Source organism: Alteromonas sp. ABV4_150 (assembly GCF_056311745.1).
This window is the reverse complement of sequence record NZ_CM149971.1, coordinates 346,029-403,699: the sequence shown is the minus strand read 5'-3', so window position 1 is coordinate 403,699 and position 57,671 is coordinate 346,029. Positions and strand designations below refer to the sequence as shown.

The window sequence follows — 57,671 nt, the reverse complement described above, 5'->3', positions numbered from 1 at the left end:
GCAAGCGGCGGCAGGTAGCCTAGGTGCACAGCCTACGGGTACCAGCGAATTTCAGCTGCTTATCAATGTGCGCGGCCGTTTAAAAGATGAAGCCGAATTTGAAAATATTATTGTTAAGTCGGGTGAGAATGGTGAAATAACCCGTCTGAAAGACGTTGCGCGTATCGAGCTAGGTTCAGAGTTTTATGCACTTCGTTCACTTATTAACAATAACCCTGCGGCAGCGGTGCCGGTTTTTCAGGCACCAGGCTCTAATGCGATCCAAATTTCAGATGACGTTCGCGCTCGTATGGCGGAACTGTCAAAAGCGTTCCCTGAAGGCCTTGAATACGAAATTGCCTACGACCCTACCGTATTTGTTCGCGGTTCGATTGAAGCGGTAATTAGTACACTTCTTGAAGCTGTATTGTTAGTTGTACTTGTTGTTGTACTGTTCTTACAAACATGGCGTGCGTCTATTATTCCACTCGTTGCAGTACCTATTTCACTTGTGGGAACGTTCGCGTTTATGCAACTAATGGGCTTCTCGCTGAATGCACTGTCTCTGTTTGGCCTTGTATTAGCAATCGGTATTGTTGTGGACGACGCTATCGTTGTTGTCGAAAACGTAGAGCGTAATATCTCTGAAGGCAAAGCGCCGTTTGAAGCCACCGTACAGGCAATGAAAGAAGTAACCGGTCCTATCATTGCCACAACATTGGTACTTGCTGCGGTATTCGTACCTACTGCTTTCATGAGCGGTCTTACCGGGCAGTTCTATAAGCAGTTTGCGCTAACAATTACTATCTCTACGGTAATTTCTGCAATTAACTCGTTAACGCTTAGCCCTGCTTTATCTGCATTGCTGTTGAAACCTCACGGTAAAGCGAATGACTGGTTAACCCGTTTAATGGATAAAGTGTTTGGCCGCTTTGTATTTTCACCGTTTAACCGTTTCTTTGACCGTAACTCAAAGCGCTACACTGGTGCTGTGGGGGGGCTTATCCGTAAAAGCAGTATCATCATGGTGCTTTACGCGGGTCTGCTAGGACTCACTTACTTCCAGTTTGCCAATACACCTACAGGCTACGTTCCGCCGCAAGATAAACAGTATTTGGTCGCCTTTGCTCAACTGCCTAATGCAGCAAGCTTAGACAGAACTGAAGAAGTGATCCGTGAAATGTCTCGTATTGCTATGGAACACCCTGGTGTTGAAGATGCAATTGCATTCCCTGGCTTGAATATTAACGGGTTTACCAATAGTCCAAGCTCAGGCGTGTTGTTTGCAACCCTGACTGACTTTGATAAAAGAACGACGCCTGATCTATCTGGTGGCGCCATTGCTGCCCAGCTTAACCAGAACTTTGGGTCTATAAAAGGTGCCTTTGTGGCGATATTCCCGCCGCCACCAGTAATGGGGTTAGGCACGATTGGTGGTTTCCGTTTGCAGGTTGAAGACAGAGGAAACCTAGGCTTTGAAGAACTTGAGCGCGTAACGCAAGAAGTGATTGGCAAAGCGTGGGCACACCCAGCGCTTACCGATGCATTCACTAGCTTCACTGTTGCTGTACCTCAGCTCGATGTAGATGTAGACCGTGAAAAAGCGGTAAGCCAAGGTGTAAACATCGATACCTTGTTTACCACCATGCAGGGCTACTTAGGTTCGTTATACGTGAACGACTTCAACTTGTTCGGTAGAACGTATCAAGTAAATGTACAAGCTGATGCCCAATACCGTCAGGATATTGAGAACATTACGCAGTTTAAAGTGCGTAATGCACAAGGTGAGATGATCCCGCTTGGCTCATTCTTGAACATTGAGCACAGTGCAGGCCCTGACCGTGTTATGCACTATAACGGATACGTCACCGCTGAAATAAACGGTGCAGCAGCGCCAGGCTATTCGTCTGACCAAGCGAAGGCAGCTATTGAAGAAATACTGGCTGAAACCTTACCCCTTGGCATGACTTACGAGTGGACTGAGATCACTTATCAGCAGATATTAGCGGGTAATGCATCAGCGTTTGTATTCCCATTGGTTGTGCTTTTAGTGTTTTTAGTACTGGCTGCGCAATACGAAAGCCTGCGTTTGCCACTGGCAATCATATTGATTGTTCCCATGACCTTGCTGAGCGCGCTTATTGGTGTGCAAGTTTATGGCGGCGACAACAATATTTTTACCCAAATAGGTTTGATTGTACTGGTTGGCCTTGCAACGAAGAACGCCATTCTTATTGTCGAGTTTGCAAAAGAGCTACAAGACAAGGGGATGGACGCGCTTTCAGCCATTAAAGAAGCAAGTCGCTTACGTCTTCGTCCAATACTAATGACATCCATTGCTTTCATCATGGGTGTGCTGCCAATGGCGGTATCAACCGGTGCCGGCTCTGAAATGCGTCAGGCCATGGGTGTGGCAGTATTCTCAGGCATGATTGGTGTTACGGTATTTGGACTTATCTTAACTCCGGTATTTTATTACCTCATACAGCGTAAAGGTTAACTCTCCCGTCTACCCAAGCGTTGCCCCCTTAAGGGGCTCTTTAGGCCACTCATTTGAGTGGCCTTTTTTTTGCCACCATTGGTCAGCTTTTATCTCGTTTTGTAAAACTGAAAAGCTTATATTCACTTGTATCCTGTTGAAAACAGAAAGAATGGAGATTCGAATGAAAATAGGTGCGGCAATAGTAATGGCGATGGGCATGGTGGTTGCTGTGTCTTTACTTGGTGTTCAGGTGTCTTCTGCCATGAACGATATGCAAACGTGGGATAGAGTAGTAACCGTAAAAGGATTGTCAGAGCGAGAATACATTGCTGATCAGGTTATTTGGCCTATTCAATTTGTCGACGCGGGCAATGACTTACCTCAACTGTATGAACATATTGAAAAGAATAGCCTTCAGGTGGCTAACTTTTTAGAAGAGAAGGGCATTTCAGCAGAAAGCGTTACTATTGGAAAGCCTGAAATAAATGACAAATTGGCGCAACAATACGGAAGTAGTGAAAAAGCGCCATTTCGCTACAGTGCCATTCAAACCGTTACTGTCTTTTCAAATGATGTTGAAAAGGTGCGAGCGCTTATGCAGCAAATTGGGGAGTTAATTAAAACTGGTATTGTATTGTCAGACCAAAGCTACCGCGCTCAGCCCGACTATGTATTTACCCGCTTAAACGAAGTAAAGCCGGAAATGATTGAAGAAGCTACGCTCAATGCGAGAGAGGTTGCGGAAAAATTTGCCAAAGATTCAAAAAGTACGTTGGGCAAAATTAAGCGCGCTAACCAAGGGCAGTTCAGTATTTCTAGTCGCGACAGTCATCATCCACATTTAAAGAAAGTGCGGGTAGTGTCTACCATTGAATATACTCTTGTGGATTGATATTCATGCTATGCTAAAAACAATATGTCGATACGGGTAGCTAACACACGCACGCAATTAGTGTATTCCATGTACTTCATGCATTAGATTACTGCTAATGTCTACTGGCTAGACGCGTAAGTATACGTTTTAATTTAACTAGGCGCTGATGATGTCAGTGCTTACATCTCAATGACTAAGGGTGGCAAGCCTGAAATGACGGACCCAAAAGCGCAGTCCCAACAGCTTGAATTCTTTGAAATTCCAAGCCCATGTGTTGGCGTCTGTGAGTCAGGTCCAAGAGGTTTTTGTAAAGGTTGTTACAGAAGTCGAGATGAACGCCTTTATTGGCTGAAAGTAGATGATGCTACAAAACGAAAGATAATCAGTGCCTGTGTAAGACGTAAAAAAGCAGTAGCGGCTAAGTTACGCAAAGCGCAAGGGCTTAAAAGTGAGGAAACAGCGCAGCAGATTCCTCTTTTCGATAAGCCGCCTGAAAGTGGTTAAAAGAGAGTTTGAGAATATTTAATGTCGTTAGATAAGTATGTTTCGTACGCCGGTAAATCCTTTACGTTACCCGATATATGTATGCGCTTGCGTTCAACGCTAGACGACCCTCGTTCTAGTATGGAAGATATTGCTGTGCTAATCAGTGCCGACCCCTCTCTCACTGCTAAAGTGTTACGCCTGGCCAATAGTTCGCTTTTTCGTTTCCCCTCTCAAATCGAATCCGTTACAAAAGCTATAAACGTCATAGGCGGTGAAGCACTCTATAATTTGGTCATCGCTGAAACGGCCACCTCGGCTTTTAAGCACTTCGATACATTGTTAATTGATTTAGACAAACATTGGCATGCCTCAGTTTATTGCGGCATGGTCGCGAAGAGTCTGGCCATGCGACTAAATGTTCGTGGCGCTGAACGCTTCTTTGTCATGGGGATTCTTCAGAACCTCAGTGAGCTCGTTATCGCAAAAAAGGAACCAAAGCGTTACGACGATTATCGTCATACTCAAAAAAGCGAGTTGCCGCATATTGAACAGCTTGCCCATTTCGGTTTTACGTTTGCACAGTGTAGCGGTATCATACTCGAAAAATGGCACTTACCTATTGGTTTGTACTATCCGGTAACATTTATGAACGACGAATCAAAGTACACGTCCGACGTTGATATTTGTGTCCTTGCTCTTGCAAGTCGTATTACGCTTAGCCAACTTGATAAAGAAAGTTATGCTGATATTGAACTTTTCACGCCAGAGATAGCCAATACAGTAAGTCTCGACATGGAAGTGATAAGTAATTCAATTGAATATGCTGAGCAAGAAACAGCAAAAATTGTGTCGCTTATTCACTGAGCTTTCAGTGCATCAGTTCTGTCACCGCACTTTTATATTGTTAAAACAGAGTAAAGCTCCCCCAGAGGATTGGTATTACGTGCGTCTCAAATAGACGTAATCTAATAACTATAAAAGCTCGACGTAAAATCAGATTATGTTTAGAAAAATCTTCCGGCCACGTGTTGCTGTCGGTGCCATTTGTATTGGCGTGTGTTTATCTGCAAACGCGAGGGATCTCATTGAAACGCTTTATCATGCAGATTTCACTCCCGACGCCGATGATGAAATACCGCGTTTTACATTAGACGGAGAGCTCGGTGTTTTAGTTAATACCGGCAACACCTCTGCAGCCAGCATTAAAGCAGCGGTCAACGCTGACCACGAAACCGAAAACTGGAGCAGCATTTATTTTGCTGAACTGCTTTATAAAGAGAGTGGTACGCCTACCACAGAGCGTGATATCAGCGCACAACGCTTTTTCACGAGCGCACAATTCGACTATAAACTGCTTACGCCTGGCCGCCGTCTTTTCATGTATGGCGATTACGAAGACGATAAATTTACAGGGTATGAGCACAGAGCTTCATTAGCCGCGGGTTGGTCACAGCGCGTATGGCGAAATGAAGATAGCGAATTTCGTTATAGTGTGGGACCAGGGTATACCTTTATTGAAGCGGAAGAAGATAACGAGAGCCTTGTGAATGACGGCATTATAGTGCGCGCGTCTGCCGAGTATAAATATCATTGGAGCTCGGGTGCAAAATTAAGGCAATTCGTTAGCACAGAGGCCGGCGAAGAAAATACAAAATCTCGCTCAGAAACCTCGCTTTCTGCCAATGTGTTTGGGTCATTGGCAATGAAATTATCATTCATATTAAATCACGAAACAGACACCCCTGAAGATGTTGCGGCGTTAAGCACAGAAACATCGGTAGCGCTGGTCTATCAATTCTTTTAGTCAATTAGTGTAAATTAACAGTCGAATTTAGGCTTTTTGCCGCGTTCGCATTGACTGAGAGGCTTGAAAATGTACACTGCGCACCATTGTTTGTGATGCCAGTTTCTCTCGTGCATTACTTAATAGACTTCTTTTAAAACTCGTGTTGTGCCGCCTTGCAGTTCAAAAGGTATCGCGTACAACGAATGGACCGATAATCAATAGGATTGTTCAATGAAAAAGCAAGTGCTTGCATCTCTAGTTGCAATTTCTCTTTCTCCGGCTGTTTTCGCTCAAGACGATGAAGTGAAGCCTTTTACAATGGAAGGTGAGCTAGGTTTTATCTCTACATCAGGTAACACTGAAACAACATCTATCAGCGCAGGTATTCAAGCGCATCAAGAACTTGAGAAGTGGAGTAACGACTACATTCTTAAAGGTCTTTACAAGAAAGAGACGGTAGAAGGCGATGACGGGGAAGATGTTGAATTTACTTCTGCACAAAAGTTCTTCGGTTCAGCGCAGGGTAACTACAAACTCGCCAACCCAGATAACCGTTTATTCGGATTCGCATCTTATGAAGATGACCGATTCAGCAACTTTAACTACCAGGCTACTGTAGCTGCGGGTTGGAACCAAAAGGTTCTTCAAAACAAGCGCCATACCTTAGAATATTCAATCGGTCCGGGTTATTCTTTCATTGAAACTCAAGACGGTGAAAACCTTGATAGCATGATTGTTCGTGCATCATCAGCATATTCTTGGAAGATTTCTGATACTGCTAAATTTACTCAAACAGTGAGTACAGAAGTGGGTTCTGACAACACTAAGTCACGTGCTGAGTCAGCCCTAACTGCTACCATTAGCGGTAACCTTTCTATGCGTCTTTCATTTAAATTAGACCACAACACCAACGTTGATGATGACGTAGAAAAGCTTGATACTGAAACTGCTGTTAGCCTAGTTTACAACTTCTTCTAAGCCGAACTAATTTGTTTAAAGGTCAATAGGACCTTCAAAAAATAGAAGTAAAAAGTATTGAAGTAAAATGATAAGCATAAAAAACGCTGCACATAGTGCAGCGTTTTTGTTTGGCTACAAACAAGGCTTCTTAGTGGAGAATACGAGTCTTAATTGTGCCATCAATTTGTTGAAGCTCTGCCAATGCCTCATAGCCGCGATCTTCTTTAACATCCACTACCACGTACCCTATTTCAGCGTTTGTTTGTAAGTATTGCGCTTCAATGTTGATGCCTTTTTCAGCGAATGCTTTGTTAATTTGCGTAAGTATACCTGGCTGGTTTTTGTGTACGTGAAGCAGACGCGAACGACCAGTGTGCTCAGGAAGTGATACTTCAGGGAAGTTAACCGCAGACAAAGTAGAGCCGTTGTCGCTGTATTTTGCGAGCTTACCTGCTACTTCAATGCCAATGTTTTCTTGCGCTTCTTGTGTGCTTCCGCCTACGTGTGGCGTAAGAATAACGTTATCAAATGCGCGAAGCGGAGACTCAAACTCCTCAGTGTTAGACTTTGGCTCTACGGGGAACACATCGATGGCAGCGCCGTTAAGGTGGCCACTTTCCAGCGCCTTAGCAAGTGCGTCAATATCAACTACGGTTCCGCGCGATGCGTTAATAAGAATGCTGCCTTCTTTCATTTGAGACAGTTCTTTTTCGCCAATCATATCTTGGGTTTGAGGCGTTTCGGGAACGTGTAACGATACTACATCAGAGGTATTAAGTAGCTTTTCAAGCGACTTCACCTGAGCAGAATTACCTAACACTAACTTGTCTTCGATATCGAAAAATTGAACGCGCATGCCCAGATGTTCAGCAAGAATACTAAGCTGTGTGCCTATGTGGCCATAACCAATAATACCTAAGGTTTTTCCGCGAGCTTCATAAGAGCCTACTGCGGTTTTCTCCCACTCACCGCGGTGTGCCTTAGCATTTTTGCTTGGTACTTGGCGAAGCAAAAGAATAATTTGTCCAAGAACGAGTTCTGCAACCGAGCGTGTGTTAGAAAAAGGCGCGTTGAAAACTGGAATACCACGGCGCTGTGTGGCTTCAAGGTTAACCTGGTTGGTACCAATGCAGAAACAGCCGATGGCAACAAGTTTTTGTGCTGCATCAACTACTTTTTCAGTAATTTGAGTGCGTGAACGAATGCCAACAAAGTGGGCGTCTTTGATTTTCTCTATTAACTCATCTTCAGGAAGAGAGGTTTTGAGAAATTCAATATTGCTATACCCATTGCTTTGTAGTGTTTCCAAAGCACTTTGGTGAACACCTTCCAACAACAAAATTCGGATTTTATCCTTCTCTAATGAAACTTTGCTCATGAACTCGCTATCTCTCGCTGATTTAATTGGGGTTGCTGGCAATGCGAACCATAGACTATCGTGGTTTTCTCAGTAGTAAATAATCTAAATATGCACTACTTTCTTTGCGATAGAGCCTGGTCTAGCGCCTGCTATCTAGCGTTTTTAATTACGCTAATTGCTTTAATAAAAAAGGTTTACAACCTAAAGCGACATATACATCTAGTCGCAAAAAGATTTACTACTTAGGACATCTAGACGTCTAAACGGAAATTAACAGAAAACACGTTAAGTTGAAAGCAGTATTTTGCGTAGCTTTTCATCAAAATACCGTGTTATCCGCGGCTAAAGTGCCTAATCCGTTTATGCTCATCAACTAAGTCATTGAGCAGTAACACTTCTGGCGATGCAATACCAAGGCACAGGTAAACGAGTCGTTTTGTTGTGCCATTGGCTGTACTTAGTGTTTTTTAAGGGCTATCACTTAAAGGTTTCAACACCACTATCGGTCGCACTTAACACGATATCTGCGCCACGCAGGGCGAAAATGCCGTTAGTCACCACTCCTGGAATATTGTTGATTTTTTGCTCTAGCTCACGAGGATTAAGTATTTCAAGGTTGTGTACATCTAAAATAACGTTACCATTATCTGTTACTACACCTTGTCTATACTCGGGGTCGCCACCTAGTTTTACCAGTTCGCGAGCGACAAAAGAGCGAGCCATAGGAATCACTTCTACGGGAAGTGGAAAACTGCCTAATACTTGAACACGCTTACTTTCATCTACAATACAAACAAACGTGGTAGCGGCACCTGCAACAATCTTCTCGCGGGTCAGGGCTGCACCGCCGCCCTTGATCATATGCTTGTGTTCAGTAACTTCATCGGCACCGTCAATATAAACTGAAAGGTTGCTAACTTCATTTAACTCGAAGACTTCAATGCCTAAGGCTTTCAAACGCTCGGTAGATGCTTCTGAGCTTGAAACCGCACCTTCAATTTTGTGCTTAATTTTGCCCAGTTCTTCTATGAAAAAATTAACAGTAGAGCCCGTTCCCACACCGACAATACTGTCTGCTTCAACATAGTCGATGGCTGCTTTGGCTACGGCTTGCTTTTTTTCGTTCTGATCCATGGTTACTCTCCAACTTATTATGCTTGCAAGTGTAACTTATAAGTGCACATGAACCCATAAGTTCATATGTTCAATTTGATATAGTGAAATTACGGTTTAGTGAATATAAGTGAGCGAGAAGGGGTCACGATAGCATCAAGCGGTACATCCCACGGCGCAGTTGGAAGGGCATCAACTTCTTGCACATCGTGAGCGATACCCACTAATTTTGGAGTATGCTGGTTTAAGGCTGACTGAGAATTGAATTTGCGTTGTGTAAAGCTTAAGGTGCGGTCGTAATAGCCCCCACCCATACCCAGGCGGTTTCCGTTTGTATCAAAGCCCACTAGTGGCATAAGAATAACATCGCATTGTGTAACAGGAATGACGGCCTGACAGGACAATACAGGCTCTTCTATATTGTATTTGTTATTAATTAACGGAGAATTAGGGGAATAAGATAAAAAAAGCAAGTGCCCTTTGCATATAGGGTGTAGCACAGGCAGCGCGAACGCTTTGTGCGAGAGTTGCCATATTGATTCAATATAATTTTTTAAGTTTACCTCGCCATCGTTAACCAAGTATCCCGCCACGGTCTTGCTATTTTTGATGAAGGGCAGGGTGTTAAGTTGCGTCGAGATGCGCTGTGAAGCGTATTCCTGTTGTTCCATAGATAAACCACGGCGCGCTTCACGAAGCTTTCTACGCAGCAGTGATCTGGCTTGCATCCTTTCTTTTGAAACATCTACTCGCATATTTGGTAGCCCTGCTTTGTGTAACCGCAGACTAGCTGCCTTTTCGCCCCAAATGAAGATTGAGCACTCGAACCAATTCGCTACTATCGATGGGTTTAGTTAACACATCATCAAGACCCCGCTCTCGCAAGTACTTTGACTCAGTTATCACGTCAGCCGTCAGTGCAACAACCGGTAAACCTGGCTTTTGAGCCTTTATCTGTGCCGTCGCTTCGTCGCCTTGAATGCCGGGTAAGTTAAGATCCATTAGTACTAAGTCGACGGGGTTAGACCTGGCGTATTCAACCCCCTCTTCACCTGTGCTTACCACAGAAAATGACACACCTAATTTTTCAAACAGGGTCTGAATAACCACTTGGTTTATATAGTGGTCTTCAACCACCAACACGTTTGCAGATTTATCAACGTTAACTTGTGCTACAAAGCTTTGAGGTTGTGCCTCAACAAACTGGTTCGCACTTAGCGCATCGGCAGGCAAGGTAACGCTAATGCGGGTTCCGTGATTTAGTTTACTGCTAACTTTAATTGTCCCATCCATAAGCTCGATAAGACGCCTAGATATATTTAAGCCTAAGCCAGTTCCACTAATCTCTTGAGCGTTACCCATTCGCTCGAAAGGCTTAAAGAGTCGCTTCTGATCATCATCGCTAATGCCGATGCCTTCATCTATGACATTGAATACAACATTGCCATTTTTGTATTTCACTTGCGCTTTGACAGCCTTACCCTTATTGGTAAATTTAATCGCATTCGACAGTATGTTAAGTGCAATCTGCCCAAACTTAGTGTCATCAAAATACAAAGATTCGGGCATTGCTTCATCAACTTTTGTCGAAAATACTATACCGCTGTCTTCGGCTCGGATTTTAGTTAACGAAAATAGATGTGTGAAAAAGTCTTTAGTGTCTACCGCACGGGGCATAACACGCATCTTACCAGCTTCTATTTGCTTGATATCTAGAACTGAATTTACAATTTCTAACAGCCTTTCGCCGCTTGTACTTACATGAGAGAGCGGTGTGGTAAAAGATGAGGGCAAACCCAACTTTTGAGCTTCTCCCTCGAGCAACTGACTAAAAGTGTTAATTGCATTCAGCGGCGTTCTGATTTCGTGACTAACGTAGGATAGGAAGTCAGATTTAAATTGGCTAGTACGCTCAAGTTCTCGGTTTTTACGCTTTAGCTCTAAATGGGCTACCACCGATTTGCTTAATGTCTGCAATGATGTCTTTTGCGCTTCAGTTAGCGTTTTAGGCTTGCGGTCGATGGTACAAAGCGTACCAATAGCATGGCCTGATGGAGTAATGAGTGGCGCGCCCGCATAAAAACGTATATCTGGTGAACCGGTCACTAAAGGGTTGTCGTGAAATCGCGGATCTAACGTGGCGTTAGGAATTTCAAAAACTTCTTCTTGTAAAATGGCGTGAGAGCAGAAAGCTATTTCGCGGGAAGTCTCTTCTGCATCTAGTCCAACGCGAGACTTGAACCACTGCCTGTCAGGGTCAATAAGACTAATAAGTGCAATGGGGGTTTCGCATATCTGAGAAGCTTAACGTTGTGAGGTCGTCAAAAAGCTGCTCTGCTTCGGTATCGAGAACATCATAACTGAGTAGTTCGGCAAGACGCTCGTCTTCATTTTTAGGGAGTGCAGCTGCTTCCATTTATAACAACCTAACGCAGAAATAAAAAAGGGACTGTTTATTCACAATCCCTTAAACATATCACAGAGCGTAGGTGTCTACGAATAGTTGTTCCAGTTTTTGATGGTCAACTTTAGTTGCAACTTTAATAGTATTAGCTTCGTTCCAAAGTGGGCTAGGTGTAGTGCCTGTTGGCGCAACCACGGTTTGGCCTCTGTCAAGCGTACCAGTACCAACGCGAACGTGACCCTCGGTCAATTCGAATAACTCTGGGTGGCGAAGGTGAGCAATTGGGAATGCATCGTGGAAGAAACAAACACGGTCTTCACGGTTTTGCGAGTAAAAGTCCATGTAGAACTGGGCACTTTCTTTTACAAAACCGCCAAGGGTATTGTTTTTCTCTTCAAGCTTTTCAACAAAAGCCGGCGAGAATGGCGTGAAGTTCGTCACGTCCAAACCAAACATGGTTAATTCCCAATCTGCCGCAAAAACGATTTCTGCTGCGTGGGCGTCATTCCAGATGTTTGCCTCTGCTACAGGCGTGACGTTGCCAGGTACAAACGCAGCGCCACCCATAATGCTAACGCCTTTCACCAACTTAGGCAGTTCTGGCTCAAGACGAAGTGCAAGTGCCAAGTTACCCAATGGGCCAATAGCAACAATGGTGACCTCGCCCGGGTACTTGCGCGCCATATCAACGATAAACTGCGCAGAGCTGCGTGGGTCAAGCTCGGTCTTAGGTGCTTCAGGCTTAATGTGACCAAAGCCGTATTCACCATGTACGAAGTGTGCATAGTTTGACTCTGGGCCAACCCATGGCATACCAACGCCTTTGGTTACAGGAATATCTTTACCTGCAATTTCACAAAGTGTCAGTGCGTTTTGCGCTGCCATTGTTACTGGAACGTTACCGTAAACGGTCGTTAAGCCAAGTACTTCAATGTCTGGAGACTGAAAGGCGAAAAAAATCGCCATTGCATCATCAATCCCCGGATCTGTATCTAATATGATTTTATGTGCCATCGAATTTTCTCAGTGCGTCTTGCTAGTTGGCGTGTTTCGCTAAGAAACGATCCACTTCTTTTTGTGTTGGAATACTCTGTGCCGCGCCTTCGCGAGTTACTGCAATGGCAGAAGCTGCACACCCGCGACGCAATGCTTGCTTAGCATCGGTGTGGTTGCTGTATGCAGACAAGAAATAACCGATAAAGGTGTCACCTGCTGCGGTGGTATCTACCGCATCAACAGAGAATGCTTTTACTTCTACAACTTCATTTTTGCGCAGCATCATTACACCGGCTTTACCCAGTGTGATTATAACTTCACAGTGTGACCATTGTTCTTTGAACACTGTCACAATGTCTTCAAGCTCTTCTTTGCCGGTTATGGCTGCCGCTTCTGTTTCATTAACAATGAGCAAATCAACGCATTCCAGTGGTAGCTGTTTAACCGACTCGCTCATAGGCGCTGGGTTAAAGGCTACTTTAAGCTGCTTTTCTTTCGCTTGGCGAAGTACTTCTTCAATGCTGCTGGTTTCGTTTTGGGTTAGTACCCAGTCTGAAGGGCGAGTGTCGTCCAGCGCTTGCATTACCGTTTTTGCTGTTATGGTTTGGTTAGCACCACCAAAAAGCACAATGGCATTTTCGCCGCTAGGCGTAACCTGAATGATAGCGTGACCAGAAGGAACTTCTGAACACTTAACACCACGGCAATCTACCCCTTTTTTAATAAGGGCCTGTTTGAAAGAGGCGTCGTTTTCGTGAATGCTGCCGACGTGACGTACGTCTGCACCTGCTTGCGCTAAAGCAATCGACTGGTTTGCACCCTTACCACCAAGTAGCGTCTGGTAATGGGTCGAGGCCAACGTTTCTCCAGGTTGTACAAAGTGGTCTACCTGATAAACGTGGTCAATATTTATAGAGCCAAAATTTATTATTGCCATTTCTTCTTCCGTCGAAAGAGGGCGCTTCCCAGAATGCCGCTGTCCATGTTTCGCCCGTGAACCGAAAAGTTCAGGGCGGAAGAATCACAATTGCCGTAGGCTTCTCGATACGCGTCGAGCTTGCACAATAGCAGCTGTTTCAACTTCCTAGGTTTAAAGCATCGGCCAGGGACATGAATGAACTAGCAAACATCCCAGGAAACATTGTTGTTGTATTAACGCAACAGGGTATAACAAACGCGAGATCCAGTGAAGAGGATCACCTAAGGCGCTTTATAACTATTTTGCGTGGTGAATATAAAAGCGGTAAAAAAATACTATTTTCTTGACCAATTGGTCAGCAATTATACACGCATACAAGAGAAGCTCAATAACAACCAACCAGCTAATTCAGCCAGAGACTTGCAACTCTTTGATTTAATGTTGCGAGAGGAATTCCGTATCCAACATCTGCGATCTTAGATTAATTATGCTCTGGTTGCTAGGCATAGCAGCGTGCATTTCGTTAAATTAACGTCAATTCGGTATTGTTTGAACATTCAGTAAACAATGTGTGTCACTGTTGTATAAAGTATAAACTTCACGGTATATACGCTGTTTAATCAGTGCACGCTAAATTGGCAAAAGTGGGCTTTGTATATTGATTTTTGCTAGTATTAACGCCATCACGGAGTAACGGCCGAACCAAAAGGGCTGTGAAAACTCAACTCATCTTCAATAAAGAGAACGAATCGTGGAAAAACAGCTCGATTACGATAGCGTAACTAATAAATTGTCACAGCAGGGTATCATTGTAGACGCGGCAGAAGTGCACGGTATTCTAACTGGAATGCTTTGCGGTGGCATGTCACTTACCGATCAGAAGTGGATGGAAGCACTCAGCGAAACCATTAATCAAGGTGATAAATTTAGTGACCAAGCTCAACATCTCCTCAACACGCTTTTCAATCAAACTTGTCAGCAGTTGTTAGAGCCTGAATTTGCGCTTGGCTTGCTGCTTCCTGAAGATCACGCACCTATTAATGACCGCGGCGCTGCGCTCATCAACTGGGTGCAGGGTTTCATGCTTGGTTTTGGTTTACATCAGCAGGACCTTGTGCAGTGTTCTGACGATGTTAAAGAAGCCCTTGAAGACTTCTCAGATATATCTCGTATGGAAGAGCCAATGGATGCGGATGAAGAATCTGAAAAAGCGCTCTTTGAAGTAGAAGAATACGTGAAAATCTCAGCTATTTTATGCTTCAGCGAACTGGGTCAATCACTTCTTGATGATCAACAAGACACGCCATCCGTACACTAGTACTAAGTGAAAATTAAAAGTAGCAGTTGTTTAAACAGGTTACTTTACAGTGAATTAGTTAGGGTTTTCTAGTTTATGATTAGCGCGCAAGAGTTTATTGCCAGGCAAGATAGGTTGCTGGCACAGTGCCAACCGAATAGTGTGTGCATAGTGCCTGCAGCGGGGCTGGTTACGCGAAGCCGAGACACCGAATATACCTTCAGACAAGACAGCGACTTTTGGTATTTGACGGGGTTTGAAGAGCCTAATGCATGGTTAATATTGTCTAACCATCCTCGCTACGGCGAGAGCTATCGCGCAATGGTGGTTCAGGAAAAAGACAAGAGCGCTGAAATTTGGCACGGTAAGCGCCTTGGTGCTGAAGCTGCGCTGTCCCGATTCAGCCTAGATGAAGCGTTTGAAACACATGAAGTAGAAGAAGCCTTGTTGGCGTCTATTCAAGGTCAAGATAATGTGTACTTCGCTTTAGGTCATAACAAAAATCATGACCGATTATTTACTGAAGCCTTAAACACTTTGCGTGAAGCGCCAAAAGAATCCTTAGCGCCGTGCGCGGTGCATGATTTACGCCCTCAACTTCATGAAATGCGACTATTCAAATCTGCCTGTGAGGTAGCAATGATGAAAGCGGCAGGTGAAATCAGTGCACGGGCTCACAAACGTGCTATGCAGTTTGCTTCTCCTGGCTGTTTTGAATACCAGTTAGAAGCTGAAATTCACCATGAGTTTGCTATGGCTGGCGCACGTTCTCCAGCGTACAGCACAATTGTGGGAAGTGGAGATAACGCCTGTATTTTGCATTACACGCAAAATAACGCGCAGGTTAGTGACGGTGATTTGATCTTGATCGACGCAGGCGCAGAATATCAAGGCTATGCTGCAGACATTACCCGAACATTTCCTGTAAGTGGTAAGTTTAGTCACGCTCAGCGAGAAATTTACAGTGTGGTATTAAAAGCGCAAAAAAGTGTATTGGACATGCTAGCGCCCGGTGTCACGCTTTCTGAAGCAATGCTGCACAGCGCGGAGATTATTACTGAAGGTTTAGTTGACCTTGGTGTTTTAGAAGGTAGTGTGGCAGAAAACCTTGAAAATGAAAGCTGGCGACAGTTTTATATGCACGGGTTAGGTCACTTCTTAGGGCTTGATGTGCACGACGTAGGTAACTACAAAATCAATGGTCAAGATCGCCCATTGAAACCCGGAATGGTTATAACGGTAGAGCCGGGTATTTACATCAGTCAAGATAGCGCAGCACCTGAAAAGTACAAGGGGATAGGCGTGCGCATTGAAGATGATGTGGTCATCACTGCATCGGGTGTAGAGGTCCTAACATCTGATGTACCTAAAGAGATTGACGAAATCGAATCACTAATGGCGAAAAGCTAAAAGAACAAAAAAGCGCTAAAATTAAAGCGACGGGAAGACAAATATAGTGGAATCGGCAGCGGTTGATGTAGTTATTATCGGTGGTGGTATTGTAGGAACAGTGCTTGCGAAAGCACTTTCAGAAAACATATCTTTCGAAAATTCCGAGGGTGAAAATAGCGGGTTAAGCGTTGCACTCATTGACGCTGCAGATCCTAACCAAACAAACCCCACCCTTAATGACTTTAACCCGTTTACCGATACTCGAGTTATTGCGTTAGCAAGACGTACCGTTAACGAATTAGCCGATGTTGGTTTAAGCCTTAACGACTTAGCCAAGCAGCACAACGGCGAACTGCCTCCAAAAATAGAGCAGATAGAAGTTAGCGATAAGGGCCACCTCGGCCTTTTAAATCTGCACAGTCACGACTATCACATCGACGCGTTTGGCCAAGTGGTAAGTTTAAGCGCGCTAACGCGCCTTGCTGCAAACGCGAGTACTGCGTATCAGCATATAGCGCCAGCAAAAGTAACCAGTGTTAAGCAGCACCGCAACCATGTAGACGTATTGCTAGATAGTGGAGATGTACTAACCGCTAAGCTGCTGATACTTGCGGATGGTGGGCGCTCAGGTTTAGCTGAGCGTGTGGGTATTGCCAAAACAGTCTGTGATTATCACCAAACAGCCATTGTATTTAACGTACATACGCAAATGCCTCATGAAAACAAAGCGTACGAACGCTTTACTGATTCTGGCCCCCTTGCTTTTCTACCTTTCGATAGTGAAATCAACAGCGTAAAGGCGAATGGCAATGGTTTTTCAGTGGTGTGGACGCTAGAAACTCAAGCCGCTGAAGCACTTATGGAAATGGACAAAGCGTCGTTTATTGATGCGCTTCAACAAGCCTTCGGTTATCGCCAAGGCAAAATACTAAGAGTGAGTGATACCGCTAGCTATCCTTTGGCGCTTACTAAATCCCAGCAAGTTACCAGCCACCGAACGGTAGTGGTGGGGAACGCTGCGCAGGCGCTACACCCTATAGCGGGGCAGGGATTCAATTTGGGCCTACGCGATTTGAGTGCTCTAATTTATGTGCTGAAAAGTGCTGTATCTAAGCATTCTATGTCGCAAGTTTTGAAACAAGAAAGCAGTCAAAAAACGCTAGTAGAAGGTGGTGCTGAGCACTTCGACGCTGGGGCATTTAATATCGTTCAGCGCTATGCTAATGAGCGTAAGAAAGATCGAGATAACACGATTGCGCTTACCGATACCTTAGTGCGAACTTTTTCAAACCAGTATTTTCCTACCGTCATAGGCAGAAACGTTTCCTTACTTGCATTAAGTATGATGCCGCAAGCAAAGAAAACCTTCGTAAAGCACACAACAGGTTATGGCGTAACACCACACGGAAATAGAGATAACAATGCAGCATGTTGATATAGCAATAGTGGGCGGTGGAATTGTAGGGTTAACCCTAGCCGCAGCGCTAAAAGACAGTGAACTAAATGTGGCGATTATTGATAAATCGCCTTGTTATCAGGTGCTTGCAGATAGGCCAACGGCGCGTGTTAGCGCAATCAATCAGGCTAATATTAAAGCGCTGCAACAGTTTGATGTGTGGCCTTATTTACAGCAAGATCGGTCCAACCCTTATACAGCAATGCATGTATGGGACAAAGACAGTTTTGGTGATATACATTTTTCATGTGACGAGATGGGGAGCGATACCCTAGGGGTCATCGTGGAGAATCAAGCATTGGTGAATGCGCTTGCTAAGTCAGTAGAGGCTCAGCCTAACGCGCATCTAGTCACTGCGGGTATTGAAAGGATACTTGCTGGCCCTAATCAAACCATGCTAATGCTAGACAACGACGATGTGCTAAGCTGCAGATTGCTTGTTGGCGCAGACGGTGCTAACTCTTTTGTAAGAAAGCAGGCGGGCCTGCCAATTACCTTTAAAGATTATGAGCATACGGCCATAGTAGCCAATATCAAAATCGATGAGCCACACAACAATGTGGCGCGCCAAGCGTTTACCCCTACAGGCCCGCTAGCGCTACTTCCAATGGCCGAACCAAACGTTTGTTCAATTGTGTGGTCTCAAACGCCAGAACAAGCAAGCGAGCTAATGGCATTGGGTGACGATGCTTTTTGCCATGCGTTAACTGCCGCAAGTAATAGTGTTTTAGGTACTATTATCCTTGAAACCGAGCGCGCCGCGTTTCCATTAACCATGCGCTATGCAAGGCAATGGGCTAAAGACGGGGTAGTACTGGTAGGCGATGCCGCTCATACCATTCATCCGCTAGCCGGGCAGGGAGCAAACCTGGGTATGCAAGACGCCCTAGCGTTGGCTGAGTCACTAAGAAGTCTGAGTGCTGCCGGTAAAGACATTGGTTTATATAAGCACCTGCGCAGCTACGAGCGAAGCCGTAAGACAGAAGCCACGAAAATGATAGCGGCAATGGATGGCTTCAAATTCTTATTCGACGGCAACGACCCGCTCAAAAAACTAGTTCGGGGCATAGGACTTTCAGCCACAGACAAGCTCACAACCATCAAAAACGCCTTCGTTAGCCACGCCATGGGCCTTTAAACCCAAATAATGGGGTCAGAGTACATTTAAATAATGGGGTCAGAGTACTTTTTTCGCCACCCCCGAATAGTGGGGTCAGAGTACATTATTGGCTTTCCCTATTACAAAACCGAATAAATGTACTCTGACCCCATTCTTGTGGTTTAGTCGTTTCGGCATTGAGATAGTCAGAGGTAAAGGATACTCTTCGGTATCCTTTTTTATTTGTACCAATGGCCTATGTTTACTTATCTTTGCAAACCTTATCGCGCCTTTTCTTTTGTCTGCGCTGCTTCCGTACTTACTTCTACCTTAATTACTGGTGCGGCGAATGCCGACGCAGTGGTTACCACTTTAGCCTCGGTTGAATCGTCGGCGACAGCAAAAAGTGAAGAGATGTCGCTGAGTAACGCTTCTATCGATTTAGACGTGTATCGTCAACATGTTAAAACGCTGGCTAGTGATGAGTTCGAAGGGCGTGGGCCGTTATCAAAAGGCGAGAAGAAAACCGTAGAATACTTGGTAGCAGAGTATAAGAAGTTAGGACTTAAGCCAGCTTTTGGTGAAAGCTATACCCAAGCTGTGCCGCTCGCAAAAATTACGCCTAGCAACATGAGTTCGTTAATCATTGGCGACCTTTCTTTTGAAGCAGGAAGTGAGTTCACAGCTAGAACACAACGTATAGTAAATGAATACTCACTAACTGATAGCGAGCTGATCTTTGTGGGGTACGGTATAAATGCGCCTGAGTACAACTGGAATGATTACGCTGGTTTAGACGTGAAAGGCAAAACCGTCGTAATACTGGTAAACGACCCGGGCTTTGCTTCTAAAGATCCAAATTTGTTCCAAGGTAATGCCATGACCTACTATGGTCGTTGGACATACAAATACGAAGAAGCCGCTAGACAAGGCGCAGAAGCTGTTTTGATTGTTCATGAAACCATGCCTGCTGGCTACGGCTGGGGCGTTGTCGAAAACTCAAATTCTAATACCAAGTTTAGTCTAGTTGATGACAACAATAATGCGTCACAAGTAGGCGTTATGGGGTGGCTTCATCTTAATGCTGCAAGAGAGCTTTTTGAAAAAGCAGGCTTAGATTACGGCGAGCTTAAAAGAAAAGCATCCAAGCCTGGCTTCACACCTGTTTCTTTGAACACCGCCGCATCGCTCAAGTTTAACAATGTTATCGAGCATGCTGAGTCGCAGAATGTTGCCGGTATTTTAGAGGGCACCTCAAAGCCAGATGAGTGGGTAATGCTGCACGCTCACTGGGACCACCTTGGTAAGGTAGAGAAGAATGGCAAAACCACCATTTACAATGGTGCGGTGGATAATGCGTCTGGCACAGCTGGAGTGCTAACGCTGGCAGATGCGCTCTCAAAGCACAAAAAAGGCTTTGCGCGTACGCTAATGTTTAGCGCGTTTACCGCAGAGGAAACGGGGCTGTTGGGGGCTGATTATTTTGCAAATAACCCACCTGTGCCCACCAAGAACATGGTAGCGTTTTTAAACATCGACGGTATGAATGTAAACGATGATGTTGATTATATCTTGCAGTATGGCGAAGGCTACTTATCTATTGAAGATGATTTGGCAACGGCAGCTTCACTGCAAGATAGAAGGGTTAAGATGGATCCGCGCCCTCAAAATGGCCTGTTCTTCCGCTCTGATCATTTCGCACTCGCGAAACAGGGCGTACCCTCTATTTTGTTCATGAGCTTAGGCGATACCGACCCAAGTTTTATCACCAATCGCTATCACAAAGCCGATGATGACTATCTTCCTAGCTGGACATTAGGTGGCGTAAAACAAGATCTTTCCCTCATTGGAACCCTGCTTACTCATTATGCCCAAGGTGATGCTTGGCCTTATTGGAAGCGCGAAAGTGACTTTAAAGCAAAGCGTCTACAGGCGTTGTCTGGTAGCAAAGCCAATACCAAATAAAAGAGCTTGTACGGCACGCAGTAAAGTTATTTTAAAGGTAAAGCGACGCTAATGAGTTGGATCTTATTTACATTGGGCGCGGTAATAATGCAAACCGTGCGTAATGCCCTGCAAAGCAAACTAAGTGGTACAGTTAACACCTCCGGTGTTACGCTATCTCGCTTTATATTTGCTCCGCCCTTAGCCCTTATCTACCTGCTTGCCCTGTATAGCAGTAGTGCCAGTCGACTACCACAATTTACGGGTTCATTCACAGCGGTGATTTTGTGCGCTTCATTACTTCAAATAGCGGCCACCTCACTGATGGTGATTCTGTTTAAGCAAAAGAATTTCGCTATTGGAGCGGGCTTGGCAAAAAGTGAAGCTCTAGTGGCGGGCGTTGTCGGCATGCTTTTTTTCGGGAGTTACTTAACGCCCCTTGGCTGGGCGGGGATAGTTATAGGTGGAGTCGCAGTATTTGTATTAAGCAGTGGTAACAGACTTCAGGGTGTAAGTTTGAAAACCATGTTGATAGGTCTTGCCTGTGGTACCTGCTTTGCTCTTACATCATTGCTAGTACGCGAAGCAAGCCATATGCTCGATATACAGTACACCCTTGCCGCAGCTTGGGCTTTATTATGGGTGCTGTGCGTACAGGCCGTATTCTTAAGCGGGTATATCGCAATCACCAAGCCCTTCGTGTTTAGGCAATTAGTAAATGCTAAAAAACAGGTGCTAGCCATAAGTACAGTAAGCTGTTTAGGCTCAATATGCTGGTTTACTGCTATGGCGTTACAGCATGTTGCCCTTGTTAAGACATTAGGGCAGTTAGAGGTTTTGTTAACCCTATTGCTTTCGCATTACTGGTTAAAAAATGCAGTCACAAAGCGGGAAATAGTTGGCTTGCTTCTAATTGGTCTAGCCGCTGTTTTCGTTATGTGGGCGTAAAGTATAGGCGAGCTTTACCGGCTAGACTATAAGAGAATCAATGTAATTTTCATAAAACAAAGGGTTCAAATAACCTTAATTAAAACGACAGGAAGGGACATGGATAAGCGACATTTCTTGAAATTAGCTGGGGCTAGTATTGCTTTAGCTCCTATAGCGTCGATGGCTGCATTAGATAAAACCAACACAGCGGACTTAAGCGATATCGATGGATTAACGGATATCACCGCAAACGCAAAGCCGATTACCGTGAAAGAGCGTAGAGCGCGTATTGAAAAAGCGCAGTCGCTAATGAAAGCCAAAGATATCGCGGCAATATTAATAGAGCCCGGTGCGGCGATGGATTATTTCTCTGGGATTAAATGGTGGCGCAGCGAGCGTTTAACCGCGTTAATTATCCCTCAAAAAGGCGATGTTGCAGTAGTTACACCGTTTTTTGAAAAGCCAAGCGTACTCGAGTCGTTGGCTATAGGCGATGATGTAAGGGTGTGGCAGGAGCACGAAAGCCCATTTGATGTTGTAGCCGATATTTTAAAACCGCGGGGTATCACTAGCGGTAATATCGGTTTTGAAAGCAGCGTGCGCTACTTTGTGGTAACAGGAGTTAGCCGTGCGCTACCAAATATGAATATCGTTCCTGCCGAGCCCGTTACGCTAGGCTGTCGTATGTACAAAACTGCTAGCGAATTGGCACTTATGCATAAAGCCAATGAAATTACTTTGCGGGCCTACGAGTTTGTTTTTAACAACTTAGAGCTTGGCATGAGTCAGCAGGACGTTAAAAGTTTGATGAACAACGCGCAGCAGCGATTGGGCGGTAGCGGTGCTTGGTGCCTGGCGCTCTTTAACGATGCGAGTGCTTACCCTCATGGCACAAATGCAGCGCAAACTATCAAAGAAGGTTCTGTAATTTTGCTTGATAGTGGTTGCAGTGTGCACGGGTACCAAAGCGACATAAGCCGTACCTTGATATTCGGCAAAGCTTCCCAAAAAATTCAGGATGTATGGCACACAGTCAGAGAGGGCCAGAACGTGGCATTTGCCGCAGCTAAAGTTGGAGAGCCAGCAGGAAAAGTGGATGATGCAGTGCGTCAATATTACGCCAGCAAGGGTTACAGTAAAGACTATGAATTGCCTGGTTTGAGCCACAGAACGGGGCATGGTATAGGGATGGAAGGGCACGAGAGTGTTAACTTTGTGCGCGGTGAAAATACGCCACTTAGAAAAGGTATGTGCTTTTCCAATGAGCCAGGTATTTATATTCCTGGTGAGTTTGGTGTGCGCTTAGAGGACTGTTTGTATATGACAGAAACAGGTCCCGCTTACTTTACTGAGCCACCAGAGAGCTTGGCTAAACCGCTGGGCAAGCTATTGGATTTAATAAGCTAAACGAAAAAGTGTTAAAGCTTTTTCTCAATAAGTTTAGGAGCTTTTAATTATCGCCTTTGCGATACGGTGCCTAGCAAGCTTACCGACACCATCACTAACGATAGCTAAAGCTATTAAGAGTAAGAATGATGGGGCAGAAAAAGTACTCTGACCCCTTTTCTTTATTGCGTTAGCCGCACTTTGAAAAACTCGGCGAGTGTTTTGCTGATAACTGGATGCTGGGTGTCTTGGTTAAATAGACAAATATTGACCTTTCCTAACTTTGGCAGGTGCGGGTGGTTCAGTACTGCTAAATTTGCCGGTAAGCTCGATTTTGCTAGCGCCGTAACGCCAAGCCCTTGCTGAATGGCGGCAACTAGCCCACCTAAATCGGCATTGGTATAGCTAATTTTCCACGCGAGGGTTTGCTGTTTAAGCTGTTCGATTACCCGGCTTCTATACATACAGCCATCTGGCGCTAGCACTAAAGGGATGTTATTTCCCACCAACGGGTGAGAGGTATCACCAACCCACACCACATCGTCTTCTATTACTACTTCGCCCTCTGTTTGTTCATCTGGGTTTACCAGTGCCAGTATTAAATCGAAGTGATCTCGTTGAGACGGGTGAAGCAGATCGCGACTTAGCGCAGACGTCACCTCTAACGATACATCGGGGTAGCGCTTTGAAAACTCACCAATTAAGCCCGGCAGTAGGGTAGAAGCAAACTCATTGGGAATGCCCAAACGCAATCTACCGCTTAAAGGCGCAGGGGTAAGGCTTCTAAAAATATTGTCGTTAAGTTCTAGCAGTTCTTTCGCTTTTGGGTAAAGCCAGTTTCCATCGGCACTAGGCACATGGCGCTGGCCCACTTTCGTAAACAGTTTTCGGTCTAGCTGCGATTCAAGTTTTTTGATTTGCAAGCTGATAGCTGGCTGAGAGCGACCCAAAAAGTCGCCAGCTTTAGCGTAGCCACCAAGTTCAATCACGCTTACAAAGGTGCGTAGCGTGTCTAAAGAAAGCTGCTTCATATTTATCAGTATTTCTAATGTATGTGCTTGCTAAGATTATATTTGTAAATGAAATTGAGCGAAAGCCTGAATTCTTTAACCAACCTAGCTTCAATTTACTTCTGTGATTTTACGCTTCGGGTAATCAGTACTTTGCGGTAATATCACACACGCTAATTTTTTACCTGCTTTGGATAGTTAGTTAATTTAATTATCAAATTTGAGTGTTTAAATTAGCGAGTTAAATTAGCGAGTTAAATTAGACACTTACTTAATCTGCGAGAACGTGAATGAACTCTGATCTGTATTTTATTGGCATAGACGGCGGCGGCACCAAATGCAGAGTTATTTTACAAGACAAGAACGGCGCGCAGATAGGTAAGGGCATTAGCGGCCCGGCTAATATAATGCGTGACGCAGAACTCGCTAAAACCTCTATATTGGATGGAGTAGCTAAGGCTATTGATTCCGCTAACGCCTTATTGGCTTTACAAAATAGTGACGCCCCAGTAACACCTATCACGCTATCACAGTGTGTAGTAGCAGGCGGGCTTGCTGGCGCTAACATTAGCACCGCCAAAGCTCGCCTCGAAAACTGGGTGCACCCGTTTCATTCGCTTCATATACTAAGTGATTTGCACGCAGCCTGCGTAGGTGCTCACAACGGTAAGTCAGGTGCAGTAATTATTGTGGGTACGGGGTCGGCTGGCACCGTATTTAACGAGGGTAAGTTTACAGACTTGGGTGGGCACGGTTTTCCTGTAGGTGACTTTGCCAGTGGCGCTTGGTTGGGTTTAAAAGCTATTCAGCACACTTTACTATGTATAGATAACATTCGAAGCCCTGATGACCTGTCAAAGAAAATATGCGCAGAACTGGGCACGTCAAACGCCGACGACATAGTGGCTAAGTGCGCTGGGTTTAATACTCACCATTACGCAAGTTTAGTTCCCTGTATGTTGCCACTTTTAAATGAAGGTAATAGCCAAGTGACACGCATCTTCAAAGAAGGGGCTGAGTACTTAGAAACTATGGCAGAGCGACTATTAGATGATAACGGGTATAACCTTGCTCTAATAGGTGGGTTGAGCGATGTTTATGTACCGTATTTTTCCAAGAGAATCCGAGCGCGCCTTCAAGCATGTGAATTATCGCCAGAGCAGGGCGCTATCAAGTATGCTAGAGCATCATATGATGGCTTGTAGCTGCCAATGGCCGCAAACACGGCATATATAATTCATGTGACAAGCTTCGGTATAAGCGACGAGAAAGGCATCAGAACGAGCCACGTTATAAGTTGCGAAAAAAAACAACAACCGCATCTAATAAGGAAAATGAAAGCCCAATGATGAAGACAATTCTAGCCGAAAACGTTTTGATAAATGGTAACTGGGAAAAAGACCAAGTACTCACAATCAAAGAGGGCGTAATTACTCACATCGAAGCACTTTCTGATTCGCAAAAGCAGCGTGAAGAAATTCCTGAGCGCGTGTCAAACAGGCTTATTCCTGGCTATATAGACACACAAGTGAACGGCGGCGGTGGCGTTATGTTTAATCACGCACCAACGTTTAAAAGTATAGAAACAATGGCTAAAGCCCATCGAAAGTACGGTACTACCACATTATTTCCCACACTCATCACTGACGATATCGCAACCATAGAAAGCGCCGCCAACGCGGTAAGTGAAGCTATAGAGAGCAGCCACCCCAGCGTTGAAGGTATTCACTTTGAAGGGCCGCATTTAAGCGTAGAGAAAAAAGGCGTACATCTTTCAAAATATATAAGACCGCTTACCGACAGGGAGCTTGCCACTTATACCCGAAAAGACCTTGGCAAGGTTATGATTACTGTAGCGCCAGAAAATACCTCGAGTGATGTTATTCAAGATTTAGTAAACCAAGGCGTTATTGTGGCGTTAGGGCACTCTAATGCACCGTTTGATGTGGTTCAAAGGGCGATTGAAGCGGGAGCCTCTGGATTTACACATTTATACAACGCCATGTCGCCGTTTACCTCTCGTGAACCTGGTATGGTTGGCGCAGCGCTTTTAAGCAATAACACCTGCGGCATCATTGTTGATCATCAGCATTTGCACCCTAAAGCGGTTGAGCTGGCTTTCAAAACCAAAGGGCCATCGCAATTAATGCTGGTTACCGATGCCATGGCCCACGTAGGTGCTGACGAAGACGTTATAGACTTTTTCGATACGCATATTACTCGTATGGGAAACAAACTTACTACACCTGATGGCACCCTGGCAGGAAGTTGTTTAGACATGCACGGGGCGGTTAATAACTGCGTTAATGACATCGGAATTTCGCTAGAAGAAGCAAGCCAAATGGCAAGCGCAACGCCGTCTATTTTTATGGGCATTAACGAGAAATTAGGCAGCATTGCGGTAGGGCAGCGGGCGAACTTTGTAGAGCTAAGCGAAGACAACGCACTTGCAAACGTTTGGCAAAATGGTGAAGCGTGCGTTTAGCACACTTGCTGATGAACAACTTACAATACGGCTGCTAATAAGTATTTAAAAGCTCGTTCCAACGTGCTCGACAAGTGCGCAGAAAGTGCTAGCAGAAAGTAATAAATACAGCCTCACTAAAAAGTAGCTGGCAATTTAATGGTTTAACCCCTTTTTAATTGCCAACTATTACCGAGCTTGTTTTCAGATTCATTACTCACACCCTATATCATTGTTCATCCGCCGCGATTTTCATTAAGCAAGCCACAGCATCAGCAAGCGCTTACATATTTGCTTTCCTCATGTTTTCTCAATAATACATTTGCTTTTTAAATGTATTGATAAAAATTTCCAATTTGTTGCATAAACGTTAGCTAACTATACTCAATTTCGTTTTCTACCTTTCAAATTAAAAAGAGTAAGTGGAATGTCTAGTACCACCGCCCTACACGCAAAGCACCTAGAAGCCGGTGCGAAAATGGTCGATTTCTTCGGCTGGGATATGCCAATTAACTATGGTTCACAAATTGAAGAGCATCACGCTGTGCGTCAAGACGCCGGTATGTTTGATGTGTCCCACATGACCATTGTTGACGTTAAAGGCGCACAAGCCAAAGCGTATCTTCAGTACCTTTTAGCCAACGACGTGGCAAAACTAAAAGACAAAGGCAAAGCGCTATACAGCGGCATGCTTAACGAAGAAGGCGGTGTTGTAGACGACCTTATCGTTTATCACTTCGACGAAACTAACTATCGCCTAGTGGTTAACTCAGCAACGCGCGAAAAAGACATGAACTGGTTAATGAGCAAAGCAGAAGGCTTTGACGTAACCATTACAGAGCGCCCTGAATTTGCCATGATTGCCGTACAAGGCCCTAACGCAAAAGAAAAAGCAGCCACCTTGTTCAGCGCAGCGCAAAAAGAAGCGGTAGCGGGCATGAAGCCATTCTTTGGTGTACAAGCAGAAGACTTGTTCATCGCTACCACAGGTTATACCGGTGAAGCAGGCTACGAAATTATGGTGCCTGCTGAGCAAGCACAAAGCTTCTGGCAAGCACTGCTCGACGCGGGTGTTAAGCCATGCGGCTTAGGTGCGCGTGACACACTTCGCCTAGAAGCAGGCATGAACCTGTACGGCCAAGATATGGACGAAACCGTATCGCCACTAGCGGCAAACATGGGCTGGACAATTACATGGGAACCGGCTGAGCGTGACTTCGTAGGGCGTAAAGCACTAGAAGCGCAGCGCGAAGCGGGTACCGACAAGCTAGTAGGCTTGGTGATGACTGAAAAAGGCGTGCTGCGTCACGGTCTTAAAGTGAAAACAGAAAGCGGCGAAGGCGTTATCACTTCAGGTACTTTCTCTCCAACACTAGGTCACTCAATTGCGATGGCACGAGTACCAAGTGATGTTGGTGAAACAGTAGAAGTGGAAATGCGCAAAAAGTGGGTTACAGTAAAAGTGGTTAAGCCCTACTTTGTTCGCAATGGAAAAAGTGTTTTATAAGGCCAATAGCTACTAGGCCCCAAAAGTTAACAGAGAATAACAGGAACGATTATGAGCAACATCCCAACTGATTTACGCTATGCCGCTACGCACGAATGGGTTCGCCCTGATGGAGACGGTGTTTTCACTGTAGGTATTTCTGAGCACGCACAAGGCTTACTTGGCGACATGGTTTTCGTTGATTTGCCAGATGTTGGCGACGCAGTAAGCACTGGCGACGACGTATGTGTTGCTGAATCGGTAAAAGCAGCGTCTGACGTTTACGCGCCAATTTCAGGTGAAATCGTAGCAATTAACGAAGACCTAGAAGATTCTCCAGAATTAGTTAACTCTGACCCGTACGGCGACGGTTGGCTATTCAAAATTAAAGCTGACGACGCGGCCGAAGTAGAAGGTCTACTAGACGCTGAAGGCTACGAAAACAGCATCGACGAAGAGTAATTCGTTACGCAGTTTTAAAAGAACCATAATTTGAAAAGGGGCATGAAGATAATTCAGCCCCTTTTTAACTTAAAGATTTAACGCGCCCTTGCGGCAACCATTACGAGTGCTTAACAACGTTATGTCGAATACTTCCCCTACATTGGCTCAACTAGAGCAAAAAGATACATTTATCCGCCGTCACATAGGCCCGGGTAAAGGCGAAATTGAAGAAATGCTGTCTGCCATTGGTGCAAGCTCACTAGACGATTTAATTGAGCAAACGGTACCGGCAGGTATTGCGCTACCAGAGCCACTAAAATGTGGTGAAGGGGCGACAGAAGTTGAAGCATTAGGTGAACTTAAAGCCGTTGCAGAAAAGAACAAAATTAACCGTTCTTTCATTGGTATGGGTTACTACGATACTCACGTACCAAACGTTATTCTTCGCAACGTGCTAGAAAATCCAGGTTGGTACACAGCGTACACGCCTTACCAGCCAGAAATTGCCCAAGGTCGTTTGGAAGCTATTCTTAACTTTCAACAACTAACTATCGACCTAACTGGCCTAGAGCTAGCGTCAGCATCGTTACTAGATGAAGGTACTGCGGCTGCTGAAGCCATGGGCCTTGCTAAGCGTGTGTCTAAGAACAAAAAAGCGAATGCCTTCTTTATTGCTAACGACGTTCACCCGCAAACGGTTGACGTGGTTGAAACCCGCGCTGAAATGTTTGGTTTTGAAATCATCAAAGGTGCGGCAGAAGAAGCAGCAGAGCACGATATTTTTGGTGCGCTACTTCAATATCCAACCTCTACCGGTGAAGTAAAAGACATCAGCGACATCATTGCTGCAGTACAAGCGAAAAAAGGCATTGTGGCAGTAGCCGCTGACCTAATGAGTTTAGTAATGCTTAAGTCGCCTGGCGAGCTAGGTGCAGACGTTGCACTTGGTAGTGCACAGCGCTTTGGTGTACCTATGGGCTACGGTGGCCCACACGCGGCATTCTTTGCTACACGCGACAGCTACAAGCGTTCACTACCTGGCCGTATTATTGGTGTAAGTAAAGACACCCGCGGACGCCCAGCGCTTCGCATGGCGCTACAAACCCGTGAACAGCACATTCGCCGTGAAAAAGCGAACTCGAACATTTGTACAGCGCAAGTGCTTCTAGCCAATATGGCAAGCTTCTACGCGGTATACCACGGCCCACAAGGTCTTAAAACTATTGCCGAGCGCATTCACCGCTTCGCCGACATTCTTGCTACGGGTTTAAACCAGAAAGGTGCAGAAAAAGGTGTAGCCCTTAAGCACAGCACGTACTTCGACACGCTAACCGTAGTGGTTAACAACAAAGAAGACGTACTAGAGAAAGCCTACGCAAAAGGCATGAACCTGCGTGCAGACCTTGAAGGTGCAGTAGGTGTATCGCTTGACGAAACCACAACACGTGAAGACATTGTTGCGCTATTCGACGTACTGCTTGGTGAAGAGCACGGCTTAACAGTGGAAGGTCTGGATGCAGAAGTAACCACGCAAGACGTAAAATCTATTCCTGAAGGTCTAGTACGTACTAGCGACTTCCTTACTCACGAAGTGTTTAACAAGTATCACTCTGAAACAGAGATGCTTCGTTACATCAAGAGCCTTGAAAACAAAGACTTGGCGCTTAACCACTCAATGATTTCATTGGGGTCGTGCACCATGAAGCTAAACGCAACGGCTGAGATGATCCCAGTAACGTGGGCAGAGTTCGGTCAGCTTCACCCGTTTGCACCACTAGACCAAGCAGCGGGCTATCAAGAAATGATTGCCGAACTTAGCGAGTGGCTAGTAAACGTAACGGGTTACGATGCGCTTTCAATGCAGCCTAATTCTGGTGCGCAAGGTGAATACGCAGGCCTATTGGCTATTCAGCGCTATCACGAAAGCCGAGGCGAAGGTCACAGAAACGTGTGCTTAATTCCAAGCTCTGCCCACGGTACTAACCCTGCGTCTGCGCAGATGGTTAGCCTTAAAGTGGTAGTAGTAGCCTGTGACAGCAAAGGTAACGTGGACCTTGATGACCTTCGCAAAAAAGCGGAAGAAGTGAGCGACAATCTATCGTGCGCCATGATCACATACCCGTCTACCCACGGTGTATATGAAGAAACGGTACGCGAGATTTGTGACATTGTTCACCAATACGGCGGTCAGGTTTACATGGACGGCGCGAACATGAACGCGCAGGTGGGCATTACGTCACCTGGCTTCATTGGTTCAGACGTGTCGCACCTTAACCTACACAAAACCTTCTGCATTCCACACGGTGGTGGCGGCCCAGGTATGGGGCCAATTGGTGTTAAATCGCACCTTGCGCCATTCCTACCAAACCACACGGTTGTTAACGTAGAAACGGCAGGCAAAGACTGTGGTGCGGTATCGGCAGCGCCATGGGGCAGTGCGTCAATTCTGCCTATCAGCTACATGTACATCAAAATGATGGGTAGCGCAGGCCTTCGCCGTGCAACCGAAGTAGCTATTCTTAACGCGAACTACGTGGCTAAGAAGCTTAGAAGGGCACTTCCCAGTGCTTTACAAAGGCAACAATGGCCGCGTAGCGCACGAATGTATTATTGACCTTCGCCCGCTTAAAGAAGCAAGCGGTGTAACAGAGCTAGATATCGCGAAGCGCCTAAACGACTACGGTTTCCACGCGCCAACGATGAGCTTCCCAGTAGCGGGTACGCTTATGATTGAGCCAACAGAATCAGAAGCGAAGTACGAACTAGACCGTTTCATTAACGCGATGGTTAGCATTCGCCAAGAAATTGCGAAAGTAGAAAGCGGTGAGTGGGATGCCACTGATAACCCGTTACACAACGCACCTCACACATTAGCGGATATCTGTGACAGCGACTGGAATCGCAGCTACGACCGCATGCTAGCGGCGTACCCAGCACCAGAAGTTCACAGAAACAAATTCTGGCCAACGGTTAACCGTATTGATGACGTATACGGCGACCGCAACCTGATCTGTTCATGCCCTAGCATTGAGAGCTATGTTGAGGAGTAGGTTGGTTTAGCAGCGTTGCTGTTAGAGCTTGATTGATTTGGAAGGCGAACCTGTGGTTCGCCTTTTTTGAGCCTACGAAATTAAAATTCAATGTTGACTTTTACTACTTTTACATTAGCAAAAGTTACACTATTACCATCAATCTTGTTAATTGCGACATGAAAACTTATCTCATAAGAAGAATTTTTCTAATAGACTGAAATACATAGTCAATAGTGTTCTCTAGCAATTTATTATCAGTATTAATTGAATTCGACTCTTTACTAAGTATGGTTGACTCAAAGCTCAGTTGGAAACTAACCTTTCTTATATTGTGAATTAGTTCTATTCCAACATATTTATTCGCTCCTGGACTGTTTTTAAATGTAGTGTATGACCTGATTGCTCGAAATGACGTTTACTTAGCATGTAATTATTAAGGGCTAAATTGTTCTTTTTAAGCTTTCGATTAGCTTCTGCTGAATTGAAGTATGCGTAGCCAAGACCAATTTCAAACCCAATGCTTCTATACATCTGAATTGCCTCATTCGCATACGAAACTGCGCTTCTATAGGCATTTTCATTATCTTCAGTTGAAGAGAATATATCTTGGACGAGCAAATGCGCTATATTGTTTTGAATCCTTGCCAAATCCATTGCTGCCGGTGATCCCCAAAAAGCTGAGTTGCGCTTATTTAAAGTTTCCAAGTAGTATTGAAATGCTTTTGGTTCGTCCTGTTTTAAGTCATACAAAAGGGCATACGAACTTAGTATATCTGTTTCGTGCCCTGAATTATTCAATACGTCGTTATCAGCAAGGGCTAAATGTTTCTCTGCTTCCTCTAAGTAATACAGATTCTTCTGATTTGCTTTGTTAACCTGATAAAGCTCTAAAAAACTACTAGCAATTCCGAAATGAATTTTTGACTGTAGTATTTCACTTGCCAATGAAGCACTTTCTACATCTAAACCTTCTTTTAAAACAATCAACGCATCCTCATATTTACCCAAATTCATTAATGCGTTGGCTTTGTTTAACAACCCAATTTTGGTGCGCATGTATGTTAAAGCTTTGTTGAATTGCTGAATGCTCTCAGAGAAATATCCTTGTTCGAGCAGAACATTGGCTAGTAAGAAATGAGTTTCATAACTCGGGTATCTTTCAACAGCGTTACGGAGAGAGTTAGTTGCAGTAACCCTATCAGTATCGTTCAGTGCTGCCCATTCTTGAATTAAGCTATTGGCTTTCGCAATCTCCCTTGCAGCCTGCCTTTCCTTGTTGTTGACATACTTCTCAAATATACTTATGCCACCGGCAATTAGCACTACAACCAGACTAAGATAAAACGTGTAGTTAAGCATCGTTCGCAAAAGTGAATATGCATGGGCTTTTGTAGTTTTATCTCCAAGCTTGGAATTAACAACGGTTTTTGTGACATACGCTACCAAACATAAGGCGGCAGCACTGAGAGATATCCAAGTTGTAATTTTGGAGGGATCGAACAATTCCATTCTCTATCCACATTAATATCGTTAGACTGTTACGAATACTTGCTGATTAAGCATTCTCAAAACCTGACACTTGTATTAATTACACTTATTTCGCAGATAGACGTTCTTACTATTTTAGGTTTAACAACCTGATTATGATGACGTTTTTCACAAAGGAAATAAATGTGATTATTACCTAATCTCGAAACTGCTGATTTTCGCTTATCTCAAAATCTTCACGTAAAGCAATCCCAGCAACTTTAGCGACTTCTTTGGCTAAGTTTTTTCTGTAATACAAAGATGTTTCGTGCAGGTTATGAAAATCTTTTTCAAGGTGCTTTTTAGGGCAACCACCCCAGCAAATTGGTAAGAAAGAACATCGTTTACAATCTGGAAGAACCGTCGGATCAAACTCATCCCAAAACTTTGAATCGCCAAAAGTAGTGTTTTTTTCCTGATAAATTTCAATACTACCTACAGCACGGTCTTTTTCACCGACTTGTAAACCACAACGATATATGAGTTTTTCAGCTCCAACCACAAATGAATCATCCGCTAGCGCAGCGCAAACATTATTTTTAGGTCCAATTCCATCTGCAAACCAGCCAATTTGGAGATGCTTATCTCCTCCTAATCCCTCTCTAAATTCTGTAAGTACACTTTCGAATTCAGATTGGCTAAGCTCTGAGTCTCTTACAAATGATGACTTTTCTGAGTACATCGACACACGGGCTGGCTGAATAAAACAAGGAAAAGGTTTGTTGAACCAATCGGAATTGTTCACTAGTTTGGTAAAGTCACCTATTTCCTTCATAGTCCTCCGGCTTACATTAAACCGCACATCTACTTGTGTAGCCTCTAATAATTCACCAATTAAATCGAATGCTATTTGGAATGAATTACCGGATTCTGCCCCTTGATATTGCTTTCTATACCTTCTTATAGAATTATGCGAATAGACTCCATCGAAACTAATCTGTACTTGTCTGAATTTATGTTTTTTCACGAATTCAGCAGCGTTTTTTGGCCATAGTGTACCGTTAGATATAGCTGATGCATGATAGTTAATCCCAAGCTGTTCACAGAGGTTTTGCAATTGCATAGAGCAGCTTTCTATAAACTGAAAATTTAAGAATGGCTCACCACCATACCAATCAACATGTAGGCTCGAATGTTTACCTGTTTCCAATTTTGACCTAGTACGCCTAACTATTTCGGAAATTTCTAAGTCGGTTAGTTTATCTTTGGTTCTAGACTCGTAACAATAATAACATCCCAGATTACAGTCCTGAGTTGTCGTTAGTGTCAAAGTCATTGGAGTGTTCTTTCTGGCGTCTAAATACTTCTTTCTAATGGCTTTTAGCTCATCAAAATCATCAGGAACAATTATTCCTAAACTCAGAAGTTTATCTAAAATGAGCTTATCGTCGATTCGAATAATACTTTCTGGTTTGGAGTAGGAAAGCGCTTCAAACATTTCATCATATGGCGCTCCTATAAATGCAACTCCTCCTTTAAATGACGAGTAAAGAAGCGAACCGTTTTGCTTTGTAGGAAAAGAGAATGCGTATCTAGATAGCTTATAACGCGACTGTGTAGCCACGGCACTAATCACCAACCTCGATCAGTGCGAGGCAGGCATTTGAATAACCGCACAATGCAGCTCTTCCTGCCTTTGCCTCTTTATTTTCGTTAGGAGGAATGATCTCTACCATCTCAACAGATGTGCCTGGTCTCAATAAAATTGTAACTTCAGGATTACTAGACTCTGATTCGATTAACTTGATTTTTTTCGCCATTTTAATCTCCTTAAATAAGCGATATTTACAGTCAATGGAATAACACTTTCGGTAGTCCACAATCCGAGTTCCATACTATTACATATACTAGACAACTAATGCTGAGTCAAGATTCGAAGTTTTAGATATCTACTATTTTAGCTTTAATCTAAATATCCGCAGTAAGATAAGCCTAAAGTACGGAAAGTTCATGCGAAAAACTATTTTCAAAACTCATGTAATTAGCATGAGCTAAAGCACTAGTTTCTAACTCAATCTTTGAATCTAGAATTTCAGATACTTAGGTACTCAAACTTTACTCCGCGCGGTTTATGGGGTTCCTATAACATGACAGTGGTGTGGCTATGCCACCCAATAAAATGTTTGACACCGAAAGTGCGACTTAAATTGATTTGTTGCACTCTGCATTATGATCTAGTCGATTTAATTAGTTTTCCTATTTGTTCAATTCCATCGTACGTCGAGGGGAGATTACCATCTTCAGTTACAATTCCTGAAAATATAATATTTTCGAATTTCGCTAATGACTCTGAATCTTGTTTTTTTATTTCACTAGAGTACTCTGAATAGTGCTGAATAAATCTGCATAATGTTTTTCTGAGATCTATTTGTAAAAGCTGAGACTTTATGGATTTATAATTAAAAAGTAGAACTCTGAAGTAATAGATCGCAATAGCTGCAAGGGATAATGTTGGGAAAATGGAGGCAATTAATCCTTCCCTAATAGACGCTATATCATTTATATTTAAATAAATAATAGCGAGTTGTACTAATACTGGCAGGAGGATAATAACTGAAAGGACTTTGAGCCAACGGAGTACGCTATCGCGCTCGGCTATTTTTTCCTTAGCGAGATCATCAAACCCTTGATATAAACCCACGAAGTTAAAGCCGTTTTCATATTCTGATAACGAGTTCTTTAATTTGTCGACTCGACTTTCTCTTGCCGAAAGGTCATTCTCCCATTCATCTTTTAGCTTTTCCGCTTTGACTGAGACGGCATTAAAATCTTTAATACTTTCTATCGACTCACCATTAGCGATTGATTTAAATATGCTGATTGGCATGTCTCGAATAGCAAATTCAATTTGCGCTTTCGCACTACTCTCAAAAGAATCCAAGTTATTGAAAACAAAACGCCTGGCAGCCTCAAACTCCATAGCAAGGTCATTTTTCATTGAAAGGTAAAGTTCAAATAGAAACCTAAAGCTCATAGAGCAAACTTCATCTAGTCTTTTTTTAGAAAGCTCCGTTTCTTCATCCGCAAGCCTATTAATGAATTGATCTCCTATCCAATTAATGTTTATCTGGCAAAGGTTATCCCATTGGTCAGGCTTATTCTCCATTGAATTGATAACTAATCTAATTAGACTATTCCTTTGCTTCTCAAAATCACCAGAGGGAGTAAGTCCATCTATCTTGTATTTGAACTTAGAAAGAACTGTTCTGCTTTGGTTTGTCTCAAAAATAACCTTCATTCAATTTCCCTATGGTCAGATTAGGCATGCGATACCTTATAACTAAATTTGACTCTAACACCAGGTATCCTTATTACATACATGTCCGCTTTACAGGTGTAAGAATATTCTCGCCCTTGATGTGAACGGCTACTTTTGATAAAAATGTGGAGTCTTTCAGTTATGAATTCTAATTCAAGATTTAAAAGCAAATCAATTGGTTCGCTTCTTACCAACTATTTTTTTCCTAACACCCCGAATACCCCCATCCATCACAACCGTCTTAACCAGTCCATTTTCTTCATCCATCTCAAAACGAACACTACTGCCATTCTTAGCAAAGAATCGACTGCCGCCCTCATGAAAATACTCTTCATTTTCAACATAGGGTAACGCGTTAAGCACAAAGCCATTGGCTGTTTTTTCTAGCACTACATCAACAATAACTGGCTTTGTCACTGCATAGGTGCCAACGTACTGGCTTAGTTCGTCTTGGCTAATGGATGCTATGGTCTTTTCTTCAGCTTCCGAATAGCCCACGTTTAACGCTTCTTTTAAGCGTATTTCTAGTTCAGTTATTAACTGTCTACCGTTGTTGCCGTTCGTCATAATGGCGTAGCCGTTGCCGGTATCTAGTTCAAGGTATAACTGCGACATAAAACCAGCATCTGCGCCGCCGTGGCCAAAGCCTAGAATCTCCCCGTTGTCATCCATATTGATGAAGAAGCCTATTCCTACATTAGGCGGCTCAGTACTTGGCGTGTTGTTGGTTAACATTTCCTGCGCGGTGGCTTGCGATATCCAGTCGGTTTTCTGCCCTAAATACGCGTTACGAACGCCGCTTGCCAATTTCAACATGTCTGATGGCGTGCTCCACATGCCTGCTGCTGCAAGCGTAGCGTAAGTATGCGCGCCACCTTTAATTGGCGCACCGTCGCCGTCATGCGGCGTAGCCATATTATTTGATAAGTTGGTCGATATGGGCTGGTCGAAGCCAGAACGCGCCATGCCTAAAGGTTTAAACAAAAGCTGTTGTGACATAGTTGGCAGGGGCTCGTTAGCTACGTCTTGCAAGGTAAGTTGAGCGAGCGTAGTGCCGCCACCGGAATAACGCATTTGTGTACCTGGTTGAAGATCAACAACAACAGCATCGGTATTGGAAGGGGCTACACCTTCTAGCACCTGCTGCAAAGTAGGCACGGGTTCGCCCGCTGCGTAACCAGCAAAACCATGTACTGTGGTACCCGCCGTGTGGCTTAACAATCTGCGTAATGAAACAACGTTTTGCCCAGTCCATTCATGTTCAGGCAACTGCCAGCTGGTGAGTAAGGTATTAACATCTGCATCTAGATCTAGCGGGTTTTCTTCGCGATATTTCATCAATACTGTTGCAAATGCGGGTTTAGAAATACTTCCAGCTTGGAACACCGTGTTTTCATCAATAGCCAATTCAGTGGTTAAATCTTTAACGCCGCTTTGCATGGTCCAAGCTAGTTGCCCATTTTTCATAAACGCGACAGATACCCCAGGCACATCATAATGCGCTTGTCTTTGCTCTAAAGATTGGTAATCAACCTCTTGCCCTTCAATTCGAATGCGTTCGGTAAGCCCAGTTCTTAAAAGGCTGGCTTCTTTTGATTCTGCGGCAGCAGAAGGGGAGGCGGGCAGGGTTTCAGGCTCTGTACAGCCCAATAACGAAGCTAAACAAAACGAAAGTGTTAAAGAGGAGAAGAGCTTGATTGATGTCATTATGTGTATTCCATTACGAGTGAACGTACCAGAGTACGTTCCTACTATTATTCGGTCAATGCTGACGATTTTCTAGTTCAGGCACTTGATAGCTAGTCGCCTTTACCTTCCGCAATCTTCTTTCGCAAGTTTGCCAACCGGGTTTTAAAAGCACCATTCTCAACATTTTCTTCATAGCTCATTGTTAGTGCTTTCTCTCGCATTTCAAGTGCCATGGCTAAATCGCCGTTAGCTTCATAACCGTCTGCCAGACTGTCGTAAGCATCAGATTTGTTAGGGAAGCGAGCTATATTTTTCTTAAAAATTGCAATGGCAGAGTCAAACTCTTGTTTGTTTAGCGCCGCATAACCCGCATGGTTTACAGCTTTATATTCTGGCTTTGCTTCAAAAGCGTATTTCGCCGAAAGGTCTTTATAGTATTGCTCTACCGCAGGAATACCTTCTTGTATTATCGCACCTGTTGGGCGTAACGAATTTAGCTGCTTTTGAAGCGCCAAGCTCATACCTGCAAGCGCAGTAGTATTGTGGCTTTCAGATGTGTCTAGCTCCGTGTCAAAGGTAAAACCTTTTCGTTCGCTGCTATTTAGCAGTTCAGCGTAACGTTCGTATGCGCTTAGCATGTTTCCACCTTCGTTACCCATATTGATATAAAGGTATTTGTTAAGGTCGCTATCTGAGGCAAAGAACGCTTTTGCCTCTGGAAATATCACTTCTTCGTGCCACCACAAACTTGGGCTAAATGCGAAGTAAGCTTGAAACAGTTCAGGCCGCTCTTGCAGTGCGTATAAGGTAAAAAGGGCGCTTAATGAATGCCCAGAAACAATCGCGTAGTTATTGGTGCGATAGTTTGTCTCTACGTAAGGCTTTAGTTCTTTTTCTAGAAAGTCTAAAAAGTTGTCGGCACCACCAGATATTCCCCACTGGTTGTAGCTTTCATCATAGGTAGGTGTGAAGTCTCGTGTGCGCTCGGTGTTGGCTATACCGATAACAATCATTTCTTGCGCCATTCCAGACTGATTTAGCAGATCAAGCGTGCCGACGGTATGCGCAAAATTACGCTGTCCATCTAGCAAATATAAAACTGGGTAGGTGGTGTCTTTATAGCGGGAATAGTTATTAGGTAAGTGAATAAGTAGTTCTCGCGACTCACTCAAAACTTCTGACTTTATTGTTGTAACCACGGCCTCGCCACGTACTTTTGCGTTTAGGTGAAAGCTAAGGCTAAGAGCAAGTAAGGCGCCGATAAAAACACAGGCAAGCTTTTGATACATTTGAAATTCCCTTTCTCGCTATCAGGCGCGAGTTTTTTATAGTTTATTTATCCTACGCTGTCATAGTCACTCTTGCTTGTCAAAAAATAGCCAAAAAATAGCCTGCTAAAAAAACGCATTCACCAATTTGCGACGGCGAACCGGGTCTGCGTGCACCAATGCTGTTTTACAGCGCTTTTGTACGCGACTTATGCGGCTTCTTTGCTTACTTCTTCTCAATTTTTTCTAAAAAACTTAAGCATTTTTTCAGCACAAAATAACAAAGAGCAAAGCTAATAAAATCAAGTAGGATAAGAGAGACTTTAATTGAAGATGTAAATTCATCTGACTGAGTGATAGACAAGGGATTTACGAAAAATGGTTGGTTCAGGAAATAGAGAGTGATTACTTGTAGCAATTTGCTGCATAGGTACGTGCCTAGCAGAAGAAGCCCAAAATAAACGACTTTGTTCAAGAGAGGCACGTTTTTCATTTAGTTAACTCTATCTGTCTGTTTAAAGTAGTGGATCATCGTAACCTGTGCCGTTGTACTCAACTTTCCAACCACCGGCGCCACCTTGTACCCAATCAACATAACTATCCATTGCCTTTGACACTAAGTAGCCGAACATAAAATTTCTAAATCCGCCCGAGACATATTCAAGTTCAGTCTGTGTGAGTTCTTCGCATTTCATTTTAAATTCCTTTTATGTAATCCTGCCTCATTGCAGGTAACTGTATTATCAACCAAAATATTGTTTAGTAAACTGTACTTTGTGTTGTTTATGATGGTTAATAATTGCTAGAAAAAACATGGTTAACGAACAATCTCCTATCGCACATTTGTACATAGTTTCTGAAAGAGTGTTCTCGGTTATTTTGAAGTTAAAAAGCGCATTCAACTACAAGCGACAGCGAACCGGACTTGCGAGTAGCAAAGTTATTTTATGGCGAATATGTGTGCAATTTGGATGGCAGTAAGATTTGTTTAAACTTCTTGGGGTAGAGCGGGCAAAGCAGCATTCGTTTTACTAGTGATGGCCGAATACTGCTTATTACTTGATAAGACTATTTTAGTGCTAAATGCCAGTAAAGACGTTATTCATCAAATAAGCACCTATTGATAAACAAACTAGGCCCAATGCCACCATAGGCACCATCATTGTAGCTACCACTTTTGCTGTTTCTTTACTCACTTCTTTTCTGTGTTTGCTCATGTCTAATACCTCAATGATTTGTTCTCACATTGTACTGCTCTTTAGGTAATGATTTTAGATGTATGAGACTGATTTTTAGACAATATTTTTTAATATTTGTTGGTGGTTTGTTAATAAGGCAAGGTTGGCGAAACCATTATTCGTCCAGCAATGGCTTTTGAATCGTTTGCTTGATAAAAGCCTGCAAGTTTTGCCTGTCCTGTGCAGGCAAATACCGGGTATGTGCAGTAATAAATTCAGCTTTTAAATAAATGCGTTTTATTGCGGCGTTTATACGCGCTATGTGCTCTGCCCCTTGCAGTGTATCAGGGCAGATAACGTGACCCGATACATGGCTTGTGTTACCCGCAATGGAATAACTGCGTACTGCAACTGGTAACTTGTCCCCAAAGTTTCTGTAAATAGTAGCCGGGAAAATGAGTGCAAAATCAGATTTTCCGTCCGCAAACATCTCCATAAACTTAGAATAATAAACGTTATTTGCTACACGCAGTATTTGCTTCTGATCAACATGCGCTAAGTCTTCGTCAACCCTAGCACCGTATGAATACGCATCTGGCAGCACAATATAAGAATCGGGGTAGGCCTTCATTACCTCAGTGATACTTAATAAGTGACCTGCTTCATTTAAAAGTTCGTCACCTAGTGGTGGCAGTGAAGCCAGTTGATAAAAACGTTGTGTTTGGAAAAAGCTAAGCGGTAGTGAATAAAGGTGTTTTTGCTCGCGTTCTGGGGATTTGATTTTATTGAGTACGCAAACGTTCTTGCCTTGCCGCATATAAGCAAACGAGCGTACAAGTGGAACATGAAGCACAGGTGCAGTGTAACCCAATTGGTCAACAAGCATTTGTACTGTATCTACAGAGGTAGAGTAGGGCTTGTTGTCAAGATTGACCCGTTCAGTCAAAAACGCATTATCAGCGTGAAGATTGAATACGCTGTTCTGCTCTTCAATATTGTTTGAATTAGCATGAGAAAATGTCGCCAACGCTATTAGTATAAACAGTCCAACCCTGACCAACTTCCTACTCCTTGGTAAAATCTTGACGCTCTTTGCTTTGTTGCAAACTGAGCATATTTTAAATCTTATGAATTTTGAAACGGAATATGCGGAAAATATAGTTTTTTCCAATTAATTTTTTTGGAATGTAAAAAAAGCCGCATTCAGCAACGTGATGCGGCTTTCCGAGCTGGGCTGAATAGACAGCCTTATAGAGCAATTGCGTAAAAGGGGTTAGCTAGAACGACCCTCACTCATAGCTGCCTGTTCAAATACCTTAACTCTAGACATATGATCACCTCCTTACATTCGTTGCTAAAATTGAATTGAAAGTAACACAGGCGGTATTTAAGTAAAGTATCGCAGCATTAAAGAAGGTTTAGGAAAAGCGCACATAACTCAAAAATGTGGCTTACGAAACCAAGTCGACAATATAAACCTGTTTAATTAAATCTACGTAACAAATGATAACTGAAACCCTTTGCGCCGCACGTATACGTGTAATTAACGTCTTAACGAGCAATCAGTAGTACGCAAATTTTCTAAAAGGTTAGAACGTAGATGAGAACATTAAATACGCACAGAACCAGCGTGAGCAGAAAAGCCGCATTGTTAGTAACGCTTTTTACCACCTCATTTTTTACCTTTGCTCAGTCTGGCTCTCCTGAACAAATTGAAATGAAAGGCAGTAATGGTTCCACTGTGATGGGTAGTATTCAGGCTACCTTCGACAGTCCTTGGGCCATGACGTTTTTGCCAGATGGGCACAGCTTGGTAACGGAAAAGGCTGGCGCTCTGTGGTTGCTAGATGAAAACCAGCAGAAGCGTTTTGCGGTGAGTAATGTGCCAAGTGTTACTGCGCGAGGGCAGGGGGGTTTAGGTGATGTCATTGTTCATCCTGACTTCGCGTCGAATAGCACCATTTATATTTCGTATATTGAGCGGGATGAAAAAGACGAAGCGTTTAGCGGCGCAGTCATTGAGAGAGCTACGCTTAGCGTTACTGATAGTGGCGCGAGGCTATCTGATAGAGAGCTAATTTGGCGTCAGTCGCCGAAGATGACGGGGAACGGGCATTACTCTCATCGTATGGCGTTTTCACCTGATGGGCATTTGTTTATTACTTCTGGTGAGCGTCAGAAATTTACGCCAGCCCAAAACATGGCAATGAATTTGGGGAAAGTTGTGCGCTTGAACGAAGATGGAAGTGTGCCACAAGATAACCCGTTTTATGGTCAGGGCAGCGTAACCGAACAAATTTGGACGTTAGGGCACCGTAACCCGCTTGGCATCGACTTCGATGCTCAAGGTAATCTATGGGTTCACGAAATGGGACCGCGCCATGGCGATGAACTAAATATTATCGAAAAAGGACGCAACTACGGTTATCCCACAGTATCGCAGGGCGACCATTATTCAGGCGTTAAAATCCCAAACCATGAAGACATTCCCGTTTTTAAATCTCCAGAACTTGCATGGGTGCCTGCCATTAGCCCCGCTGGTTTTATCATTTATAAAGGAGATAAGTTCAGCGATTGGGAAGGTAATGGCTTCATCGGCGGTTTGTCATCGAAAGCATTGGTTCGCGTAGCCTTCAATAAAGATGATAGAGGTAAGTGGAAAGTTGAAGAGGCAGAGCGTTACGAGTGGGGCAAGCGAGTGCGTGAAGTTGAACAAGACAGCATGGGCAATATCTATGTTCTCGAAGATAAGGAAGGCGGACGCTTGATAAAGCTTCTTTCGGTGAATAACTAGTAAAGGAATGAAACCGGTGTTTAGGTGACGTTCGTTATCTAAACGCTAGGTTTGACTGTGAGTTAAACCTGCGCAATTACCAACATTAAATTAAGCCAGTAAAACGTGAGAAGGTTATTAATTGGCTTGTCGATATGATACTTTTCGATTCATGCTCGCGCGAAACGGACGGATACAAACTTTAGGACCTCTATGAATCAATCTCCTCAAAACTTTGACTTTGAACGTTGTGAAGACGAACCCATACACATCCCCGAAAGTGTGCAAAGTTACGGTTTTCTTATCGCGTTTAGCTACGACGATCTAATTATCTCAATTGTTAGTGAAAACTGCGAAACGATATTTGCTGAGGAGATCGTTGGTAAAAATTTCTTAGATATTCTTTCCTCTGACACTGACGAACGCGCTTTTCTTGAAGAAACCTTTGATAGAGTATCGAAAAGCAAAATACGCTTGCCCATTAAGGTTTTTTTAAATGAGGCGCTTTTAAAGGAAGGTGAAGCGAGAGATTATTTGGCGGTTGTTTATGATTCGGGTCATCACTATGTTGTAGAGCTAGAGCCTGCTACAGAGTTCAGAGACGCTTACAGCGCAGAGCAGTTTATAAAGCTTTATTCTATGTCTATTGCGCCGCGCTTCAAAGAAATGACGTCGTTAGCTGAGATGGCGCAAGAGATGGTTTCGACCATAAAATATCTCACTAACATGGATAGAGTGGTGCTTTACAAGTTCAATAATGACTACTCTGGTCAAGTTATTGCGGAAGCTAAAGCTGAAGATATGGAGTCTTACCAAGACTTGTACTTTCCAGCGACGGATATTCCGAAACAAGCTAGGGAGCTCTACAAAACAAATTGGGTTAGGCTCACTCCTGACACAGACCTGCCCCCAGCTAGGTTAGTACCTTCTGCCGAGGAGTCGGGAAGAGAGCGTCTGGACCTTACTCGTTCCCTGTTACGTACCTTCTCACCAATTCATCTCCAATACATTAGAAACCAAGGGTTGCGCGCTTCGTTTTCCATATCCTTAGTGACAGATGGAGAGCTATACGGGCTGATTTCTTGTCATCATCGTGAAGCCTGTTACGTACCGCAAAATGTAAGGTTGCAGTGCGAAAACTTAAGCCAGTTGTTTAGCTGGCACTTGTTGGCAAAAGAAGAAGAAATTGCGAAACGCAAAAAGCATATTACTGACAACGCAGTAGATGCTATGTTGGACAGAATAGGCCCGGCAAACCCTATCAGTCGCGTGGTGAAAAGCGGAGAGCGGGCATTTTTAGATGCGCTTAATAGCTCTGGATTTGTTTATTATTCGCAGTACGAAACTATTACGTTGGGGGCGACCTTACCGATAGAGCTTATTAAAAATATTTTTTCTAAAGCCAGTAGCGAAGGCGGTTTTCCCTATACCAACGATTCTTTATATGAGGATTATCCGGAAGCGCGAGAACACGGCATTGCGGGTATTATGATCATCCCTTTATTTGAAAAAAAGCAGTACTTTACCGCCTGGTTTAGAAAAGAAACCCATCGCGTTCAAAAGTGGATTGGCGCTGAAGATGAAAAATCTGAAGATGCGCCAAAAGCAGAACGTCTTAAGCCTCGTTCAGCGTTTACTATCCATACCCGCACAATTGAAGGGCGTTCAACAACGTTTGATAAAACTGACGTTGAAACTGCCAACCGATTAAACAGGATGTTTTTGGTTTATGCGCTTGATGTGCAAGAACGTATGCATATCAGTATCCAGGAACTTGAAAAACAAGATAATTACAGAAATGAATTTCTCGCTACCTTGGCGCATGAGTTGCGAAACCCATTGGGCCCAATCATGTCGGGCGCGAGTATTTTAGAGAGCGTTGATGATGATAAAACCCGCAAAAGGGTAACGGCTATTATTAATCGACAAGCCGAGTACATGTCAAAGCTTATCAATGACCTAATGGACGTTTCACGTATAACTCGAGGTAAGGTAAAGCTTGAGTTTGAAAGGTTAAGTATTCGAGACGTACTTTCTGATTCTTTAGAAATTGTTGAACAGCAGGTTAAAGCGAAGAAACACGATATAACGGTAAACTGCCTTGACGAAGATGTCACCGTTTACGGAGATAAAGCGCGCTTAAGCCAGGTCTTCTCTAACATTATTCATAATGCGGCGAAGTACACAAAAGAGTCTGGAAAGATAGCTGTCGATATCAGAAAAAAAGGCGTGATGATTGTTGTTTCTGTTAAAGACAACGGAATGGGCATTCCTGAAGATAGGCTAAAAGATGTGTTCAATATGTTCACTCAAATTGAAGCCCACTCTACGCATACCAAAGGCGGTCTTGGTATCGGTTTAACCCTAGTGAGTAAGCTGGTGGCGTTGCATCATGGTGAAGTCACAGTGACGAGCGACGGGATTGATCAGGGGAGTACCTTTGAAGTTAGCCTACCTATTTCAAAAACGGCTTACGAGCAGTCTGACAGTACAGAAGTTGATTCGGTTATTCAAAGCAAAAGTAAAGTGATGTTCGTGGATGACAATGCAGATCTTATCGATGCTTATTGCTTGTTAGCTGAGTCGATGGGCGTTACTGCTTTGGGAATTACTTCTCCCACTGAAGCGGTGGAAAAGTTCAAAGCCTTTAAGCCTAATAGCGTATTTCTTGATATCGGTATGCCGGATATAGACGGTTACGAACTGGTTAAAATGCTAAAAGTTTTACCCGAAGCCGAAAACGTCAAATTTTACTCTCAAAGCGGGTGGGGGTCTGAAAAATACGTCGAAGACTCTAAAACTGCAGGGTTCGACGAACACTTTGTAAAGCCCTTGTCCAAGGACACTATCAAATCAGTCCTAAGCTAGTTTTGATGGCCCGGCTAGTGCGGTAACTCGAGACTGGCGACGAGTAAAGAAAAGTACTTGCAAGTGAATAACAGCTGCGAAACGGGTTATAATAGCAGGCAAACGTAATTAGGAATAAATATGAAAGTCTGTGGTATAGATTTAAAAGGTAACGAAGCAATTATTAGTTTGGTGTCGCTAGCTGACGGTTTGTTTCATTTGCCCGACTGCCGTACGCGCCGCTTAACCCTTGCGGATACCAGTGCTAAGGGGCTAAAAAGCTTTCAAAGCACCTTCGCGAAGCTTGTCGAAGATTATAAAATTGATGCTGTGATCATTCGTCAACGTCAAAGCAAAGGTAAATTTGCGGGAAGTGCAATTGGCTTTAAGCTAGAGGCAGCTATTGAGTTAATTGATGGCTTAGAAGTTATTGTATTTAGCCCTACAGATATCAAAGAGTCACTTCGCAGAAACCCGCTAGCAGTACCGTTCTCTGAAACCGGTTTAAAACAGTTCCAAGAAACCGCATTTACTACAGCTTATGCATGGCTTATGAAAAATGAGTATGCGTCGCAAGAGTCTGAACAGTAATAAATATAGGTTTGTTGCTTAAACAGACAACTGAATCAGCGAAGTAAAGAAGAAGTGAAAGTATAAGTGTTTAGCACCTTACTTTTATTGATGCATCATTCGAAGAAAATAATGGATGCTTTTCATTTGAAAAGCATCCATTACCGTCAAATCTTATTTAAGTAAGGCCGGAAAGTCTGGGTGAGAGAAAATCTCAGTATTTAATTTTTGTACCGCAGGTACAAAAGAGCGCTGCATTTCAGAGCATGCAGACGTAGCTAGATAACTTGACTCGTAGTCATAGCGAGACGTTATGTCTAAGTTTTTACCGTTACTAGAAGCTAAGGACAAATCAAACTCCCAATAAGCATTACCAATAACGGTGCTGCCGTAAATATCGTTTAGGTTCGCGGTTAAAACCGTTGAAGATTGGTCGTCATAAACATTTGCAACAACCATTTCAGCTAAGATTGCATCTCTGATATATGTTGCAAATGTTCTGCCCTCTGGTGTCCCCACTGGAGAAGAAAGACGGCACATTACCTTCGACTCGTTCTTACCTGAGTCGGTAAACTCGCCGATGTTAGTCTGAACATCTTGCTTCGACAGTGCTCGCAATGCAATTGTGTTTTCAGTTGAGGTCGCATAAGTATGTACTTTGTTTGCGCAACCAGTAGCAATTAGAGAAACACCTAGAAGTAATATAGTTTTTATTTTATTCATTTTTTTTCCTTGCCCGATTAAAAACTCTCTCTAGTGGGCGTTATTGTAAAGAGGTTGTAGTTAAAAGCGCTTAACTGTTTAAAAACGCTGAACAATAATACATTAAATCTTAAAATTTTGAAGGCTGCAATTCGTCAAAAAGTAAACGATATTCAGGTAGATGTAGGTGTTACTGTGCGTCTGCGCATTCGATAGGTTTGATATGGCGCAATGACCTTTTGCGTTACGGTGTAACGTTTAGCTGTTCTCTCATTTTCGTGAGCGACGTATAAAAAAGCTCTAGTTTTGCTTTAAAACTTTCTGTATCAGTGTGTTCGTTACGCGTTATGGTCAACTCAATAGAGCTGGCTAATTCAGCAAGGGTAAACGCACCAATATATCGAAGTGCCGTTGTGAAAATATGCGCTTTGCGCACAATGGACGGGTAGTCTTGGGTTTCAATGGCCGTATGTAAGGCATTAAATTCATCTTCTAACGCAATAAAGTCGTGAAGAAGTTCTCTGTATAATGTTTCGTCGCCCAGTAGTGATTCAAGTGCTTTTGGTTTGTCGATGAATGTGAGTGATGAGTTTGCTATTTTTACTTCATTTGTTACTTCAGAGGTGGCTGAAGACTGCCTTTTATCCAATACTTCAACAAGTACATCAAAAAAGCGGTTCGGATCGACAGGTTTATTAATATGGCCATCCATGCCAGCCGCTAGGCTTTTATCGATGTCTTGCTGCATGGCATGAGCGGTTGTGGCGATGATAGGTAAAGTTAGCTTCAGCTCTCCTCTAATGTGTTTGGCTGCAGTTAATCCATCCATTACTGGCATTTGGATATCCATCAGTACTGCGTCGAATGCGCTGTCTTTACGCAGCATACTTATTGCTTCCAAACCATTATTGGCAACTTCAATCGTGGCTTTGGTTTCAGCTAAAAGGCCAATAGTTACTTTTTGGTTTAGTGCGTTGTCTTCAGCCAAAAGAATACGTGTACCTTTTAAGTTAGGTACTGTTGGTTTGTCTTTAGGCAAGGCTTTAGTTTTTACGTTAAGACATAGTTCTTGCAACTCATCTACCAGCTCACTTGTACTAAATGGTTTCTTAATAAAGTTACGTATATTAAGTTGGTTCGCTTGTTCTCTCATTCGTGGCGATTCAAACGCATAAAGCATGATTACTTTTGGCTGTTTAATAGAAAACTCTTGGCTAATTATCGCCGCTACTTCAAGGCCATCTATATCGGGCATGTTCCAATCTAAAATGAGCACATCGTATGGGGATGAGGTGGCTAATGCAGCGCGCATCTTTACAATTGCATCGTTTCCGCCAGATGCGATATCGGCTTGAATATTGGCCATTGAAAGGGCTTCAGAAATAGCGTCTCGCGATGCTTCAATATCGTCTGCTATAAGTACCTTCAATTCTGAAAGTTGTTTTGACGGCGAAATAATTTGCTGAGATGCGTCTTGCTGTACTTTTACTGTAAAGTGGAAAATAGACCCTTTGCCTAACTGGCTTTCCACCCAAATTTCACCGCCCATTAATGAGGTGAGCTGCTTACAAATTGCTAAGCCTAAGCCTGTTCCACCGTAGCGCCTTGAGATTGATTCGTCACCTTGATTAAACGGTTGGAACAGCTGAGCTTGATGTGCAGCCGTTAGTCCTACGCCTGAATCTTTCACTTCAAATTCAAGCTGAATATCCTCTGCGTTTTGTGTGCACCTTACGCTGACCGAAATAAGGCCATCTTCAGTGAATTTAAGCGCATTGCTCAATAGGTTGTTGAGCACCTGTTGTATGCGCAACGGGTCGCCAACTAAATTTAGCGGTACGTCGCGAGAGATATGCTGAATGAGTTCTATGTGCTTTTCTTGCGCGCGGGTTAGGTGCAGTCTAATAGTTTGGTTCACTAGAGCATCTAAATTGAATTGTGTCGACTCAATATCCAACTTTCCGGCCTCAATTTTTGAGAAGTCTAGGATATCGTTAATGATACTAAGGAGCGTTTGCGATGCGCCTTCAATCTGAATCAAGTTTGTTTGCTGGTCTTTATCTTCAGCGGCGCGCTGAGAGAGTTTAGTAAGGCCAATAATTGCGTTTAGCGGTGTACGAATTTCATGACTCATCCGAGCTAAGAAGTCTGACTTTGCTTGTGTAGCTTTGCGCAAGTCCTGCGTCAGTGTATCAAGTGCCTTTCGCTGTAGTCGGGTTCTCAGCCATAGCCCGATTACCAGCCCTAATGAAAGAATAACAAAGCCAATAAAGTAGAGTTGCTGGGTATTCTTTTTCTGTTGGATCAGATTTCGCTGCTCTTTCAGCTGATTATCTTTTTCCAAAAGCTTAATTTTTTCTTCTTTTTCGGAAACAGCTAAACGTACACGATGCAATGCCATAAGCCTCGACTGTTGTTCATTAAAGCTTTGCTTGTACGCTTGTTTATGCTGCTTTGAATATTCAAGCGCTGCTTTTAAGTCTCCGCTGTCTTCGTATAGTGAGATAAGCTGATTGAGCACATCTAAAATCAATACCTTGTCATTTTTAATGACGTCTTTTTGAAGTCCTGCTTCAAGCTCGCTAATTGCAAGTTCGATTTCACCCTGTTGTTCATAGATGTCTACAAGGTGAAGAAGGTGCGAGCCTTCGTTATAACGAAACCCAACCTTACGGTCGGCTTCTGTTGCTTGATTCAGTTTTTTTAGCGCTGCGCTCCAGTTACCTTGTGCAATATAAAGTTCTACCATGGCGCTGTGTACTATCCCAATAAACGGATAGTTAGCCTCTCGAAGTAAGCTTTCAGCTAATAAAAGACTTACTTTAGCATCTTGATATTTGCCCAATGCCCTTTGCGCATATCCTTGGAAGAAATATGCAGTTCCTTCGCCTTCTTTATCATTAAAACGTTGAGCCGACGACATATACTGATGGGAAAATTCTAGCATCAGCTCATAATATTTAAGCGACATGTAAACGTTGCCCATTGCGCTGTACACCAATAATACGCGCTCACTTTCGGCTTTATTAAAGAGATCCAGTGCTTGGTTCATAGCGTCTAGCGCATTAGCATGTTCGCCTGATAAATCTAGAATTAAGCCCTCTAGGCGATACGACTCCGCCAGAGCCAGTGTGTTTTTTGCTGAATTTGCGTATTTTCGCGCTTCAAGCAGTGCCTTGTATGCGGGCGCATAGTCTTGCTTTAAAACATAAAAGTAAGACTTAATGTTTAAAAAGCGTGCATGCTCGAAATCATCTGGATTAGCTGTAAAAAAAGCATGCAATTCCGAAAAGGTATTTTGAACATTCGGATCATTTTCTTGAATGCGTGTTTTAAGCCCATCAAGCTGGTGTATGGGGGATGGGACTTCGTCTTGCGGCGCAGCGAAACCGCGCTCAGATAGCGTCATCAAGGCAATGACACAGACAATACACAAGACAAAGCGTTTCATCATTAGCTTGCTGATAGTTAGTAGCTGATAACGCGTATGGTTTTACTGGTGTCGTCAAAACGCTTAGACAGTTCGTCCCAGTTTTGTTCAGCAATAATTTTCACCTCATCAGCAGGTAAACCGAATTTTTTCGCCGTAGCCACAGGGTCGCTCTTATACGCTTCCATTAGCTTGCTGTTGGTGTCTAGTTCAACCAAGAAATCTTGAATAGATTTTGCCATTTTTATAATCCTTTTTAATTTACGCTTGGGTTTCTATAGTTAGTTACTTGTTTTTCTGTTAGCCCTAGCTTTGCTAATCGGTCGTGCCTGTACGCAGGCATTCCCTTTGAAGGAACCACCAGAGTAGAGACTAGGGTGGGGGTTGCAAATTCGAGTTCTCGAAGAAGCACTTTTTCGACTTTGGGTTCGCAAAGCGGCAGTGTCGCGGCTTCATAAATAATAAGTTCATGGTCCGCGGGATAATGTTCGGCCAATATATCTGCCAACATGGCTAGCCCAGATTGGCTATGGCTTGCGTCTAATACGCTCAATGTAGCTTCGCCGGCTAGGCCAATCTGCCAGATTATTTGTGTCATATGTGGGTCAATATGGTAATCGCGAAACAGAAACTGAGTTGCTTCGTATGACTGACAACCAAAGCGCGAGGGGTCTAGGCCTAAATCGGCAATTAAACAATCTTCTGCTGATACACCAGGCAACATTTTTGCCTCTAGGTTCATGGCTCGCACGCGGCGGATAGCTTCATGAGATGGGGTCACAAATACGCCAGGATGACCATAAAAAGCTACACAAACTTTGTTGCCTTCAACCACTGACTCTACAATTCTATCGGCCATTTGAGAATAGGTGAGGGCGCGGGACTTGCCTTTTTCGTAGAGGTCGTCTAGCGAGATACTATTGGGGTTAAGCGTAGAAACCACGTGTTCACCAATTTTGTTCATGATACCCATGAAGACAATATCGGCGTTCTCAATGTGACTTTTGGTTGCAATAGTCATTTGCCCTGCAACGCTGATGCCCGTGCCGACCACAATTAGCGATCCTTTTTGGGTGGTTTCCATACTTCCTATACCGTTTACGACACTATTTCTGCTGCCACTATAAAGTAGAATTAAGGTTTTTGCTATATTCACAAGTTAGACCGTCAACGATAACTTTTTATTAAGTAAACGTTTGCTCTTGTTTAGGCTATTATCGAAAAACATCGCTAATAAAAATGAACAAAAAAGGAATAAAGCGTGTTTTCAATTCATGTAGAGCGAACTATAAACAAACCTATCGAAGAGGTTTTTGCCATTTTGAGTGATCATGCTAGTTATGCTCAGTTTAAAGCTATTGAGCAGTCCAATTTATTGGTAGAAGGGAAGCATGAAAAAAATGGGTTAGGAGCTGTACGTGAAATAATTTCAGGGGACTCGAATCTTCACGAAGAGATAGTGACCTACGAGCCGCCTCATAAATTGGGCTACAAAGTGGTGAAGTCTAAGCCATTACCGTACGACCATCAGTTAGGTGAAATAACGCTTAAAGACGAGGACGGAAAAACACATGTTACTTGGCGCTCAAAAGGACATATTACCATTTTTCTTTTAGGAAGCCTTTACTTTGATAAACAGATTCAAAATGTTGGAAGTCGCGCTTTTGGTAGCATTCTAAAGCAGATTGATAATATGGCGTGATACGCCGTTAAATTGATAAAATACGTTCGCTTAACGTGCAACAAACGCAGTTCATGCAACCGGCTGCTAGTCAGCAAGATCGAAAGCGCAATGCGACCTCCTTTAGCAAAAGGCGCTAGTTCAATTCAACACTGTCTCGTTTTCGGCCATTCAACGGTTAGTACCAGTAAGCTATCTGCACAATACTGCGTTCACTTCATCTAGTACGTCTGCATATCGGCAGTGTTCAAAGCTGCCGAATCCTTTTACTTGTCGTATTTTCAAACGGCTAAATAAAGGCATTGTCATGCCAGTTAGAAAGCGGCAATAAATAGAAGGAGTGATGGTGCCTTCAAACTTACCGCTTAAATGCGCTTTTAGCGCTGTCATAGCTTCTGATACTTGCTTACTATCTGGTGTTGATATTGGTGATGAATAGCTAAGCTTCGCCACATCGCCTTTACATACACTGCAATGTCCACACGTCTTCGGTGCTTGAGTATCATCAAAATATGCAGATAAATTGTGGCTTAAGCAGGTGCCTTGTTCGAAAAATCTTACAAGTGCGGCGATGCGTGCGATTTCCTTACCCTCGTTTTCCGCAAAATAGTGGGCTAGTCTGTTTGCCAAATCGCCGTCTTGCAGTAGTTCATTGTTAACACGGTATACATCTGTAATTAAGCGCGATGCGAGCTCTATATGGTTGTGTTCGTGTAAGTATTCTAAGGCAGCCACTACTCTAGAACGTTCTGCGCCGTAGTGCTGATAAATACTGTCAAAATCTACGACTCCCCAGACTTTCTTCATATTTGAATGTGTAAATACTGCGTCTAAAAAGCGTGCTCGCTCTTCTGAAAATAAGCTCAATATATTTGCTTTATCTGAAATGAAGCGGAATTTGTATTCTGCGAAATAGGCAAATAACGGGCGAATAACGTTGGCGAGTTCAAGCTGTACCAATAGCGTTTTAAGAGGTAGCTGACGAATATTACTTGCACTTGATAGGCTGTTTATCTGTGTTTCCCATTGGTACACGCTAGTTTCACTGCTAATTAATGAATTGGCCTGATTAGCTGCCCCTTGCATTACTGGAGCTTGCGACTTAATGTCGTCAATAACGCGTTCGATTGCGTTTTTATCTGGCGTGTCGCCGTAAACAAAGTTTTCTATGGTGACTAACCCATCTAGATTCGCAAGTACGGTACAGTTTGCTGCTTCTCCATCCCGTCCGCCTCTGCCAATTTCTTGGCTGTAGTTTTCAATAGATTTTGGCAGGTCGTAATGAATTACAAAACGAATATCCGATTTATCTATGCCCATACCAAAGGCAATAGTAGCTACAACAACTTGAATCTTATTGCTCATGAAGTCTTGTTGAATACCTTGCCTTATTTCACTGTCTAGGCCAGCGTGGTAGGCCTTCGCAGCAAACCCTTGCTGCTGCAAAAAGCGCGCTACTTCCTCTGCGCTATTTTGTAATGTAACGTAAACAATCCCAGCACCTTTTTGTTTTTGAATTTCTTTAACTAATGCTTGGTTTTTGTGGGGTTCGAGAACAGGCCGAACATATAAATTTAAGTTGGGGCGATAAAACCCTGTTTGAATAATGTTGGCAGGCGCAATATCAAAGCGGGCCGACATATCTTCTTTTACTTTTTTAGTGGCCGTTGCTGTAAGTAGCAATACCAGCGGGATATTAAGCTCTTTTTGGTAGGCGGGAAGCTTAAGATAATCAGGGCGAAAGTTATGGCCCCACTCAGAAATACAGTGCGCTTCATCAACTACCAGCATACTGACCTGAACCGATTCAATGAACTGCCTAAAACGTTCGTTCTTAAAACGTTCTACCGACACCATTAGGATTTTACAACGTCCTGAGCGCACGTCGTTCATCACTTGCTTGTTTTGCTCAGGTGTTAATGTGGAGTCGATACTGGCAGCTGCAATGCCTTTACTATGCAAAAATTCCAGCTGATCTTTCATCAGCGCCAGTAATGGAGAAACCACCAGAGTTAAATGTGGTAGCTGCGTAGCGACGAACTGGTAACACAACGACTTGCCCGAACCCGTCGGAAAGATGGCTAACGTTGAATGCCCGCTAAGTAGAGAGTCCACCGCCTCTTTTTGCCCCTCGCGAAACGCTGAGAAACCAAAAACTCGCTGTAAAATATTGGGGTCAGAGTACATTAGTTTATTTCCAAACAGTTTATCGTTAAGTGTTTTCAGTTTTGCGTTAGTTGAACCAACGCGACGTTCTCAAAAATTTAAAGGGGTCAGAGTACATTAAACTATTTCCGAGTTGTTATTGATCAACTGTTGACTGGTCTGCGGTGGTCTACCCAAAAGCTTCTTGCTTTAAGCTGTGCCCAGTTAGGGTTTCAATTTCTAACTTGAAAGTATCACTTCCTAACACTAACCCCCTTCGTGTACCGCTTTGTATTTTATTGATGACGGTTTGTGGTAATTCTTCTTCGAATAAAGCACGGTAGTTTGCAAGTCGCTGATTTTGTGTAGTTCCTAGGTTCAAAAACACAAGATGTGGAGTGCATAGTGTCGAAGGTGTGCCTAGCGCATTGATCCTATAGCTTGACCATTTGTATTCAACCGGTTGTTCAACCATATTCGCCCTAACAGGGTTAAGCTCGATATATCTGTAAACTGTAAGAAGATATTCGTCGTTGGAAACCAAGCTGGAATGAAACCTTCCTTCCCACAACGTCCCAGTGCGCTCGTATTTATGATTAAAGTACCTAACATACATGCGTCCAAGCGCCTGCATCATCTTACTTACCCCGAGGTTATCAAGGTTAGGAGTGCAAAGTAAATGAACGTGATTAGTCATTAGTACCCAAGCATGTATACCGACGTTGAATTTCGAAGAGAACTTTTTAAGCCAGCTTATGTAAGCGATATAGTCACTTTCACACTTAAAGCACACTGAGCGATTGTTGCCTCTTTGTATCACGTGTTGAGGGTAGCCAGCGGGTGCCAAACGGGGTTTTCTTGCCATAGTTTCACACGATTCCTATCAATTTTTATATTAAGATTGAGGGAATTGAATACAGGCGGCAATCCTGTACCCGCTAAAACTGGCCTAAGGGGCAATTCATCATACAAAAAGGCACTTCAAAGCGAAGACGGGGCAGAAAATGTACTCTGACCCCATTATTCGTAGCCCCACGGTACGCTGGGAGGGAGAACGGGACGTGTGGTGTCAAAGTCTACTTGTACTTCGCGCGCTGGGCGAATCAATCGGTAGCTAAAGTGGTTGGGGTAAATCATCATTTGCCACACGTTATCGGTGGATGCTGCAATCCCAGACTCTATAAACAAAGCTTTTGAGTAGGCGTCTGCGGGGAATGACTGAACTTGGGCGTATCCTTCATCTACAGTATGCCCGCCGTACATGGTTGAAGAATGGAAACTACCGTCTTTGTTTCTGTGGTCGTGCTTTAACATAAGACCAGCGCCAGTCTTTGTTAATATCCAGGTGCGGGATGCGTCGTCACCCACATGAAAAGGTATCTGAATTTCAGAGTCTGTACACTTTCGTATGTGCATAACAAGTTCTGCATCACCGAAGGTATTACCTACATTATCTTTACTCACCTTCCCTTGAAACGCTTTACCGCAGAGCGCTTTTATAGAATTAAAAAACGCGTCGTGGGTAGGAATTGAGACTAAAGGTGCAGCTTTACCAAACGCCACGTTAATTATTCCAACAAAACCAATACAGAGGTAGGTAAAATGTCTGTTCATTTCTATTCGCTATAACCACTTTAAACACTGCTTCACAGTGTAACTCATCTAAATAATGGGGTCAGAGTACTTTAATTGATATATGTTTTATGGCTGTAAAAGTGGATTGGTTAATGCACTTGTGAGGTAACAACACCTGCTCATACCCAGTTGGCTTGTCGGATGGAGAGTGAAGATAAGAAATGTACTCTGACCCCAACTTTTTCTTCTAGCGAGGCAGTAAGCTTAGTTTTTGGGTGCTTTTTGTGATTTGAGAACTGAGTTATGCGCGAGTTGATATGCGAGTTAAAGGGTGGGCAGAGAAAAAATGTACTCTGACCCCATTTTTTTGTGTATAAACCATCGAAACGCATATGTATTCGCAATATAAATATTACTGATAGTTGTGGCGTGTTAGCTTAACAATACAATTGAGCGTTTAATTTTTAGGGCACAAGAGTCAACATGAAAAAATCTAAACAACTATTTACGCTAATTACCTCAGAAGGTGAGCTTCAAGTATCTTTAAAAGAGGTTGATGTTCCAGAGCCGAAGCCGCACGAAGTGATTGTGCGCATGGAAGCATCTCCTATTAACCCGTCAGATATGTGGCCTATGTTTGGCCCGGCAAGCCTTGATAAAGCCACTTTCGATGCTGATAAAAATGCATTGGTTGCGCCGGTGCATAAGCCTTTGTTAAATCGTATTAAGTCGCGTTTAGACCAGACTCTGCCTATCGGAAACGAAGGTGCAGGTACGGTTGTTAAGGCGGGTGATAGCCCAGAAGCGCAGGCGCTAATGGGCAAAACGGTATCTATTCTAACAGGCGCAGCCTACACCGAGTATGCGTGCGTGCCCGTACAGGCGTGTTTACCTCATATGGATAGCACTACGCCGCAACAAGCTGCGTCTTCGTTTGTTAATCCGCTTACTGCACTTGGTATGGTTGAAACCATGCGCATGGAAGGTCACAAAGCGTTGGTACATACTGCTGCGGCATCTAACCTTGGGCAAATGCTGAACAAGATTTGTTTAGAGCAGGGCGTAGAGCTTGTAAATATTGTTCGTAGCCAGGAGCAGGTGGATTTGCTTAAAGATATCGGCGCGAAAATTGTGCTTAATTCCAGCAGTGAGAATTTCAAAGCTGAGCTATATCAAGCCATCGACAGCACTGGCGCTACACTTGCGTTCGACGCCATTGGTGGCGGTGAGTTAGTTAGCGATATCCTTACCATGATGGAAGCGTCGGGCAGTAAAGATGCAAAAGGGTTCAATACTTATGGCTCTGACAGCAATAAACAAGTGTATATCTACGGTGGCTTAGATTTCTCTCCGACAATTCTAAACCGTGCTTACGGTATGACCTGGAGTATTGGTGGTTGGTTATTAATGCGCTTCTTAGGCAAGCTTGATAAGAAGCGTGTAGGCGAACTTTACCAAAAAGTGGCTACGGAAATTAATACTACGTTTGCGTCGTCCTACAGCAAAGAGTTAAGTCTTGAAGAAGCACTACAGCCAGAGAATGTGGCTCTGTATAATGCGAAGAAGACCGGCACTAAATATCTGATAGTGCCAAACAAGGGTTAATCAGCGGAACGTTTAAATACGGCAAATTTAGCTTAACTTTGATTAATAAAAGGGTCTGTTGATCTTTGATGTACTAACTTCGGTTTAAAGTACATTAAAGGGCTACAGGCCTTTTTTGTATTC

Annotated in this window: 44 protein-coding genes, 1 other RNA gene and 2 pseudogenes (1 of these 47 only partly in view); 23 read left to right on the top strand and 24 right to left on the bottom strand. The window is 43.6% G+C overall.

Going from position 1 to position 57,671, the window contains the following annotated elements; all coding sequences use genetic code 11:
* From ACYX4M_RS01755 to ACYX4M_RS01730, 6 genes are all read left to right on the top strand, one after another.
* Positions 1-2,479 carry the 3' portion of an efflux RND transporter permease subunit gene (locus ACYX4M_RS01755; protein ID WP_476081636.1) on the top strand. 644 nt of this gene lie to the left of the window's left edge, so the window shows 2,479 of its 3,123 coding nt (coding positions 645-3,123); its start codon lies beyond the left edge, outside the window; the stop codon is at positions 2,477-2,479.
* 163 nt (positions 2,480-2,642) lie between these two features.
* Positions 2,643-3,353 carry an SIMPL domain-containing protein gene (locus ACYX4M_RS01750; protein ID WP_476081635.1) on the top strand — a complete coding sequence of 237 codons (711 nt, stop codon included), beginning with the start codon at positions 2,643-2,645 and terminating at the stop codon, positions 3,351-3,353.
* Between the two features lie 195 nt (positions 3,354-3,548).
* Positions 3,549-3,839 (top strand): DUF1289 domain-containing protein, encoded by a 291-nt coding sequence (locus tag ACYX4M_RS01745; RefSeq protein ID WP_334056796.1) that lies wholly within the window; start codon positions 3,549-3,551, stop codon positions 3,837-3,839.
* A 21-nt stretch (positions 3,840-3,860) separates the two neighbouring features.
* Positions 3,861-4,685: an HDOD domain-containing protein gene (locus ACYX4M_RS01740; RefSeq protein ID WP_476081634.1), complete on the top strand. Its 825-nt coding sequence runs from the start codon at positions 3,861-3,863 to the stop codon at positions 4,683-4,685.
* Between the two features lie 136 nt (positions 4,686-4,821).
* Positions 4,822-5,625, top strand: coding sequence for a DUF481 domain-containing protein (locus tag ACYX4M_RS01735; protein ID WP_476081633.1), 804 nt, complete (start codon positions 4,822-4,824; stop codon positions 5,623-5,625).
* Between the two features lie 213 nt (positions 5,626-5,838).
* Positions 5,839-6,585: a DUF481 domain-containing protein gene (locus ACYX4M_RS01730; RefSeq protein WP_474871337.1), complete on the top strand. Its 747-nt coding sequence runs from the start codon at positions 5,839-5,841 to the stop codon at positions 6,583-6,585.
* 130 nt (positions 6,586-6,715) lie between these two features.
* On the opposite strand, the gene serA is transcribed toward ACYX4M_RS01730, so the two are convergent.
* The 7 genes and pseudogenes from serA to ssrS all read right to left on the bottom strand — a co-directional run bounded on the left by serA (position 6,716) and on the right by ssrS (position 13,581).
* Entirely contained in the window at positions 6,716-7,945 is a 1,230-nt protein-coding gene (gene serA, locus ACYX4M_RS01725) for a phosphoglycerate dehydrogenase (RefSeq protein WP_476081632.1), read from the bottom strand.
* 459 nt (positions 7,946-8,404) lie between these two features.
* Entirely contained in the window at positions 8,405-9,061 is a 657-nt protein-coding gene (gene rpiA / locus ACYX4M_RS01720; protein ID WP_476081631.1) for a ribose-5-phosphate isomerase RpiA, read from the bottom strand.
* Between the two features lie 89 nt (positions 9,062-9,150).
* Positions 9,151-9,768, bottom strand: a complete 618-nt coding sequence (locus ACYX4M_RS01715; RefSeq protein ID WP_476081630.1) for a 5-formyltetrahydrofolate cyclo-ligase — start codon at positions 9,766-9,768, stop codon at positions 9,151-9,153.
* A 58-nt stretch (positions 9,769-9,826) separates the two neighbouring features.
* A pseudogene (locus ACYX4M_RS01710) lies at positions 9,827-11,456 on the bottom strand (ATP-binding protein).
* Positions 11,457-11,516: 60 nt separating this feature from the next.
* Positions 11,517-12,458 (bottom strand): nucleoside hydrolase, encoded by a 942-nt coding sequence (locus ACYX4M_RS01705; protein WP_476081629.1) that lies wholly within the window; start codon positions 12,456-12,458, stop codon positions 11,517-11,519.
* Between the two features lie 22 nt (positions 12,459-12,480).
* The gene (locus ACYX4M_RS01700; RefSeq protein ID WP_476081628.1) at positions 12,481-13,377 is read right to left on the bottom strand and encodes a ribokinase; all 897 of its coding nucleotides are present in this window, start codon (positions 13,375-13,377) and stop codon (positions 12,481-12,483) included.
* Positions 13,378-13,398: 21 nt separating this feature from the next.
* A non-coding RNA gene (gene ssrS / locus ACYX4M_RS01695) (6S RNA) lies at positions 13,399-13,581 on the bottom strand.
* Between the two features lie 529 nt (positions 13,582-14,110).
* Between ssrS and ACYX4M_RS01690 the strand changes: the two genes are divergently transcribed.
* The 7 genes from ACYX4M_RS01690 to ACYX4M_RS01660 all read left to right on the top strand — a co-directional run bounded on the left by ACYX4M_RS01690 (position 14,111) and on the right by ACYX4M_RS01660 (position 22,884).
* Positions 14,111-14,677 carry a UPF0149 family protein gene (locus ACYX4M_RS01690; protein ID WP_334056814.1) on the top strand — a complete coding sequence of 189 codons (567 nt, stop codon included), beginning with the start codon at positions 14,111-14,113 and terminating at the stop codon, positions 14,675-14,677.
* Between the two features lie 75 nt (positions 14,678-14,752).
* Positions 14,753-16,066 carry a Xaa-Pro aminopeptidase gene (gene pepP / locus ACYX4M_RS01685; protein WP_476081627.1) on the top strand — a complete coding sequence of 438 codons (1,314 nt, stop codon included), beginning with the start codon at positions 14,753-14,755 and terminating at the stop codon, positions 16,064-16,066.
* A 43-nt stretch (positions 16,067-16,109) separates the two neighbouring features.
* Positions 16,110-17,483: an FAD-dependent monooxygenase gene (locus ACYX4M_RS01680; protein ID WP_476082836.1), complete on the top strand. Its 1,374-nt coding sequence runs from the start codon at positions 16,110-16,112 to the stop codon at positions 17,481-17,483.
* A complete protein-coding gene (locus tag ACYX4M_RS01675; RefSeq protein ID WP_476081626.1) occupies positions 17,470-18,642 on the top strand; it encodes an FAD-dependent monooxygenase in 1,173 nt (390 codons plus the stop codon). The genes ACYX4M_RS01680 and ACYX4M_RS01675 overlap by 14 nt, the downstream gene beginning before the upstream one ends.
* A 375-nt stretch (positions 18,643-19,017) precedes the next feature.
* Positions 19,018-20,568 carry a M28 family metallopeptidase gene (locus tag ACYX4M_RS01670; protein WP_476082835.1) on the top strand — a complete coding sequence of 517 codons (1,551 nt, stop codon included), beginning with the start codon at positions 19,018-19,020 and terminating at the stop codon, positions 20,566-20,568.
* A 51-nt stretch (positions 20,569-20,619) separates the two neighbouring features.
* Positions 20,620-21,495 (top strand): EamA family transporter, encoded by an 876-nt coding sequence (locus ACYX4M_RS01665; protein WP_476081625.1) that lies wholly within the window; start codon positions 20,620-20,622, stop codon positions 21,493-21,495.
* Positions 21,496-21,594: 99 nt separating this feature from the next.
* Positions 21,595-22,884, top strand: a complete 1,290-nt coding sequence (locus ACYX4M_RS01660; RefSeq protein ID WP_476081624.1) for a M24 family metallopeptidase — start codon at positions 21,595-21,597, stop codon at positions 22,882-22,884.
* Positions 22,885-23,045: 161 nt separating this feature from the next.
* On the opposite strand, the gene ACYX4M_RS01655 is transcribed toward ACYX4M_RS01660, so the two are convergent.
* A complete protein-coding gene (locus ACYX4M_RS01655; RefSeq protein WP_476081623.1) occupies positions 23,046-23,894 on the bottom strand; it encodes a LysR family transcriptional regulator in 849 nt (282 codons plus the stop codon).
* A 269-nt stretch (positions 23,895-24,163) separates the two neighbouring features.
* On the opposite strand from ACYX4M_RS01655, the gene ACYX4M_RS01650 reads away from it, so the two are divergent.
* From ACYX4M_RS01650 to gcvP, 5 genes and pseudogenes are all read left to right on the top strand, one after another.
* Positions 24,164-25,078, top strand: coding sequence for a glucosamine kinase nucleotide-binding domain-containing protein (locus ACYX4M_RS01650; protein ID WP_476081622.1), 915 nt, complete (start codon positions 24,164-24,166; stop codon positions 25,076-25,078).
* A 143-nt stretch (positions 25,079-25,221) separates the two neighbouring features.
* A complete protein-coding gene (gene nagA, locus ACYX4M_RS01645) occupies positions 25,222-26,358 on the top strand; it encodes an N-acetylglucosamine-6-phosphate deacetylase (protein WP_476082834.1) in 1,137 nt (378 codons plus the stop codon).
* Positions 26,359-26,764: 406 nt separating this feature from the next.
* Positions 26,765-27,844 (top strand): glycine cleavage system aminomethyltransferase GcvT, encoded by a 1,080-nt coding sequence (gene gcvT, locus ACYX4M_RS01640; RefSeq protein WP_476081621.1) that lies wholly within the window; start codon positions 26,765-26,767, stop codon positions 27,842-27,844.
* A 51-nt stretch (positions 27,845-27,895) separates the two neighbouring features.
* Positions 27,896-28,285: a glycine cleavage system protein GcvH gene (gene gcvH, locus ACYX4M_RS01635; protein ID WP_014979989.1), complete on the top strand. Its 390-nt coding sequence runs from the start codon at positions 27,896-27,898 to the stop codon at positions 28,283-28,285.
* 121 nt (positions 28,286-28,406) lie between these two features.
* A pseudogene (gene gcvP, locus ACYX4M_RS01630) lies at positions 28,407-31,317 on the top strand (aminomethyl-transferring glycine dehydrogenase).
* 324 nt (positions 31,318-31,641) lie between these two features.
* Here gcvP and ACYX4M_RS01625 read toward each other — a convergent pair.
* The 9 genes from ACYX4M_RS01625 to ACYX4M_RS01585 form a co-directional block, all read right to left on the bottom strand.
* Complete coding sequence (locus ACYX4M_RS01625; RefSeq protein ID WP_476081620.1) at positions 31,642-32,808, bottom strand: hypothetical protein; 1,167 nt, start codon at positions 32,806-32,808, stop codon at positions 31,642-31,644.
* A 175-nt stretch (positions 32,809-32,983) separates the two neighbouring features.
* Positions 32,984-34,390 (bottom strand): radical SAM protein, encoded by a 1,407-nt coding sequence (locus ACYX4M_RS01620; RefSeq protein WP_476081619.1) that lies wholly within the window; start codon positions 34,388-34,390, stop codon positions 32,984-32,986.
* Positions 34,391-34,394: 4 nt separating this feature from the next.
* Entirely contained in the window at positions 34,395-34,586 is a 192-nt protein-coding gene (locus ACYX4M_RS01615; RefSeq protein WP_101565527.1) for a hypothetical protein, read from the bottom strand.
* Positions 34,587-34,993: 407 nt separating this feature from the next.
* Positions 34,994-36,064 carry a hypothetical protein gene (locus tag ACYX4M_RS01610; RefSeq protein ID WP_476081618.1) on the bottom strand — a complete coding sequence of 357 codons (1,071 nt, stop codon included), beginning with the start codon at positions 36,062-36,064 and terminating at the stop codon, positions 34,994-34,996.
* A 192-nt stretch (positions 36,065-36,256) separates the two neighbouring features.
* Complete coding sequence (locus tag ACYX4M_RS01605; RefSeq protein ID WP_476081617.1) at positions 36,257-37,792, bottom strand: serine hydrolase domain-containing protein; 1,536 nt, start codon at positions 37,790-37,792, stop codon at positions 36,257-36,259.
* 92 nt (positions 37,793-37,884) lie between these two features.
* The gene (locus tag ACYX4M_RS01600; RefSeq protein WP_476081616.1) at positions 37,885-39,063 is read right to left on the bottom strand and encodes an alpha/beta hydrolase-fold protein; all 1,179 of its coding nucleotides are present in this window, start codon (positions 39,061-39,063) and stop codon (positions 37,885-37,887) included.
* Positions 39,064-39,557: 494 nt separating this feature from the next.
* Complete coding sequence (locus ACYX4M_RS01595; RefSeq protein ID WP_476081615.1) at positions 39,558-39,737, bottom strand: hypothetical protein; 180 nt, start codon at positions 39,735-39,737, stop codon at positions 39,558-39,560.
* A gap of 384 nt (positions 39,738-40,121) precedes the next feature.
* Positions 40,122-40,259, bottom strand: a complete 138-nt coding sequence (locus ACYX4M_RS01590; RefSeq protein ID WP_334056846.1) for a hypothetical protein — start codon at positions 40,257-40,259, stop codon at positions 40,122-40,124.
* 136 nt (positions 40,260-40,395) lie between these two features.
* On the bottom strand, positions 40,396-41,280 hold the full coding sequence (locus tag ACYX4M_RS01585; protein ID WP_476081614.1) for a hypothetical protein: 885 nt from the start codon (positions 41,278-41,280) through the stop codon (positions 40,396-40,398).
* A 540-nt stretch (positions 41,281-41,820) separates the two neighbouring features.
* Here ACYX4M_RS01585 and ACYX4M_RS01580 point away from each other — a divergent pair.
* The 3 genes from ACYX4M_RS01580 to ACYX4M_RS01570 all read left to right on the top strand — a co-directional run bounded on the left by ACYX4M_RS01580 (position 41,821) and on the right by ACYX4M_RS01570 (position 46,431).
* Positions 41,821-43,014 carry a PQQ-dependent sugar dehydrogenase gene (locus ACYX4M_RS01580; RefSeq protein WP_476081612.1) on the top strand — a complete coding sequence of 398 codons (1,194 nt, stop codon included), beginning with the start codon at positions 41,821-41,823 and terminating at the stop codon, positions 43,012-43,014.
* A gap of 192 nt (positions 43,015-43,206) precedes the next feature.
* Positions 43,207-45,861: an ATP-binding protein gene (locus ACYX4M_RS01575; RefSeq protein ID WP_476081611.1), complete on the top strand. Its 2,655-nt coding sequence runs from the start codon at positions 43,207-43,209 to the stop codon at positions 45,859-45,861.
* 120 nt (positions 45,862-45,981) lie between these two features.
* Positions 45,982-46,431 carry a DUF3010 family protein gene (locus ACYX4M_RS01570; RefSeq protein ID WP_334056854.1) on the top strand — a complete coding sequence of 150 codons (450 nt, stop codon included), beginning with the start codon at positions 45,982-45,984 and terminating at the stop codon, positions 46,429-46,431.
* Positions 46,432-46,584: 153 nt separating this feature from the next.
* Here ACYX4M_RS01570 and ACYX4M_RS01565 read toward each other — a convergent pair whose 3' ends face one another.
* The 4 genes from ACYX4M_RS01565 to ACYX4M_RS01550 form a co-directional block, all read right to left on the bottom strand.
* Positions 46,585-47,133 carry a hypothetical protein gene (locus tag ACYX4M_RS01565; protein ID WP_476081610.1) on the bottom strand — a complete coding sequence of 183 codons (549 nt, stop codon included), beginning with the start codon at positions 47,131-47,133 and terminating at the stop codon, positions 46,585-46,587.
* 223 nt (positions 47,134-47,356) lie between these two features.
* Positions 47,357-50,566 carry a tetratricopeptide repeat-containing hybrid sensor histidine kinase/response regulator gene (locus ACYX4M_RS01560; protein ID WP_476081609.1) on the bottom strand — a complete coding sequence of 1,070 codons (3,210 nt, stop codon included), beginning with the start codon at positions 50,564-50,566 and terminating at the stop codon, positions 47,357-47,359.
* A gap of 14 nt (positions 50,567-50,580) precedes the next feature.
* Entirely contained in the window at positions 50,581-50,784 is a 204-nt protein-coding gene (locus tag ACYX4M_RS01555) for a hypothetical protein (RefSeq protein WP_476081608.1), read from the bottom strand.
* Positions 50,785-50,798: 14 nt separating this feature from the next.
* Positions 50,799-51,626: an SAM-dependent methyltransferase gene (locus ACYX4M_RS01550; RefSeq protein WP_476081607.1), complete on the bottom strand. Its 828-nt coding sequence runs from the start codon at positions 51,624-51,626 to the stop codon at positions 50,799-50,801.
* A 177-nt stretch (positions 51,627-51,803) separates the two neighbouring features.
* On the opposite strand from ACYX4M_RS01550, the gene ACYX4M_RS01545 reads away from it, so the two are divergent.
* Entirely contained in the window at positions 51,804-52,244 is a 441-nt protein-coding gene (locus tag ACYX4M_RS01545; protein ID WP_476081606.1) for an SRPBCC family protein, read from the top strand.
* A gap of 171 nt (positions 52,245-52,415) precedes the next feature.
* Here ACYX4M_RS01545 and ACYX4M_RS01540 read toward each other — a convergent pair whose 3' ends face one another.
* The 3 genes from ACYX4M_RS01540 to ACYX4M_RS01530 all read right to left on the bottom strand — a co-directional run bounded on the left by ACYX4M_RS01540 (position 52,416) and on the right by ACYX4M_RS01530 (position 55,982).
* Positions 52,416-54,410, bottom strand: a complete 1,995-nt coding sequence (locus ACYX4M_RS01540; protein ID WP_476081605.1) for a RecQ family ATP-dependent DNA helicase — start codon at positions 54,408-54,410, stop codon at positions 52,416-52,418.
* A gap of 148 nt (positions 54,411-54,558) precedes the next feature.
* Entirely contained in the window at positions 54,559-55,233 is a 675-nt protein-coding gene (locus ACYX4M_RS01535) for a transposase (protein WP_476081604.1), read from the bottom strand.
* Between the two features lie 155 nt (positions 55,234-55,388).
* Positions 55,389-55,982 (bottom strand): hypothetical protein, encoded by a 594-nt coding sequence (locus ACYX4M_RS01530; protein WP_476081603.1) that lies wholly within the window; start codon positions 55,980-55,982, stop codon positions 55,389-55,391.
* Positions 55,983-56,426: 444 nt separating this feature from the next.
* On the opposite strand from ACYX4M_RS01530, the gene ACYX4M_RS01525 reads away from it, so the two are divergent.
* Positions 56,427-57,548 carry a zinc-binding dehydrogenase gene (locus tag ACYX4M_RS01525; RefSeq protein ID WP_476081602.1) on the top strand — a complete coding sequence of 374 codons (1,122 nt, stop codon included), beginning with the start codon at positions 56,427-56,429 and terminating at the stop codon, positions 57,546-57,548.
* Positions 57,549-57,671: the final 123 nt, after the last annotated feature.

Excerpts from the sequence above, each read along its gene's own strand:
- ACYX4M_RS01560 (WP_476081609.1), bottom strand. The coding sequence starts at position 50,566 with ATGATGAAACGCTTTGTCTTGTGTATTGTCTGTGTCATTGCCTTGATG.
- ACYX4M_RS01555 (WP_476081608.1), bottom strand. The coding sequence starts at position 50,784 with ATGGCAAAATCTATTCAAGATTTCTTGGTTGAACTAGACACCAACAGC.
- ACYX4M_RS01650 (WP_476081622.1), top strand. The coding sequence starts at position 24,164 with ATGAACTCTGATCTGTATTTTATTGGCATAGACGGCGGCGGCACCAAA.
- ACYX4M_RS01625 (WP_476081620.1), bottom strand. The coding sequence starts at position 32,808 with ATGGAATTGTTCGATCCCTCCAAAATTACAACTTGGATATCTCTCAGT.
- ACYX4M_RS01740 (WP_476081634.1), top strand. The coding sequence starts at position 3,861 with ATGTCGTTAGATAAGTATGTTTCGTACGCCGGTAAATCCTTTACGTTA.
- ACYX4M_RS01525 (WP_476081602.1), top strand. The coding sequence starts at position 56,427 with ATGAAAAAATCTAAACAACTATTTACGCTAATTACCTCAGAAGGTGAG.
- ACYX4M_RS01550 (WP_476081607.1), bottom strand. The coding sequence starts at position 51,626 with ATGGAAACCACCCAAAAAGGATCGCTAATTGTGGTCGGCACGGGCATC.
- ACYX4M_RS01665 (WP_476081625.1), top strand. The coding sequence starts at position 20,620 with ATGAGTTGGATCTTATTTACATTGGGCGCGGTAATAATGCAAACCGTG.
- ACYX4M_RS01705 (WP_476081629.1), bottom strand. The coding sequence starts at position 12,458 with ATGGCACATAAAATCATATTAGATACAGATCCGGGGATTGATGATGCA.
- ACYX4M_RS01530 (WP_476081603.1), bottom strand. The coding sequence starts at position 55,982 with ATGAACAGACATTTTACCTACCTCTGTATTGGTTTTGTTGGAATAATT.
- ACYX4M_RS01655 (WP_476081623.1), bottom strand. The coding sequence starts at position 23,894 with ATGAAGCAGCTTTCTTTAGACACGCTACGCACCTTTGTAAGCGTGATT.
- ACYX4M_RS01575 (WP_476081611.1), top strand. The coding sequence starts at position 43,207 with ATGAATCAATCTCCTCAAAACTTTGACTTTGAACGTTGTGAAGACGAA.
- ACYX4M_RS01615 (WP_101565527.1), bottom strand. The coding sequence starts at position 34,586 with ATGGCGAAAAAAATCAAGTTAATCGAATCAGAGTCTAGTAATCCTGAA.
- ACYX4M_RS01700 (WP_476081628.1), bottom strand. The coding sequence starts at position 13,377 with ATGGCAATAATAAATTTTGGCTCTATAAATATTGACCACGTTTATCAG.
- gcvH (WP_014979989.1), top strand. The coding sequence starts at position 27,896 with ATGAGCAACATCCCAACTGATTTACGCTATGCCGCTACGCACGAATGG.
- ACYX4M_RS01570 (WP_334056854.1), top strand. The coding sequence starts at position 45,982 with ATGAAAGTCTGTGGTATAGATTTAAAAGGTAACGAAGCAATTATTAGT.
- gcvT (WP_476081621.1), top strand. The coding sequence starts at position 26,765 with ATGTCTAGTACCACCGCCCTACACGCAAAGCACCTAGAAGCCGGTGCG.
- ACYX4M_RS01745 (WP_334056796.1), top strand. The coding sequence starts at position 3,549 with ATGACGGACCCAAAAGCGCAGTCCCAACAGCTTGAATTCTTTGAAATT.
- ACYX4M_RS01610 (WP_476081618.1), bottom strand. The coding sequence starts at position 36,064 with ATGAAGGTTATTTTTGAGACAAACCAAAGCAGAACAGTTCTTTCTAAG.
- ACYX4M_RS01535 (WP_476081604.1), bottom strand. The coding sequence starts at position 55,233 with ATGGCAAGAAAACCCCGTTTGGCACCCGCTGGCTACCCTCAACACGTG.
- ACYX4M_RS01540 (WP_476081605.1), bottom strand. The coding sequence starts at position 54,410 with ATGTACTCTGACCCCAATATTTTACAGCGAGTTTTTGGTTTCTCAGCG.
- ACYX4M_RS01735 (WP_476081633.1), top strand. The coding sequence starts at position 4,822 with ATGTTTAGAAAAATCTTCCGGCCACGTGTTGCTGTCGGTGCCATTTGT.
- ACYX4M_RS01730 (WP_474871337.1), top strand. The coding sequence starts at position 5,839 with ATGAAAAAGCAAGTGCTTGCATCTCTAGTTGCAATTTCTCTTTCTCCG.
- ACYX4M_RS01590 (WP_334056846.1), bottom strand. The coding sequence starts at position 40,259 with ATGAGCAAACACAGAAAAGAAGTGAGTAAAGAAACAGCAAAAGTGGTA.
- ACYX4M_RS01595 (WP_476081615.1), bottom strand. The coding sequence starts at position 39,737 with ATGAAATGCGAAGAACTCACACAGACTGAACTTGAATATGTCTCGGGC.
- ACYX4M_RS01600 (WP_476081616.1), bottom strand. The coding sequence starts at position 39,063 with ATGTATCAAAAGCTTGCCTGTGTTTTTATCGGCGCCTTACTTGCTCTT.
- ACYX4M_RS01580 (WP_476081612.1), top strand. The coding sequence starts at position 41,821 with ATGAGAACATTAAATACGCACAGAACCAGCGTGAGCAGAAAAGCCGCA.
- ACYX4M_RS01670 (WP_476082835.1), top strand. The coding sequence starts at position 19,018 with ATGTCGCTGAGTAACGCTTCTATCGATTTAGACGTGTATCGTCAACAT.
- rpiA (WP_476081631.1), bottom strand. The coding sequence starts at position 9,061 with ATGGATCAGAACGAAAAAAAGCAAGCCGTAGCCAAAGCAGCCATCGAC.
- pepP (WP_476081627.1), top strand. The coding sequence starts at position 14,753 with ATGATTAGCGCGCAAGAGTTTATTGCCAGGCAAGATAGGTTGCTGGCA.
- ACYX4M_RS01565 (WP_476081610.1), bottom strand. The coding sequence starts at position 47,133 with ATGAATAAAATAAAAACTATATTACTTCTAGGTGTTTCTCTAATTGCT.
- ACYX4M_RS01605 (WP_476081617.1), bottom strand. The coding sequence starts at position 37,792 with ATGACATCAATCAAGCTCTTCTCCTCTTTAACACTTTCGTTTTGTTTA.
- ACYX4M_RS01675 (WP_476081626.1), top strand. The coding sequence starts at position 17,470 with ATGCAGCATGTTGATATAGCAATAGTGGGCGGTGGAATTGTAGGGTTA.
- ACYX4M_RS01715 (WP_476081630.1), bottom strand. The coding sequence starts at position 9,768 with ATGCAAGCCAGATCACTGCTGCGTAGAAAGCTTCGTGAAGCGCGCCGT.
- ACYX4M_RS01750 (WP_476081635.1), top strand. The coding sequence starts at position 2,643 with ATGAAAATAGGTGCGGCAATAGTAATGGCGATGGGCATGGTGGTTGCT.
- nagA (WP_476082834.1), top strand. The coding sequence starts at position 25,222 with ATGAAGACAATTCTAGCCGAAAACGTTTTGATAAATGGTAACTGGGAA.
- ACYX4M_RS01660 (WP_476081624.1), top strand. The coding sequence starts at position 21,595 with ATGGATAAGCGACATTTCTTGAAATTAGCTGGGGCTAGTATTGCTTTA.
- serA (WP_476081632.1), bottom strand. The coding sequence starts at position 7,945 with ATGAGCAAAGTTTCATTAGAGAAGGATAAAATCCGAATTTTGTTGTTG.